Origin of the sequence: Catenulispora sp. GP43, from assembly GCF_041260665.1 — a bacterium.
In the GTDB taxonomy this organism is placed as follows: domain Bacteria; phylum Actinomycetota; class Actinomycetes; order Streptomycetales; family Catenulisporaceae; genus Catenulispora.
On record NZ_JBGCCT010000021.1, the window covers coordinates 111,859 to 169,529 of the forward strand.

Genomic DNA, 57,671 nt, shown 5'->3' on the forward strand with positions numbered 1-57,671 from the left:
CGCCGAAGTCGATGCCCTGATGCCCGGCGTCGCCGCCGATCTCGAACGGCTGGCCGCCAGCTGTGGAGCGGGCCGGCGGTCACCGTCGTCGGGCTGGACGCGCCGGCGGTCGACACCGCGGCGCTGGCGGTCGTGCCGTATGCCAGGGCCCTGATCAACCTGCGCATCCACCCCGGGCAGGACCCGAAGGCGGCGCGATCCCGTTGGTCAACGGGCTCGCGAAGGCCGTCCCGGATGCCGAGATCCTGCTGTTCGGAGCTGAGGACGCGGCCTGCCGGCTGCCCGGGCCCAACGAGCGGGTTCTGGTCTCTGAGCTGCGGAACTCCGTGCTCGCCGAGGCCTCTTTCTTCGTGGCGTATGCGGACGAATATGCCAAGATTTCTTCATGACCTTCACCGCGGTGGATCACATTGCGACGCCTGTACTCGACATCGCCTATGAGCACGCCGGAGATCCCTCGGGAATTCCCGTCGTCCTGCTCCACGGCTTCCCCTACGACGTCCGCGCATATGACGAAGTCGCCGCGGAATTGGTGGGACAAGGCGATTACTCGGTATACGCGCCGTATCTGAGGGGCTTCGGAAGGACGCGCTTCCTATCCGAGACCGATCTGCGCTCCGGACAGCAGGGCGCCATCGGCCAGGACCTGCTGGACTTCATCGATGCGCTGGGGCTGGACCGGCCGATCGTCGGCGGCTACGACTGGGGCGGCCGGGCGGCGTGCATCGTCTCGGCGCTGTGGCCGGAGCGGGTGCGCGGGCTGGTCACGGTCGACGGGTTCAACATCCAGGACATCGCGCACTCCGGTGAGCCGTCGAAGCCGGAGTGGGAGGCGACGTACTGGTACCAGTACTACTTCCACAGCGAGCGCGGGCGGCGCGGGCTCGAGCGGAACCGCGAGGAGCTGTGCGAGCTGCTGTGGCGGACGTGGTCGCCGACGTGGACGGCGGCCTCGGCCGAGTTCGCGGCGAGTGCGCCGAGCCTGCACAACCCGGACTTCGTGTCGGTGGTCGTTCATTCCTACCGGCACCGGTTCGGTCTGGCCGAGGGTGATCCGCGATACCAGGCGATCGAGGAACGGCTCGCTTTCGGGACCGAGATCGGGGTGCCGACGGTGGTGCTGGAGAGCGGGGCGGACGGCGTCGGCGGGCCGGGGTTCGCCGAGTCCGGGGACCGGGAGTCGTTCACCGGGCGGTTCGAGTACCGGAAGGTGGACGGCGTCGGGCACAACCTGCCGCAGGAGGCGCCGGGGGCGTTCGCCGAGGCGGTTCATCTGCTGGGCGCGGAGTAGCACTCATCACGACTCGGCGTCGAGTCGTGGACGTCATGGATAAGGCGGACCATCGCCTATTACCATCGGCAATGTGACCAGCACCGCTTCCGTCAACCGCACCACCGCCGGTGTTTTGTTCGGCGTGACCTCCTCGGTGGCCTTCGGGGCCGGCGGCCCGTTCGCCAAGGCCCTGATCGCCGCCGGGTTCAGTCCGCTGCAGGCGGTGTGGCTGCGCCTGGTCGGGACGGTCGTGGTGCTGGTGGCGCTGTGCCTGGTGCTGCGGCGGCCGGGGCAGCTGGCGACGATGGGCCGGCACAAGTGGCCGATCGTGGCGTACGGGCTGGTCGCGGTCGCGGCCTGCCAGGTGCTGTACTTCGTGGCGGCCTCGCGGCTGCCGATCGGGATCGCGATCCTGCTGGAGTTCACCGGGCCGGTGTTGGTCGTCGGCTGGGAGAAGCTGGTGCGGCACGCGCACGTGTCGCGGGAGTCCGCGATCGGCGTCGCGGTGGCGATGGCCGGGCTGGCGGTCGTGGTGCAGATCTGGTCCGGCGTGCACCTGGACGCGGTCGGCCTGGCAGCGGGCCTGGGCGCCGGTGCCGGCAACGCGACGTACTTCCTGCTGATCGACCGCCTCGCCGGCGCGGTCGACCCGCTGACGCTCACCACCGGCGGCATGACCGTCGGCATGGCGGTGCTGACGCCGCTGGCCGGGCCGTGGGCCGCGCCCTGGCACATCCTGGGGTCCTCGGTGGCGCTGGGCTCGCACCATCTGCCGGGCTGGACACTGGCCGCGTTCATCGTGCTGATCAGCACAATCTTGTCGTACCTCACCGGCGCCGCGGCGGTCCAACGGCTGAACGCCCCGGTCGCGGCCGGCCTGGCGTACGTCGAACCGGCCTCGGCGACCATCATCGCCTGGATCATCCTCGGCGAGCGCCTGACGCCCACGCAGATCGCCGGCGGCGCCATCGTGCTGGCCGGAGCGTTCCTGGCCCAGCGCGGAATCGGGCACACCACCGTTACCGAAGCGGATTCCGCCCGGTCTATCCTGGGAACCACGGTCACCACGGAAGCGTTGATCCCATGAACCAACGCGCGTGTATCGAAGGGGGCGGGGTGCGTCCATGAGCGGCGTCATGAAGCGGATGAAGCTGGTCGTCGAGGCCAAGGCCAACGCGGCCCTCGAACGCCGCGAGAATCCGGTCGAACAGCTCGACTTGTCCTACGAGAAGCAGCTGGAGCTGCTGCAGAAGGTGCGCCGCGGCGTCGCGGAGGTGGCGACCAGCCGCAAGCGCCTGGAGATCCAGCTCAAGCAGCTCCAAGCCGACTACGACAAGCGCGGCGAGCAGGCCAAGCGCGCCCTGGAAGTGGGCCGCGAGGACCTCGCCCGCGAAGCCCTGGTCCGCCGCGGCCCGGTCCAGCAGCAGATCGAGGACATGACGCAGCAGTACAACGCGCTGCAGGCGGAAGAAGAGAAGCTGGTCCGCGCCTCCCAGAGCCTCCAGCAGAAGGTCGACGCCTTCCGCACCAAGAAGGAGACCATCAAGGCCACCTACGCCGCGGCACAGGCGTCCACCCAGATCGGCGAGGCCTTCAGCGGCATCTCCGAGGAGATGGGCGACGTCAACATGGCCATCGAGCGCGCCGAGAACAAGACGGCGCAGCTCCAGGCCCGCGGCGCGGCCCTGGACGAACTGGTCGCCTCCGGCGTCCTGGACGACCCCACCGGCTACGGCAAGGACGACATCACGCGCGAGCTCGAGGCCCTCTCGGCCGGCCCCGGCGTGGAGAACGAGATGGCGCGGCTGCGCAACGAGATCGCCGAGGGCGAGGCCCGCAAGCAGATCGGCCCGGGCGCCGGCGCCTGACAGCCCGGCGCGAGGGAACGCGCGCGCGGCGCGGCAGGCCGGGGACGGCTTGCCGCGCCGTTGGTGTGGGTGGGGACAGCGATCGGGGGGCTTTTCTGTGTGCGACAAGTGCGACGTGATGAGCGCGGTGGCCGGCAACGCAGGCGCACCGGCCGACGTCCTGCTCCGCCTTCTGGCGCCCGAAGCCGAAGACACCTGGTACGCCCTCGCATGGCGCGACCTCCCCGTCGCGGTCATCGACGCGATCCTGGTCCACCCGAACCGCAAAATCCGCGTGCTCTTCGCGCAGAACGCCGTCGTCGCGCCCGAGCAACGCGCCCGGCTCATCGACGATCCGGAGCCGAGGGTTCGCGGCGCGCTTGCCTACGGCCCCGATTGGCGGCCGACGCGAGCCCGACCCCTGCCGGAGGACATCCAGCTCCGGTTGCTGTCGGACCCCAGTTCGTCAGTGCGCGCGCTCGCGCAGGAGACGCCCTTGCTCTCGCCCCGGCTACGGGGACCCCGGTGGGCGCCCACACCGCAGCCCTTCGAGCCAGACCTTCTCACCAGCCCGGACGAAAGCGACCGGCTCGCCCTGGCTTGGAGCCTCGCAGTATCCAAAGACCTCGTCAGCGCGCTGGCCACCGACCCCTCCCCCACGGTCCGCCTGGCCTACGCCTCGCGCCACGACCTCACCGAAGCCGAACGCGCCGACGTCGATGTCCACGTCGGTCCGAAAGACCGCGTCGACACCGCAGACTGGCTCCTGGAAAGCGAAGACCCCGGCACCGTCATGGCCGGCGCACGCTCGGCCAACCTGCTGCTGCGCCGGACCGCCGCCTACAACACTTTCCTGCCGCCAGAGGGCGTCGAGCTGATCTCGCGCGATTCCGACTACATCGTCCGGCTGCTGCTCTGCGAGAACCACACGGGCATCGACCCGGAAGTGGTTCTCCAGACCTTCCTGGCCTGCGAGTTCGTCACCAAGAGCGACCTGCTCGCACACCGTGACTTCCCCAAGCACGGCCTCGCAGCCCGCTTCGCCGACGATCCGGATCCCGCGCGCCGCTGGCTCGTCTCCCTCGACCCCGTCGCCGATCCCGCGACGCTCATCCGCCTGCTCGACGATCCGGACAAACACGTCCGCCAATCGGTCGTGGCGCACCGGAATCTGCCGCGCGACATCGTCCTCGCATGCCACGCCGATCCCGCAACCCACATCGCGGCGCTGAGAAACCCCGGCCTCCCCGCAGCGCTCCTCCATCAAGCGCTCGACGAAGCCGGGGTCCCCCGAATCCCCTCACCGTGACAGCACCGCCATCACGGCACCGGAGTCACGCCACCACCATCACGGCTTCCAGCTGTACACCAGAATCTTGTTCTTCAGATCGTCCTCGACCGTCACGTGATACGTCCCGTCCGCCCCGACCGCGGCGTTCAGCCCATACGGAATGTCCACCCACCCCGTCGGCCCGTACGCCGACGGCGGCCCCACGATCGCGCTCGGCTCCCACATGCCGACCGGCGAACCGTCCGCGGCCTTGAGGACCCACACCAATCCGCGCGTGGCGATGCCGCACACGAAGATGTACTCGCCGGCCGGCTGCCAGCTCACCGGGGTGGTGGCCACCGGCTGGACGGTCTCGTCCCAGGGCAGCAGGACCTGCCAGGTCGGCGTGGCCGTCGCCGGGTCGAGGGTGCTCCACTTGTCGTAGCTGGCCAGGACCTTGCCGCACTCCTTCCAGTGCGCGTTCTCGAAGGGCTGGTCCGCTGTGTATCCGGACACGTACATCACGTCCGCGGCCAGGTCGTAGTACAGGCGCCGGACCGGTTTGAAGGGGGCGGGCAGCGCCGTGGTCACCATGTGCGCGTAGTCGTAGATCGGGTTGCCGTGGCTGTCAAAGCCTTGCAGGGGGTAGCGGCGCAGGTTGCGGTCGCCGCCTTCCCAGACGTCGCCCTTGGCGTCGACGAACCACACCCAGCAGTTGCTCGGCGCGCTCGCGCCGGTGCCGGGGACCGTGTACTCGTCGGCGGTGAACACGCCGTCGCCGTTGGCGTCGCGCCAGATCCACTCGCCGGCCGCGGGTTGGAACGGGGGCCAGTTCGGGGCGTCGGTGAAGTGGGCCTTGAAGATCGCGGCCGAGGGGACGGCGATCTCGCCGGCCATCTTGTGGACGACCAGTTCCCCGCTGTACATACCGGTGCTGTACATGTACAGGTTGTTGTTGAAGCGGCGCATGAACACCGAGGTGATGTGGTGCTGGTGCCCGATCATGAACAGCCGCGGGTCCTGCGGGTACTTCACCGAGTCCAGGGTGTAGCCCAGCCAGGTCGAGTCGCTGCCCGGCGCCTTGTTGTAGTCCATCCGGTAATGCGCGTGCGGGCTGTAGATGTCCAGGGCGCCGGAGGCCGGGTCGAAGTCCCCTGACGTCACGAACTCCTGCCCGACCAGCTGCCACACCAGGTCTCCGGCCGGGTTGTACTTGCGCAGCCAGGTCCCGTACTCGTTCATGCCGACGTAGACGTTGCCCGCCGAGTCCCCGCCGACGCCGGAGATGCCCCAGAGCTTGTTGACGTCCGGTACGCCCGGCGTCCCGGAGCCGATCCCGCCGGGACGGCCCAGGCTCTTGGCCAGCGTCGGCTTGGCCGAGGACAGCCCGGTGTAGGTGTGCACCTGCCGCAGCGGTCCGTTGTCGCCGACCAGCAGGTCGCCGTTGACATCGACGGCCAGGCAGGTCGGGAGCCAGGTCGGCGCCGGGCCGGCGATGGTGCCCGGCAGCGCCGTGCCGGTGTTCGTGAACCCCAGCACTGTCACCGGGCCGGTCGAGGCCGGATGCCAGAAGTGCCCGTCGTTGGTGTCCCGGGTGACGCCCGAGACCACCCAGACGTCGCCGCTCTTCGGATCGATCGCCACCGCGCCGGGTTGGTTCACGGCCCAGGAGCGGATGATCGTGCCGGTCGCGGCGTCGAAGACGACGACCCGGTTCTGCACCCGGTCGGTGGCGATCACCTGCGTGTCGGTCGCGGCGGCCGCGGCCGGCGGGCTCCCCACGGCGAAGGTCACCGTACCCGCGACCCCGGCCGGCGAGAACGCCGTCAGGCCGTTGCCGACCGTCAGGAACGCGTTCTTGCTGTTCACCGCCACCGCGTCGCCGTTCGCGCTGTGGCTGTTGCCGACGAGCTTGCCGTCCTTGTAGATCCCCGCCTCGTCCCCGCCCTCGTCCCAGAAACTGTTGGTGTAGACGGTGCCGTCGGCGGTGACGGCGATGTTGAACAGGAAGTCCTGCATCCACTGCGTGGCGCCGGCGTACGTGTTCCCCACCCACGAGGTGGTGACGTCGAGCGTGGGGAAGGTGGCGGCGGCGAGGGCGGTATCCGAGGCGGCCGAACGATTCGGCGCCGCCTGCGCGGTGGCGGTCTCACCGAGCAGCGCCGCCGCGGCCCCGCCCGCGATCACCGCGCCGGCGCTGCTCACAATGAGCTGCCGGCGCGTCATTCCCTTGGTGTCCTCCATGTCGAGCTCCCTAGAACGACCGTAAAGTGAACGTTCATTTGAGGGCACTGACGAAAGTAGGTTCGCCCGACCTCAGTGTCAACAGCCCGCGTCCAAGTCTTGACGCAACCCTGCCAGCCAGCGCAGCTGCACCGCGGCGTGAAAACTGCCGCCACCTTCGTGGTTGTTGAACTCGTTCTCCGCGATCTCCTTGGGCCCGCCATAGACGTCATAGGCGGCGAACACCGTCGAAGGCGGACAGATGTCGTCCTTCAACGCCACCGAGAACAAGGTCGGAGCGGTGGCCCGCACCGCGTCGATCGTCACGCGCCGGTAGTAGTAGGCCTCGGATCGCCGATCCCGCGCGTCATGAACCCCGGATATGAGGGCCCTGATCCATGCGGGTCGGCAGTGTCCCCGACTCCCCAATCCGAGCCCTGGCCCCGCGTGTCCATCACGAAGTAGGCGTAGCCGGCGCTGGCCCACAACACGTCATCGTGCGGTAGACCCCTTCCGCCGCCGTAGCCTATGTAGCGCACCACCACCGGAAGCGGCCCGACCGCGTGCCGGGGCAAGTGCAGCCAAGCGCGCACCGGCTCGCCGCCGTAGCCGGGGAACGTCACGTCGTAGGTGGTGATCGTGGTGAGGCCGGTGTCGAGGGGTTCGGCCGTCGGCTTGCCGCCGAGCGCCCGGGCCTTCTCGATGCCCTCGCGCCAGAACGTGTCGAAATCGGGCACCATGAGATCTCCCTTCCGGATTCCCGTGTGGTTGCTTATGATCCAGGAATCTGTCACGTGAACGTTCATCCGGAAAGGGCTGCGATGCCAGGACGGCCGACGATGCGCAGCGTCGCGGAGCACGCGGGAGTCTCGCACCAGACGGTCTCCCGCGTGGTGAACGGCGACCCGACGGTCACCGACGCGGTCCGCGAGCGCGTCGTCGCCGCCATGACCGAGCTCGGCTACCGGCCCAGCGCCGGCGGTCGCGCCATGGCCCGCGGCCGCACCGAGGTGGTCGGTCTGGTGATCCCGCACGACCCGGGCTTCGCCTTCGCCAACGACCACCTGATCCGCATGATGACCGGCGCGGAGCAGGAACTGGCCGGCCGCGGCTACGGCATGCTGCTGTCCACCCGCGAGACCTCCAAGGACCCGGCCTCCGCCTACCGCCGCTTCGACCGGCGCCGTCTGGTCGACGGCCTGATCGTCGAGGGCGGTGGCGGGACCGCCGCGCTGCCGCACCTGGTGGAGCTGGGCTATCCGGTCGTGGTGATCGGCTACACCGAGGACGACCTCCCGATGGTGCATCCGGACGACGAAGGCGGCGCCTACGCGGTCACACAGCACCTGCTGGCCCTCGGCCACCGCCGCATCGGCGTGGTCAACGGACCGCCGGAGAGCCGGCTTGCGATGGCCGCGCGCCTGCGCGGCTTTCATCGCGCCTACTCCGACGCGCGCATAGAGCCCGCCCCGGACCTGATGGTCCACGGGGACTTCACCTTCGAATCCGGGTACGCCGCCGCGCAGCGCCTGATGGCACCACCGCATCCGCCGACCGCGGTCTTCGCCTTCAACGACGCCATGGCCCTGGGCGTCCTGCGCTGGATGCGGGAGAACGGCCGGAAGGTACCCGGCGACGTCTCCGTCGCAGGGTTCGACGACACGTCCGCCGCGATCCTCGGCGAGACTCCGCTGACCAGTGTCGCGCTGCAAAGCGTGGACCTGGGCCGGCGCGCCGCGCAGATCCTGCTGGACCTGCTCGACGGCAATGCCACGCACAACGACGAGACCATCATGGCCGGCCGGCTCATGGTGCGCGCGTCCACGGCCCCGCCACCGGCCGTCGCCAGAGGTTGAGATCGCCCTGACCCACTGACGTCCAGACACCCTGACGCCCGAAGGATGTGCCGACTCGATGACGACTGAGTCCTCTGAGCCCCTCAACCAGCGCTTCGCCTACGTCGAGGACCGATCCCCCGGCACCGGCCGCCTCGCGCCGCGTGCCGCGTTCGCCTCCGACGCCGCGGTGCTCGGGCTCGACGGACAGTGGCGGTTCCGGCTGGCCGCCGGGCTGCACGACACCACGCACGACTTCCAGACGCCCGACTTCGACGACGCGCGCTGGGCCGACATCGCGGTCCCGTCGTGCTGGCAGATGGAGGGCGTGCCCGGCGAGCCGCGGTACGGCGCGCCGGCGTACACGAACGTCACCTACCCGATCCCGCTGAACCCGCCGCACGTCCCGCGCGAGAACCCGACCGGCGAGTACCGCCACGCCTTCGACGTCCCGGAGGACTTCCATTCCGAGGGCGCCCGCCTGCGTTTCGAGGGCGTCGACTCCTGCTTCGCGGTCTGGCTGAACGGCACGCTGCTCGGCGACGGCAAGGGCTCGCGGCTGCCGACCGAGTTCGACGTCTCCTCCGTGCTGGAACCGGGACGGCGCAACGTGATCGCGGTCCGGGTTAACCAGTGGTCGGCCGGCACCTACCTGGAAGACCAGGACATGTGGTGGCTGTCCGGCATCTTCCGCTCGGCGGCGATCCTGGAGCGGCCGCGCGAGGGGATCTCGGACTTCTTCGTCCACGCCGACTACGACCCGGCCACCGGCCAAGGCACGCTGCGGATCGACGTGACCGGCACGGCCCGCCTCACCGTCGCCGAGCTCGGTATCGCCGACGCCGACCCGGCCGGGCCGTTCCTCATCGCGCACGTCGAACCGTGGAGCGACGAGCGGCCGCGCCTGTACACCGGCGAGCTGGTCAGCGCCGGCGAGCGGGTCCCGGTCCGCATCGGATTCCGCCGCGTCGAGACCGCCGACGGCGTCCTGCTGGCCAACGGCAAGCCGCTGAAGTTCCGCGGCGTGAACCGCCACGAGTGGCATCCGCAGACCGGCCGCACCCTGAGCGCCGAGACGATGCTCGAGGACGTGCTGTTGATGAAGCGGCACAACATCAACGCCGTCCGCACCTCCCACTACCCGCCGGACTCCCACTTCCTGGACCTGTGCGACGAGTACGGGCTCTGGGTCGTCGACGAGTGCGACCTGGAGACCCACGGCTTCGCCCTGGCCGGCTGGCGCGACAACCCGGTCGCGGACCCCGCGTGGCGCGAGGCGCTGCTGGACCGCGCCGAGCGCATGGTCGAGCGGGACAAGAACCACCCGAGCGTGGTGATCTGGTCGCTGGGCAACGAGTGCGGCAGCGGGGAGAACCTGGCCGCGATGGCCGCGTGGATCCGCGAGCGCGACCCCGAGCGGCTGATCCACTACGAGGGCGACCGGGACTCCTCCTACGTCGACCTGTACTCGCGGATGTACTCGAACCACGACCACGTGGCCGCCATCGGCGTGTATCAGGAGCCGATGACGTCCGACCCGACCGTGGACGCGCACCGGCGGTCGCTGCCGTTCGTGCTGTGCGAGTTCGCGCACGCGATGGGCAACGGCCCCGGCGGTCTGCTGGAGTACCGGGAGCTGTTCGAGGCCCATCCGCGGCTGGCCGGCGGCTTCGTCTGGGAGTGGATCGACCACGGCATCGCGCAGGGCTCGCACCACGCCTACGGCGGCGACTTCGGCGAGCGGGTGCACGACGGCAACTTCGTCGCAGACGGCCTGCTGTTCCCGGACCGCACGCCCTCGCCGGGCCTGCTGGAGTACGCCAAGCTCTGCGAACCGGTCCGCATCGACGGCGACACCATCCGCAACCTGCACCACAGCCGGGACACCGGCCATCTGCGCTGGAGCTGGCGGCTGGAGATCGACGGCGACCTCATCGCGCAGGACGAGCTCGCCGTCCCGCCGATCCCGCCGGGCCAGGCCTTCCGCTTCCGGCACCCGGAGGAGCTGGCCAAAGCGGCCTACGCGGCGGGTCCCGGCGAGCGCTGGCTGACCGTGGAGGCGGTGCTGGCCGCCGACGAGCCCTGGGCCCCGGCCGGACACCTGGTCGCCTGGGGCCAGACCGAGCTGGACGACGCGCCGGTCACCGACGCCGATCCGCTGGTGGACCAGGCCGTCGCGCTGGCCGCCGACGCGCTGCTGAACGCCACCGCCGCCGGCGGCACCACGATCGACCGCGGTGACGCGGCGGCGGACTACCTGACACCGCAACGCCTGGGCGACACCGTCACGCTGGGAGCGGCCACCTTCGATTCCTCCTCCGGGGAACTGCTGGGCCTGGCCGGACTGGCGGTCGAGGGCTTCGCGCTGGACCTGTGGCGGGCCCCGATCGACAACGAGATCTGGTCCTCCTTCACCGCGCCGCCGCTGCTCGAGGACTGGCGCGAGGCGGGTCTGGACCGGCTGGTGCACGACGTGCTCGCCGTGGAGTCCGAGCCCGACGCGTTCACCGTCACCACCCGCGTCGGTCCGGTCGGCCGGGACCACCACCTCGACGTGGTCTACGTCTGGTCGGCGACCGACGCCCGGCTGAGCCTGACCGTCCACACCACGCCGAACCGGCCCTGGCCGTGCCCGCTCCCCCGGCTCGGGGTCTCCTTCCGGCTGCCCGGCGACCTGGACACCGTGAGCTGGTACGGGCTCGGGCCCGGCGAGGCCTACCGGGACAGCAGGTCGGCGGTGCGCGTGGGCCGCTATCAGAGCTCTGTCCCCGATCTGCAGACGCCCTATCTGTTCCCGCAGGAGAACGGCAACCGGCACCAGGTCCGCAGGGCCTCGCTCACCCGGGCCGACGGCACCGGGCTGCTGCTGTCCGGCGCCCCGCACTTCGACCTCGCGGTGCGGCCGTGGAGCACCGCCGCGCTGGAAGCCGCGCGCCACACCGACGAACTCGAGCCCTCCGGGCGGCTGCACGTCCATGTGGACCACGCACACCACGGCGTCGGGAGCGCGTCGTGCGGCCACCCCCTGCAGCCCCGCCACCGCCTCGAAGCCACGGGGGCGAGCTTCACCTTTACCCTGGAGGCGCTACAGTAGCGACACGAGACAACGTAGGCACCGGGCCCGGCGCCGTGTCGCCGGAAGGAACCGGACCGCAGGATGAGCACGCCCAGCGCCGGTGGCGAGATACGCCGCCCGACCATGGCGGACGTGGCGCGGATCGCGGGCGTCAGCCTGAAGACGGTCTCGCGGGTCGTCAACAACGTCCCGACCGTCGATCCCCAGCTGGTCGGCAAGGTCAACGCCGCCGTCGCGGAGCTCGGCTTCCGCCGCAACGACATGGCCCGCAACCTGCGGGCCGGCAGCAGTTCGGCGACGGTGGGCCTGCTCATCGAGGACCTGGCGAACCCGTTCTACGCCGGCATCGCCGCGGCGGCGGCGCAGTACGCGCTGGACCGCGACACCCTGCTGATCACGGCCAGCTCCGAGGAGGACGCCGACCGCGAGCGCAAGCTGCTGCTGGAGCTGTGCGAGCGGCGGGTGGACGGGCTTCTGGTGGTCCCGGCCGCCGACGCAGACCACGTCTACCTGCGCCCGGAGATCGAGCGCGGCACGCCGATCGTGTTCCTGGACCGGCCGCCGCGCAACCTGCGCGCGGACACGGTGCTGATCGACAACGCGGCCGGGGCCCGGATGGCGGTCGAGCACCTGGCCGCCGCCGGACACACCCGGATCGCCGTGGTCTCGGACTGGCTGAGCATCTCCACGATGGCCGAGCGGCTGGGCGCCGCGGAGAAGGCGCTGGAGCAGGCCGGGCTCCCCTACCGGCCGGACCTGATCAAGTACGGCGTGCACACCGTGGCCGACGCCACCGCGGCGGTGAACGCGATGCTCGACGGCCCCGAGCCGCCGACCGCGGTGTTCGCGCTGAACAACCGGCTGGTCCTGGGCGCGCTCAGCGCGCTGGGCGGCCGTTCGGCGCAGGTGGAGCTGGTGGGCTTCGACGACTTCGAGACCGCCACGTTCGTGCCGTGGCCGCTGACGGTGGTCTCCTACGACGTGCGCGAGATCGGCCGCGTCGGCGCGGAGCTGCTGTTCAACCGGATAGGCGGGGACCGGTCGCGGCCCAAGACGGTGGTCGTGCCGACCGAGTTGGTGGTGCGCAGCGCCGGTTGACCCGGCACGGTGTGAACCGACGCCGCGCCCTCCCATTAAATCAGTCCTCGAATATACTCGCCGGCAACCCGCGCAGACCGGCGTCCACGGCGAAGACCGAGCCGGCCAGGGGCTCGCGCGCGGCGTCCGTCCGCTCGCGCGCGGACGTCACGAACAGCACGCCGTCGGGGCCGAAGGCGCAGGACGAGGGCTGCGACACCGGGAAGCGGACGGCGGCCAGCAACCGTCCGCGCGGGTCGTAGCGCCGCACCTGGCCGGCACCCCAGACGGCGAGCCACAGGCAGCCGTCCTCGTCGACGCACAGGCCGTCGGGCAGTCCGTCCTGGATGTGGATCAGCTCACTGAACGGCCCGATCGTGCCCGCGCGCACGTCGAAGGCCGCCGCCAGCACCACCTGCCGCATGCTGTCGGCCAGGTAGAACACCGAATCGTCGGGACTCCAGCCGAGTCCGTTCGGCAGCGTCAGCCCTTCGGCGACGGTCCGGACCCCGCGCCGGGGGTCCCAGCAGTGCAGCGCTCCGCGGCCCGGTTCGAAGGACGTTTCCGTGCTGCCCGCCCAGAATCGGCCCGCTGAGTCGCACTTGGCGTCGTTCATCCGCAACGCCGGATCCGCGAGCACCGGATGCCGGACGATGAGGTCACCGTCCGGTATCAGTGTTCCGAAACCTTCCGCACACGCCGCGACCCAGCCTCCGCTTCGCCGCGGGGCCACCGCGCCGAGACTCATGCCGACGTTCGCGATCTCGGTCGCGGGACCTCGTTCGCGCAGATCAGCTCGCAACAGACGGCCTCGCGGGATGTCCACGAAGACCAGGCGTCCGGCCGCTTCCTCGACCACCGGCCCCTCTCCCACCAGTGCGTCGCAGAGCACGAATACCTCCGGATCGAACATGGGAATGCGCTTTCCTTTCTCGGCTTGAAACCCTGGACAACGTTGTCTCAGCGTGGCTATGGTCCTCAGCAATCCCTCGAAAGGACTGGTGATGATCCCCCTTCCCGACCCGCGTCGGCTGTGGAACGACGGTAGCGCCGTTGAGGTGCACGGTACCGTCGTCACACGGCTCGCCCCGGGGCCGGGACCGGTTGTCGCCAAGGATTCCGAGGGCGGTGTCGTCGAGCTCGCCGGTGGGATGTCGGAGACAACGTTGGTACGTCTCGACGTTCCGCTCGGCGGCGCCGTCGGCTACTGGCACCCGGCCTGCGGCTGGGACCGCCACCTCGCCGCGGACTGGATGACCGGCTGGCGCGCGGTCGGCCTGGCCGACTCGGCGCCGCTGGGGTGTCTGTACGACGCCGACGGCGACGCACTGCTGGCCTTCGCCACCGATCGCCTGGTCGCCACCACCCACGTGAAGCACGGCGTCGGCGAGCGCACCGGCCGGTTCGGCGTCTGGCTGGCGATGGACCTGGAGCCCGGCGAGATCTGCCGGATCCGTATAGCCGAGCCCGGTTTTTCGCACGCCGACGCGCTACGCGGGCTGGCGCGCTGGCGCGCTGGCAGTCTCCCGGGACGGCACTGCCCGTGCCGGACGCCGGCCGGACCGCGACCTACTCGACGTGGTACTCGTACCACCAAGAGGTGAGCGCGGCGGCGATCGAGGCCGAGGCGAAGCTGGCCGCCGAATCAGGGTGCGGACTCCTCATCCTGGACGACGGCTGGCAGCGCGGCGGCACCGGCGGTGGCTACTCCGGGTGCGGCGACTGGGAACCGGACCCGGAGAAGTTCCCGGACTTCGGCGCGCATGTCGCCGCGGTCCACGAGACCGGCCTGACGTACATGGCCTGGATCGCTCCGTTGTTGCTCGGCCGGGACAGCGCGGCGCGCGAGGCGCTCGCCGACTTCGCGCCGCACGCCCGGCCCGAATGGCGCTGCCACATCCTGGACCCGCGCCACGCACGCGTCCGCGAGTTCGTCGTCGACAGCTGCGCGCGGCTGGTCGAGGCGTACGGCCTGGACGGCCTGAAGATCGATTTCCTGGACTCCGCCTCGGCGTACGCGAGTGGGACGTACGCCGAGGCGGGAAACACCCCGGGCGCGGCCGACGACGGCTGGATCCCGGACGTCGGAACCGCGATGCGCGTGATGCTGGCCGCTCTGCGCGACCGGCTCCTCGCGACCCGCGGTACCGACTTCCTCATCGAGTTCCGCCAGCCGTATACGGGCCCTGCGATGCTCGCCTACGCGAACCTGCTGCGGGCCGGCGACTGTCCGGCCGACGCGGTCGCCAACCGCGTGAAGTCCCTGGACCTGGCGCTGCTCGCCCCGGACGCCGCGATCCACTCGGACATGCTGATGTGGGACGCGACCGCCACCCCGGAGCAGGCGGCCCGGCAGCTGCTGGCCGTCCTGCACACCGTCCCGCAGATCTCGATGCGGCTCGCCGACCTGCCCGCGGAGCACCGCGCCATGACCGCTTTCTGGCTCGGGTTCTGGCGGGAGCACCGCGATCTGCTCACCGGCGGCCGGCTGCGCGCCGGACGCCCCGACGAGCTGTATCCCGTGGTGACCGCCGCCGACGCCGAGCGCGCCGTGGCGGTCCTGCACAGCGCACGGCATCTGGTCCCGCTCGACCTGCGCGGGCTCCGCGAGGCCGCCGTGGTCAACGCCACCGGCGCCGGCCGTGTCGTCCTCGACCTTCCGCACCAAGCCGACGTGCGCCTGACCGTGTCAGACGCCTGCGGTCGCACCGTCCGCGCGGAGAACACACGCCTCGCCCTCGGGCCGGTCTCCGTCGCGGTTCCCCCGTCCGGCCTGTGCCTCATCACACCTGTCACACAGGCCTGATACCTGCTCCGTCGTCATGGAGGCCCGAGAAATGTTCCACCCCAAAGACCCGATAAGCCGGCGCCGCGCTCTGGGGTACGGCGCGGCCGCGACCGCCGGCGCCGTCGCGGCCGGCGTGATCAGCGGCCCCGATGCCCAGGCCGACGCGATCGCCGCCGACACCACGAGCCCCGCTGCGGTTCGTATCCCCTTGGTGGACGTGAATTTCAGCGACACCACAGGGCTCTACATCGCCGACCCGAACAGCGGCACCGCACCGGCGGCCCTGGTTGTCACCTTCAACAGCACGGTCGCGATGACCGGCACCATCGCCTGGACCCTGACCCGGCGCGGCACGACGCAGCTGGGCACCGGGACCTCTCCGTTCAGCGCCCCGGCCGGATCACCCGGCGTGGTCACCATCCCCCTCGGCGCGCTGGGTCCGGACCACTACCAGGTGGCGGTCACCGTCACGAAGTCCGACGCCACGGTGCTCATCAACGCCGTCCACGGCCTCGGCGTCATCCGCCAGACGGTGACCGGCCTGCGCCCGGACTCGGTGTTCGGCCTCGGGATCCGCCCGGAGGGCACGTGGGCGGTGAGCCAGCAGATCGCCGCGCGCATGGGGGTGAAGTGGACCCGCGGCATCGTGGCCGTCGAGCCGGACACCGTGGCCCCCTCGGCCGGCGTGTTCTGGGACCAGACCGCGATCGACGCCGCGCGCGCCGAGGTCCAGGGCTGGCTGGCGCTGGGGATCACGCCGATCGGCGGCATCAACTACAACATGTCCTGGAACGTGCAGCCGCTGCCCAACGGCACGGTCCCGCTGCCGTACCAGAACCGCCCCAAGGACATGGTCGCCCACTCGCAGATGGTGTACCACAGCATCGCGCCGTTGCAGGATCTGGTGCAGAACTGGGAGCTGTGGAACGAGCCGTGGGTGCACGGCTGGTCCTGGGCGACCGGCACGGCGCAGGACTACCGCGACATGACCAAGCTGATTTGGGACCTGGTCAAGCCGGACTACCCGGACGTGAACCTGATCGGCGGCGGCTCGGTCACCTACAACCGCGACATCGTCTACGCGGTCGGCTCGGACAAGGTCGGCTATATCGACGGCTCGGTCAACCACGCGTACGGATTCCCGGACGCGACGCAGTACGCGATGACCAAGACGCAGATCAAGCTGGACAAGAAGTACGGCCAGACCCAGGGTCGAGCCGGACAGTGGCAGACCGAGCTCGGCACCGCGGCCAGCCTTCAGTTCCCTGATTACCCGGTGAACATGCGGCAGTACGGCGTGGCGCGCACGCTGACGCCGAACTACCTGCTGCACATGCTGGCCGGGGCCGAGGAGGACTCGCCGGTCAAGGTGTTCTGGTTCTCGCTGTGCTACGACGCGACCTACTCGGGCGCCGAGTTCAACATGTACGACAACAAGACCAAGAGCCCCGGCGCGGCGATCGTCGCCTACTCCACGATGACGCGGGTCCTGGAGGACTGCGAGCTGCTCGAGGAGCTCTACCCGACCGCGCGCTCGACGTGGGGCTTCCTGTTCAAGCACACCGACGACAAGGGCCGGGCCGCGATCTACGCCGACCAGCTCTACGACGGCACGATGGAGCACCAGAACGCCGGCTACACCGGCACGCTGACCCTGAACAACGCGCGGCACGTGCGCGTCTACGACTACCTCGGCACGCAGCTGTTCGACGGCAGCAAGACCACGGTCACCCTGCCGCTGAACCCGTGGGAGGTCCTGTACTTCGACACGGACCTGCGCCCGAACGATCTCAAGACCCTGCTGACCGAAGGCGCGGTGTTCTCCTACGACGAGCCGGTGAAGGTCACGCCGCTGTCGTTCGTGAAGCCGCTCGGCGCGGGCAGCACGATCGATCTGCGGGTGGAGAACGTGTCGCCGGCTCCGGTGCACGCGAACGTCACGATCACCGCCCCGGCCGGCTGGACCACGCCGACGGCGACCCGGCCGGTACTGCTGGCGCCCGGCGAGAGCCAGGTCGTGTGCTGGCCGGTGCAGACGTTCCAGATCGATCCGGGCAACGAGTACCCGATCGCTTACGACGTCACGATTCCCGGCCGGGACGGTTTCCACCTGAAGGGTTCGCAGACCGTCCAGCTCGCCTACGTCCCGAACCGGTCGATCACCGTCGGCGGCAGCCCGAGCCAGTGGAACGGCGTCGTGCCGGTCACGATGTCGAGCACTGTGTTGCTCGCGGGAGTCAGCGACACCAAGGACTACAGCTTCCAGACCGCTTGGGACAGCACGTGCCTGTACGTGCGCGCGGTCATCGAGGACGACACGCAGTCCTCGAACCTGGTGTGGGCTTCGGCGCAGGGCCAGTACCTGTTCCCGTTCAACGCCGACAGCATCCAGATCGGGTTCGACGTCGTCGACAATCCCGACGACCTGCTAGCCGGCGACCCGCACTACGACAAGTGCCTGAAGTCGATCTCGCACCTGTTCGTAGCCACGCTGCCGTTCGGCGCCGGCGAACTGCACCGCCAGCTCGCCCCCGGCACGAACTACCAGACCTTCTATCCGACGAACGCGGTGCTCCCGACGCCGCTGGGCCAGTTGGACGCGCACGCCGCCACCGGCGCCGACGGCCGGGTGGTCGTCACCCGGGACGACACCAACAAGGTGACGACGTACGAACTGGCGATCAACTGGAACCAGCTCCCCGAGCTGTACGCGGCGCTCCAGGCACTGCCGGCCGGCCAGGTCCACGAGACCGTGATGGCGCTCCAGGTCCACGACGGCGGCAAGAACGGACATGGCAACACCTACTGGACGGCGCAGAACGAGGGAACCGCCTCGGGCTGCTACAACTTCGCGCCGTTCTGGGGCACCGGCGCGCAGTTCACCGGCGGCCGGATCGACACCCGTTGGGGGATCGGCCAGTGACCTCGCACGACGGACTCCGGCCGCCGGAACCCCCATGGCTCGAAGATTCCTCCGGCGTCCGCATCACCGGCGTCCGGACCATCCTCACCGCACCGACCGGCACCACGCTGGTTGTGGTGCGGGTGGACACGAACCAGCCGGGCCTGTACGGGCTCGGGTGCGCGACCTTCACCCAGCGCGCCAAGGCAGTGGCGACCGCGGTCGACGAATACCTGGCGCCGCAGCTGATCGGCCGCGACCCGGCCGACATCACGGACATCGTCAGCACCCTGCATGTCTCGGGGTACTGGCGGTCCGGGCCCGTGCTGAACAACGCCATCTCCGGCATCGACATGGCGTTGTGGGACATCAAGGGCAAGGTCGCCGGGCTCCCGGTGTGGCAGCTGCTCGGCGGCCGTTGCCGCACCGCGGTCCCGCTCTACACCCACGCGGCCGGGGCGGATGCCGAAGAAGTCGCCGACGAGGTCCTGGAATGGGTCGACGCCGGCTACACATACGTGCGCTGTCAGGTAGCCGTCCCTGGAGGCGGCACCTACGGCGCACCGAAGGCGGCGAGCGACGCCGAGAGTGAGGGCTATCGGCGCTCGCTCGTCGCCGACGCGTGGGATCCCCGCGCGTATCTGCGCACGGTGCGCGATCTGTTCGAGCACCTGCGCTGCGAGGTCGGCTCGGACGTCGAGCTGATCCACGATGTGCACGAGCGCGTGCACCCCACCGAGGCCGTACGGCTGGCCAAGGATCTGGAGCAGTACGACCTGTTCTACCTCGAGGACCCGGTCGCCCCGGAGGACCTCGACTGGCTCCGCGCCATCCGGAACCAGTGCGCGACGCCGATCGCGATCGGCGAGCTGTTCGTCAATCCCGCCGAGTACCGGCCGGTGGTCACCGAGCGCTTGTGCGACTTCATCAGGGTCCACATATCGGCGATCGGCGGCCTGACCCCGGCCTGGCGGCTGGCGAACCTCGCCGACAGCTTCGGCGTGCGCACCGCGTGGCACGGCCCCGGCGACGTCTCGCCGATCGGCCACGCCGCCAACCTCGCCCTGGACCTGGCCAGCCCGAACTTCGGGATCCAGGAGCAGCACCTGTTCGCCGAGCAGCACCGGGAGGTCTTCCCGGGCTGTCCGGAGATCCGGGACGGCCACCTGTGGCCGTCGGACGCGCCGGGGCTCGGCGTCGACCTCGACGAAGCCCAGGCCGCGAAGTTCCCGCCGGCCGCCAAGGCCGAGCCCGGACGTGCCTGGCGCCCGCCGCGCCGGGGCGACGGTGCCCTGCAACGCCCGTAGTTCGCTCCCGTCCAGGAATCAGGAAACGGAGACAGCGTCATGAGCATCCGCAGACCGGCCGCGATCGCCCTGGTGGCGGTCGTGGCCGCGACCACCGCGGCCGCGTGTTCCTCCAGCAAGTCCTCCGGCTCGGGCTCCGCCGGGCCCACCGAGACGCTCACCATCGCCGAGTGGACCAACCCCGGCGCGGTGGACTTCACCAAGGCACTCAACGCGCAGTTCGAGAAGGCGCACCCGAACGTCAAGATCAACTTCCAGAACACCGCGACCGCCAACGGCGCGTGGGGGCAGTTGTCCACCAGCCTGCTGCAGTCCAAGTCGGTGGACGTGCTGGCGCAGTTCGCGCCGACGCAGAAGGCGTTCCCGCCGAGCTTCACCAGCATCAAGCCCGGCGGCCCGGCGGCGCTGATCGAGGCCGGCCAGCTGGTCGATCTGAAGGACCAGCCGTTCATGAAGGACTACGACATGACGGCGCAGCAGGCGGCGGTCGGCTACAACGGCGGCGTGTACGGCGTCATGGCCGCCGAGTACGCCGGGGCCGGGGCGATCTGGTACAAGAAGGACCTGCTCGCCAAGTACAACATGACGGTCCCGACCACATTCCAGGAGTTCCTGGACGACTGCGCGAAGCTCAAGACGGCTGGCAAGACGCCGATCTTCCTGGCCGGCAAGGTCGGCATGCAGGGCGGCATCTGGCAGGGCATCGAGAACCAGACCCTGATGGCCGGCAAGCAGCCGACCGACTCCACCCAGGTCTCGACCGACCGCGCGAACGCCTTCTGGCAGGGCACGCAGAACTGGACCGACCCGGTCTACAAGACCGTCGGCGCCAAGTACCAGCAGGTGATGCAGTACATCGAGCCGGCGGCCGCGGGCGTGGACCAGCAGACCGCGCCGGGCATCTGGGCGGTCAAGACCGACGACTACCCGTTCCTGCTGGACGGCTCCTGGGACTCCGCGACCATCCTGAAGGCCAACCCGAAGCTGAACGCGGGCCTGTTCGTCCTGCCGGGCACCGACAACGCGGCCGACAACCGGGTCCCGGTCAAGCCGGACCTGACCTGGGTGGTGCCGACCTCGGCCCCACACAAGGACCTTGCGATGCAGTGGCTGGCGATGTTCTCCGACCCGGCGAACTACAAGAACTGGCTGAAGGCCACCGGATCGATGTCCACCGAGCCGGCGGTCACCAACACCGACACGCCGTGGATGGACTGGCTGAACCAGCACACGTCCGACTCCTTCGTGCAGCTGACCACGCCGTGGATCCCGCAGGGCGCGTCCAACGACGCCGCCGGGCCGGACTACTACAAGCTCGCGCCGATCGGCACGGACAGCCTGGACACGATTTTGGCCCGCTCGGCGGCGGCCTACACGAAGTCCATCGGCAAGTAGGCACTCTGATCCTTTGAGAGGAGGCGGCGTGTCGCGCTGTCCCTTCGGAACCTCACGCACCCGACGGTTCATCCCCTGGGCCAGCATCTCGATCCCGGGGATCGGGTGGCTGCTGTTCGGGCTCTACCCGTCGTTGGCCACCATCGGGTACTCCTTCACGCAGTACTCGGGACTGCCCGGCACGCCGCTGAACTTCTGCGGATTCTGCAACTACACGACCGGGTTCACCGCCCTGTGGGGCGAGCTGTGGCCGGCCATCAAGACGACGCTGATCTACGTCGCGGGGGTCACCATCATCCAGAACGCGGTGGGCCTCGGCCTGGCGATGCTGCTGAACCGCAAAGGCCGCACGTACACCTTCTACCGCGCGCTGATCTTCATGCCGCAGATCTTCTCGGTCGCGGTCGTGGGCACCATCTTCGCCCTCATCCTGGACCCCGTCATGGGCCCGGCCGAGACCGCGTGGCACGGCGTCTTCCACAGCACCTCGGCCTTCCTCGGCGACAACAGCCTGGCGCTACCGCTGGTGATGCTCGTCAACATCTGGATGTTCTCCGGCTACTCGATGCTGATCTACATAGCCGGCCTGCGGAACATCCCGAAGCCGGTCTACGAGGCCGCCGCCCTCGACGGCGCCGGCAAATGGCGGGTGTTCCGCCACGTCACCTGGCCGCTGCTGGCCCCGGCGACCACCGTCAACGTCTTCCTCACCGCGATGGGCACGCTCGGCGAGTACGCGCTGATCCTGGTCCTGACCGGCGGCAACTTCGGCACCAAGACCCTGGGGCTCTACATGTACGACTCGGCCTTCGGCGGCAACAGCCAGCTCGGGTACGGCTCCATGCTCGCGATCCTGCAGTTCGGGCTGACGGTCGTGATCGGCGGCGGGCTGCTGTGGGGGCTGCGGCGGCGGGAGATACAGCTGTGAGCGCCAAGCGCACCCTGCACGCACCGTCCCGCGCCTCGTACCTGTTCCGCGCCAGCGGACGCCAACTGCTGTGCTTCGTGATCGCGTCGTTCGTGTTCGCGGCTCCCCTGGTCTACCTGTTCCTGCAGTCGTTCAAGACCTTCACCGGCTTCCTCCAGGATCCGACCGGCAGTCCGCATCCGTGGACCAAGCAGAACTTCGGCGATGCCTGGAGCGCCGGGGACTTCGGCCGAGAGATGATCAATAGTCTGATCTACGCGGTCATCCCGGTCACGATCACGCTGACGCTCGGGGTGTTCCTGGCGTTCCCGATCTCGCGGGGCTGGTTCCGGCACTCCAACGTGCTGTACAGCTTCTTCATCTTCTCCGGGTTCCTGCCCGGCGGGCTGATCCCGCTGTTCATCGAGGCCCGGGCGCTGCACCTGTACAACTCGATGCCCGGCTATCTACTGATGGTCAGCCTGTCGGGGGCCGGGTTCTTCTTCTTCGTCGGCTACATCAAGGGCATCCCGCGCGAGATCGACGAGGCGGCGGCCCTGGACGGCTGCGGCTACATCCGCTTCATCTTCACGATCGTCATCCCGCAGATGAAGCCGGCCCTGGCGACCTTCGCCATCTTCGGCTTCGTCGGCGCCTGGAACAACCTGATCCTGCCCCTGGTCATGCTCTCGGACAAGACACTGTGGCCGGTGACGCGCGGCCTGTACTCGTTCTTCGGCGAGAACACCCAGAACTGGCCGCTGATCGCGGCCGGCACGTTCATCGTCGCCGCGCCGATCCTGCTGCTGTTCATCCTGCTGCAGCGCTTCCTCGTCGAGGGCGTCGCCGGCGGCGCGGCGTTCGGCACGCAGGGCGTGGCGAAGGCGGCGACCGAGCAGGGGGACGGGGAATGAGCAGGGTGTGGGGTGCGCAGGACGACCATGTCGAGTTCGTCCTGCGCGACCTGATCGACCATCCGGAGTTCGCGTGGCCGCGGACGCTGCTGCGGTATCCGGTGCGGTGGGAGACGACTTCGGTTTCGGTCATGGCCGAGGAGCTGCGGCTGGTGGATGAGGACGGCGAGGCGGTGCCGTTTCAGCTGACCGGGGTCACCGAGTCGGGTGAGTACTTGGCCGCCGCAACGGTCTGCTTCTTCGCGGAGCTCGCGCCGGGACAGAGCCACGAGTTCACGCTCTCGGCGGACGCAGCTCTGCCCCTCGCGCAGGCAGGCGCGGTTTCAGCAACCGAGACCGACGACGAGATCATCCTCGACAGCGGCCTGGTGCGAGTGCGGCTTCCCGCCAAGCTGCCGGCAGACGGCGAAACACCCGGCCCCATCACCCACTTCGATCGCGGGGCCGGCTGGGTAGGCAGCTCCACAATCAGCGGGGCGGTCGAGACCATCAAAGCCCGGGTGCTGGAAGCCGGTCCTTTATTCGTGGACTGCGAAGTGGCGTACCGGTTCGCCGGCGGCGCCCGCTACACCGCCGTCGTCCGAGCGCTGGCCGGCTGCGGCTTCGTCGAACTGTCGGAAACGATGTCGGCCGGCCTGAACGCCACCTGGGACCTGGCCTGGACCGGCCTGTCCCCCACCCACCGCTTCTCCTCCGTCTGGCCGCACGAGCAGGCCCGCAGCTGGCGCGGCATCGATGACCCCATCGTCCTCGGCGGCGGTGGCGAGGATCCGAACTTCTCCGGGCCCGGCGGCACCGAAGATCCCAGCGTGGACATGATGTTCACCGTCGGGCCCTACGCGCCGAGCTTCGCCTGGGACATCCGCCCCCACGCCGCCTTCTGGGACGAGCGCTCCGGCGACGCGTGCGGCGTATTCATCCGCGACCACGCGCAGTGGGACGACCAGCTCTACGCCGTGTGGGCCTCCTCGGACCGGCTCCAACTCCACTTCCGCCACACCGATGACGTCCTGCACTGGACCTGGCCATTGCGTCCCGGCACACGCGTCACCGGCATAGCGTTCTACGACCACGCCCCCATCGACCGGCCGTATCAGACTTCGTATGCGCGCGAGCTCCACCACTGGCAGGGCACGCTCAGCCTCGACCGGGTCAAGGACTGGCAGCTGGAGTACGACGGCGCCCGCCCCGAACCGATCGCCTCCGAGGGCGAGTTCGCCACCGCCGACGACTTCGCGAAGGCGTTCTTCGAAGGCGACGAGGGACCGCGGCTCATCGCCCGGGGCGTGAACGAGGTCGGCGGCTATCTCAATATCCTGCAACGGCCGCTCTACGACCGGTTCCTGGACGGCTACGACCGGCACCGCGAGTCCCTGACCCCCGAGGACCGGCGCCGCGTCGAAGCCCTGCTGCTCCTGTGCGCGTATGTCTCGGCCGGCGAGGAGATGACGCCGCTGCTGCGCATGCTCGGCGGCCACCCCAACTTCCACGCCGACGGCGTCGCCGCGCTCGCCGCGCTGGCCTGGGCCTTCCCCGACCACCCGGCCGCCCCGGCGTGGAAGGACCGGTTCGAGAAGGTCGCCGAGGTCCTCGGGCAGGCGTTCACCCGGCCCGCGCTGCCCGCTAACGAGGCCGCCGGCGGCCGCTGGACCGAGAGCATCGCCACCTACACCTGGGCCTTCCTGCGTCCGATGACCCTCGGCAACGCCCTGGCCCGGCGCGCCGACGGCCGCAACCGCCTGGCCGCCCCACAGTACGCGGCGCTCGGCCGCTGGCTGGTCGACGCGCTCACCGCGCCGATCGCCACCCCCGACGGCCCGCTGCGCATGCATCCCGCGCAGGGCGCGCACGCCTTCTGGCCCCGCCGCTCCCCGATCGAACTGCGCCGCCTCGCCGACGCGCTGCGCACCTACGAACCGTTGCTCGCCGAGTACCTGGTCTGGGGCAGTGACGAGAACGCGAAGGGCCTGGACGTCCGGCCCGGCATGCCCGACCCATGGCGGCCGCTGGTGGAGACGGTCGGCGATTCCGGCACCAATCCCCGCCTCCGCAGCTCCAAGTACACCGGCTACGGCATCACGCTGCGCGCGGACTTCGCCGAGGAGTCCGAGGTCGCGGTCTTCCTCCAGCAGGTCGACCATGGTCCGAACTATCGCTGGGGCATCGCCGACGACAACGGCTCCGGCCACATCTACTACTACGCCGACGGCCGCGCCTGGAGCGGACACGGCCCCGAGGACGCCGGGGACCGCCGCGTGCCGGACGGCACGTTCGCCACGTCCTGCGCGGTGTGGAAGGACGGCGGGTTCCGCGCGATCGGGCAGAACGTGCTGGAGCGCCCCTTCTACGACCTGGGCTGGGCCCAGTACGCGGAGATCGTGCCGCATCCCGAGGGACCGGTCGCGCGGGAGTACATCAGTCGCAGTGTCCTGTTGATGGGCTCGGACTACATCGTGGTCCACGACGCCTTCGCGCCGAAGCAGCGCATGGTCTGGACCTGGTCCACGCTGGCCGCCGCGACCGGCCACGACGCGAACAGCTTCGCCGAACTCCCGGACCGGATGCCGGCCGTCCACATGCTCAGCGCCGTGCCGTTCGTCGACGAGATCCGCACCTCCACCTCGCAGATCCGGCGCTGGGAGGGCTCCGACACCGACGTGCTGGCGGTGGTCAGCCACCGCGGCGACGTGGCCGCCGACGCCCGGCCCTGGGGCGCCAGGATCCGCGGCCCGCACGGCGTGGACCACGTGTTCCGCGCCGGCCGGGACCCGGTCGGCCTCGACCACACCGCGGACGGTCTGCGCTTCGCCGGCACCGTCGGCGCCATCCGGGTCGGCGACGACGGCCGCACCCGGCTGGCGCTGGTCCACGGGAGCGCGATCGGGGCCGGCGACGTGCTGCTCACCACGGACGACCCGGATCTGGGCGTCAGCCTGGAGTTCGAGGATCCGGCGCACATCACAGGGGCCTACTTCACTCGCAAGGAGACCACCGCGAAGCTGCGTATCGCCTCCGGGCTCGGCTCCGGAACGCTATTCGTCGACGGTGTCACGCCGATGATGACCCGGCTGGACGACACCGAATTGCTGGTCTCGCTGCCGGCCGGACGGCATCGGTTGGAGTTCACCCACCGGCTGCCGCGTCCTTCGGCGCCGCGTGTGCTGCGGACCGCGAACAGCAGCACCAGTGCTGTCATCGAGTTCGAACACGTCCAGGCGGCGGAGTCCTACGTGATCCAGGTGTCGAAGGACGGCGGGACGCTTTGGGAGACCGCCGGTTCGGCTCGGCAGAGTCCCTTCACGCTGCACAAGCTCGCCACCGGCACGAAGTACCACGTGCGGGTCGTGGCCGCCAACGCGGACCAGGTCAGCGAGCCCGGTCCGGACTATCCGGTCCACGTCGACACCAAGCGGCCACCGTCCCCGGACGGTCTGCGTCTGCGCCTCGGCGCCGGTCACGTGGACGTTTCCTGGGGTGAAGTCCTTGGTGCATCGCGATACCGCTTGTACCGTCGGGTGAAGGGCGATCTCGGCTATCGGGAGGTGTTCTCAGGGCTGGCGTTCGAGTACCGGGACACCGAACCGGCCTCGGACCGCGTCTACGAATACGCCGTCGCCGCCGAGAACGGCAACGGCATCGGTCCGGAATCCACGCCGATCGACACGGACGCCGCCAGCTGGCGCTTCTGGGAGCCGCCGGTCGGTGCCGGTGGGCACGAGCCCGGCTTCCGCCGCCGCCACACGTACAACCAGCCTCCCTACACGCCGGACCCGATCGTCCCCGATACCTATGGGGAGGCGTTGTCATGACCGAACGGATCCTGATCACCGGCGCGGCGGGACGCATCGGCACAGCTCTGCGGCCGCTGCTCGCGCGACCGGGCCGGATATTGCGGCTCCTGGACATCAACCCGGTGGAACCCGGCCAGGACGACGCGGAGATCGTCACCGCCTCCTTCAACGACCCGGACGCGATCGACGGGGCGTGCAAGGGTGTGGACGCCGTCGTGCACCTCGGAGGGAAGCCCGGCGAGGGCCCGTGGGAAGAGCTGGCCGAGGTGAATGTCGAGGGTACCCGCCAAGTGCTGGAAGCCGCGGTACGGCAGGGGGTACCGCGGATCGTCCTGGCCTCGAGCATCCATGCCGCCGGCTTCTGGACCCGGGACGACGTCGGGCCGGACGGTTCCCTCCCGGCCGGTGTGGCTCCGCGCCCGGACACCCTTTACGGCGTGAGCAAGGCGGCGGTGGAGGCGTTGGGGAGCCTGTACCACTCGCGCTTCGGCATCGATGTCAGCTGTCTGCGATTGGGCGCGTACCGGTCCGAGCCGTTGTCCACCGTGGACCTCACGGTCTGGATCTCCCACGGGGACGGCGCGCGCCTGGTCGAGGCGTGTCTGGCCGTGCCGGCCCCGGCCGCCTTCCGGGTGCTGTGGGGCATCTCGGCAAACGCCCGGGGCTGGTTCTCCCTCGCCGAGGGCGAGGCGATCGGCTACCGGCCCGAGGACGACGCCGAGCGCTTCGCGGCCGGCATCGCCGGTCTCGAGCGCTTCGACTGGTCCGACCCGGTCCTGCACCGGGTCGGCGGCGGTTTCTGCGCCATGCCGCTGGGTTGATCGGGACGCCCGCGGCTTGTTGATCCCCCTCGGCGCTCGTCCGAGGGGACCTGGAAAGGACGAACGCAGTGAAAGAGCACGCGGGGCGGGTCGCCCTGGTCACGGGAGGGGCGAGCGGGATCGGCCGGGCCACGGCCGAACTGCTCGCCGCCGCCGGGGCCGCGGTGGCGGTCAACGGGCTGCGGGAGGGTGACGCGGCCGAGACCGTCGAGGCGATCGCCGCGGCCGGCGGCCGGGCCGTCCCGGTGATCGCAGACGTCTGCGACGCCTCGGCGGTCGAGCGCGCGGTGCAGACCGCCGTCGACGCCTTCGGCCGGCTGGACGTGCTGGTCACCTCGGCGGGCATCCAGCGCTACGGGACCGTGGCCGACACCGAGGAGAAGACCTGGGACGAGGTGTTCGCGGTCAACGTCAAGGGCGTGTTCCTGGCCGCGCGTGCCGCACTGCCGCATCTGCGGCGCTCGGGGGACGGCGCGATCGTCGTGGTGTCGTCGGTGCAGGCGGTGGCGACGCAGGCGAACGTCGCGGCGTACACCGCCGGCAAGGGCGCGCTGGGCGCTCTGGTGCGGTCCATGGCGATCGACGAGGCGCCGTACGGAGTGCGGGTGAACGCCGTGTGCCCGGGCTCGGTGGACACCCCGATGCTGCGGCGCTCGGCGCGGCTGTTCAGCGACGGCACGCAGGAGGGGGTCGATGCCCTGCTGGGCCAGTGGGGGCGTGCGCATCCGCTGGGCCGGATCGCGCAACCGGCGGAGGTCGCGGAGGTGGTGGCGTTCCTGGCCGGGCGCCGGTCCGCGTTCGTGACCGGCGCCGATATCCGGGTGGACGGCGGCCTGCTGGCCTCGCTGGCGGTCGCCCTGCCGGAAGACGGGGAGTGAGTGACGCCGATGCGGGTGGCTCTGGGGCATGTCGACGAGTACGACGAGCGGACAGCGATGTTCGCGCATCAGCTGGGTTTGCAGAGCGTGCAGCTTCATACGCCGAGCAATCTCGTTGGCGCTGAAGGGTTCTGGTCGGAGGCGGAGCTGCGGGCCTTGCGAGAGCGGATCGAGGGTGACGGGCTGCGGCTGGAAGGGCTGGAGAACGTTCCGGCCGCGCACTTCGCGCTGATTCAGCGTGGGGCCGCGGGGCGGGACGAGCAGATCGAGAACTACCGGCGGACGGTTCGGAACATGGGTGCCGCCGGGATCCCGGTGCTCGGGCATCACTGGATGCCGACCTATGTGTGGCGGACGTCGATGGAGGCGGTGGGGCGCGGGGGCGCGCACGTCTCGTCGTTCGATCTGGCCGATGCCGCGGCGGGGAACGCTTTAGCGGCGTACAAGCTGACGCCGGAGGAGCCGATCGATCCGCCGCTGAGTGCCGAGGACATGTGGGCGAACTACCAGTACTTCCTGGACGCGGTCTTGCCGGTCGCGGAGGAGGTGGGGGTACGGCTGAGTCTGCACCCTGATGATCCGCCGGTCGCCGAGCCGCTGGGCGGCGCGGCACGGATCTTCACTTCGCCGACGGCGCTCGCCGAGGCGCGGGACCGCGCGCATGGCAGCCGTGCCTGGGGCCTGACGCTGTGCACCGGGACGGTTTCGGCGATGGCGGGGGCGGCCAACGTCACGGAGGTCATCGATTTGCTGGGGCCAAGTGGGCACATCGCGTACGTGCACTTCCGGGATGTGCGCGGGACGGTGCCGACGTTCGCGGAGTGCTTCCTCGGCGAGGGCAACTTCCATCCGCCGAGCATTCTGCGGCGGCTGCACAAGGTCGGGTTCGACGGTTTCGCCATCGACGACCACGTGCCGGCCCTGGTCGGGGATGCGGCGACGTGGGGTGACACGTCTTCGGAGGCCTATTGCAGCCGGGGACGCGCCCACGAACTGGGGTACATCTCAGGGATCGTGGACGCACTCGGCATCGGCGGCTGAGGATCAATCCTCGTCGTACACCTCCGGCTCCGCCTTGTCCCACGCGGCCTCGAACACGGCCCGCTCCACCGCGGCCCGGCCCAGGGCCGGGTCGTAGAGGTCGAAGGGCGGGTTGAAGGGCCAGTCGTCGGTCTTCCTGAAGGAACCGTCGGCGTACTCGACGACCTGGCGGGTGCGGTAGCCGTCCGCGCCGATCTCGGTGAGGTAGAAGGCCTCGCCGTGTTCGGTGTCCTCGTCCCAGGCCTGGCGGAGGTGGACCGTGCCGCGGCCGACGAGCGCGCCGAAGCCGGGCTGGTCGCGCTGTCCGTCACGAGTCGCCTTGAGGCTGGTCAACGGGTTCTCGTCGGCCGCGTCGATGTCGATCTCCTGCAGGTCCCAGTCCGCGGCGCGCTCGACGCTCTGCCTGGAGGTCACCACGACGACGTCCGCGACCCGTTCCATGATCTCCTTGGCGCTGCGGGCCGTGACCCACCACCACAGGCCGCCCATGCCGTAGTCGTGGCAGACGAGGTAGCGCTCCTTCACACCGTCGCGGTAGCCCTCGGGCGAGGGGTCGGCGACGCGGAAGCCGAGTTCCTCGCCGGCCCGCATGGCCGCCTTGGCCTGATCCGCGCCGGTCTCGTGCCAGTTGATGAGCTGTGGGGCGCGCTCCAGGCTGGTCATGAAGCGGCGGTTGGTGCGGCCGTTGTCGGGGTCGGGGCCGATGGGTTCGTAGCCGATGATCGGGGCCGCGTAGCGGATCTGCGCGTACGGCTCGGGATGCTTCTCCAGCCAGGTGACCACCTGGTGGCCCAGGTAGATCGCGCGATCGGTGTCGATGCGGATCTGGGACTCCTCCATCGCCTCGCGCGCGGCGGTGCGCAGCAGGTCGCCGCCGTCCTCGGGCTCCGGGCGGCCGCCGGGGAGGGTGTAGCGGTGCGGGTGCTGGGGGCCGCGGTCCTGGATCAGGACCCTGCCGTCGTCGGGGTCGAGGGCCCAGACGTAAGCCTGCGTCACCGGCATACCGGGCGGGACCGGGGTCTGGTGCCACTCCATGCGCGGCAGTTCCGGATCCGCCGGCTGGTGCGCGTGTTCCGGCTGTTCCCCGTGGTGTTCCTCGGCGTCCATCGCTCCTCCATCCTCGACTCGGAAGCCCATTGTGGCCGGTGATCCAGCGCCGGACGGGGTGTTTCTGCCAAGCTCGGCTCATGGCGATCGTTTTCCGAGCGGCGCGCGCCTACCCGCGCCGCAACCCGATGACGTTCGCCTACCTGCTGGTCATCGTGGCCGGGCTGCTGTTCCTGACGAAGGTCCTGTCCGGCCCCGCCGCCGACCACCTGAAGATCACGATCAGCACCAACCCGCACAACATGGCCCATGACCCGCTGGCGGTCCTGCTGGCCAGCCCCTTGTTCGCGGCCACCGACAGCGGCCTGCTCTCCCATCTCCTGATCATCGCAGGCGGCGTCGGTGTCTGCATGGCCGCGCTGGAACGCCGGGTCGGCGCCGTCCGCACGGCCGCGGTGTTCCTGCTCGCCAACACCGTCGCCACCGCCGTGGCCACCAGCGTCGCCGCCGCCGCGATCCACTCCGGCCGCTACCCGGCGAAGTGGTGGGACGGCTACGACTACGGCATCAGCTACGGCGTGCTGGCGATCGCCGCGTCGGTGACGCCGCTGGTTCCGTCGGTGCCGTTGGTGCCGCGCGCGATGCGGCTGCTGTGGGCGGCGGGGGTGTTCGCCTACCCGTTCGTCAGCGCGCAGTGGTTCGGGCTGCTGCCGAACTTCGCGACCATCGGGCACGAGACGGCCGCCGCGTGCGGGCTCGCCGCGGGGTACTTCCTGATGCGGGACGGCGCGGCGCCGACCCCGGTCCCTAGGACTCCTGTGCCGGCCGTCGCAGCGCCACCGTCAGCACCGTCGCCTTAACGTCCAGCTGCTCGAACTTCTCCGGGTCCACATCCCGCAACGCGGCCGACGGCCGAGGCTCCAGCAGCCGCTCCAGCACGAAACCGCCGTCCAGCATCTCGTTCACGAAGGTCTCGACGGTCATCCGCTCGAAGTTGATCGTGAACCCGGTCCCGGGCCCGCCGATCGGCGCGTCCACCCGGCCGCCCTCGTAGTACGAGCCGCCGAGCCAGCGCTGCTCGCTCATCGGATGCGTCGTTGAGACCAGCAACCGCCCGCCTGGCCGCACCACCCGCCGCAGCTCCGCCAACAGCTGCCGCCGCGCGTAGAGGTGGTGGTAGACCAACGCCATCACCGCCAGGTCGAACGAAGCGTCCGCGAACGGCAGCGGCTGCTCCAGGTCGTGCTGCAAGAAGGTGCCGCGCTCCCCCGCCGTGCGCCCGGCGATCCGCACCAGCTCCGCGCTGCCGTCGATCGCCGTCACCGTCGCACCCCGGTCGGCCAGCGCCGCGGCGTAGAACCCGGGCCCGCAGCCGACGTCGAGCACGTCTTGGCCCGCGACGTCGCCGATCAGGGCGAGCATCGCGGGCCGGTCGAGGTAGGCGTTGGTCGGATGCTGCTGGCCGGTGCCGGCGAAGAAGTCGGCGAGGCCGCCGTGGTACGAGGTGTCTGCGGGCATCGGATCAGGATGACAGACGCCTCGCACCGGGCGGCAAGCTTTTCCCGACCCTTCGTCAGGGCACGAATGCCCCCGGGAACTGTCCCGCCGGCGCCCACGACACGGGCCAGGTGGCGCACGCTCCATGCGGGTCGGCGGGCAGCACGAACTTCACGTCCTGGATGACTTTCAGGTCAGGCGTCAGCACGGAGTACTCCGGGCTGTGGCCGGTCAAGGGCATTGGATCCCCCGCGGATCCGGTGAGCTTCTCGTTCTTGTCGACCGCGGTCACGATCTGATCGGAGCCGGTCCAGCCGGTCCACAGATGCGCGGTGACGTCCGTCCAGCCGATGCGCTTACCGCCGGCCTGGAGGTCGAAGACGGCGAGCACCGAGCCGTCCATCTCCGACAGGTAGCGGCCGTCCGGCGAGATCTGGGCCGACTCGGTCCGCGCGGACTGGTTCGTGCCGTTGGCAGCCAGACCCTCCTGGAGTGTCAGGGTACGAACTGTTGTTCCCTGTGCGTTCAGGTAGTCCAGTCGGTTGCCATCGGCGCTCAGCACCGGGAACAGCACCGAATCGTGGTCGCCCTGGAACTCCTGGATCGACCACTGACCACTCGCGACCCGGGTGAGCACTGCCTGCGGGATCGGAACCGAGGCCAGGCGACGGCCCGACGCCGGATCGTAGAAGTCGGCCGTCCGGCTCTTGAGTGTGAGCTCGCCTGTGACCTTGATCGTGTCCCATGTCAGGTTGCTGACGATCTCCTTACTGTCAGCCGTCCAGTGCACACCGCTGGAGCCGGCGACCGCGTGCGGCGTCACCCGGCCGGCGACCGCGTCGGCCCAGGACCCGACCGCCCACGATTGTGCGGCAACCACGTCGCCCACTTCGACCAGCGCCTGCTTCCCGTCCGGTGACGGGTAGAAGGAAGTCGCCACTTTGCCTGCGACCCCGTGATACTGCTGCGTCGCCGGGTCCCAGACGTAGGTCAGGTCCAGCTTCGGTCCGTGGCCGTCGAAGCACTCCGCCGCGAACGAGACGAGCGCCGCCTGGCCCGCCGCGTTCGCGGGCGTGTCCGGCGCCGTCAACGCCGCCGGCGAGCCGTTGCCCGATCCGCCTCCGCCGTCGAGCGCCACCACGCCGACTGTCGCGGCCACCGCGAACGCCGTGCCGACGGCGATGCCCGACACCCACCGGGCTTGCCTGCCCGCCGTCGACCGCCGCCACCACGAACCCTCGCCGGCCTCGGCGAGCGCCCGGTCCGACAGCCCCAGCAGGAGCTGGTCGGCCGCCGGGTCGTCGACGGCGTCGGCCAACGTCTCCTGCAAGTCCCGCTCTGTCAGCATGCCGCCTCCTCCTTCAAACTGTCCTTCGCGGTGATGTCCGTGCTCACCCGCAATGCCTTCAGCGCCTTGTGATGCTGGCTGCGCACGGTCCCGGCCGAGATCCCCAGCACCTCGGCGATGTCCTCGTCGGTCCGGTCCTCGAAGTACCGCAGTACGACCACCGCGCGCTGGCCCGGCGGCAGCCGCCGCAGCGCCGCCATCACGTCCCGGCGCACGGCGACCAGGTCCGCCGGGTCCGAGCGCTCGGCGGCCGTGTCCGGGACGGTCGCCGTCGTCCGCTCCCGGCGCCACGACAGCCGGCGGGTCCGGTCCACGTGCGCGTGGTAGATCGCTTTGCGCGCGTAGGCCTCGGCGTGGCCCGGGTCGGCGAGTTGGCCCCACTTGCGCGCCAACCCGGCCAGCGCGCTCTGCACCAGATCCCGGCCGTGTTCCCAGTCGCCGGTCAGCAGATAGGCGGTTTGCAGCAGCGCTTTCGACCGGGCGCCGACGAACTCGCGGAACCGCTGTTCATCCTCGATGTCCAATGTCCGTTGCCCTCCTCGACCTACTACACGAGGCGAGGCCCCGGAATCACTGCCGCCGGGCCCGACGGTTCGTGGGGGCGGGGTTCGTGTGGGTCACCCCGCTCGCCCTTGTCAGTGCCGTGGCGGACCATTTCCTCATGCGCTTGCTCGATCTGGCCACCACGTCCACGGCGGTCGCCGAGGCCTCGGCCCGCACGGCCAAGATCGCCTTGCTGGCCGACCGGCTTCGGACGGCCGGGCCCGAGGAGATCCGGGTCGCCGTCCACTACCTGTCCGGGGAGCTGCCGCAGCGGCAGATCGGCGTCGGCTGGGCCACGTTGCGGGACCTGCCTGCGCCCGCGACCGGCGCCACAACCGGCGCCGACGCCGGGGCTGGCGGCGGCGAGCTGGAGGTGGCCGAGGTCGACCGGATCCTGGAGGAAATCGGCCAGACCTCCGGCGCCGGGTCGCAGGCCCGCCGCCGTGACCTGCTGACCGCGCTGTTCGCCCGAGCCACCGCCGAGGAACAGGCCTTCCTGCGCCGGCTCCTGACCGGCGAGCTGCGCCAGGGCGCGCTGGACGGTGTCATGGCCGACGCGGTCGCGAAGGCGGCCGAAGTACCGGCAGCCGAGGTGCGGCGGGCGGCGATGTTCGGCGGCGACCTGGCGGCGGCCGCGCAGACCGCGCTGCGCGACGGCGTCCCGGGGCTGCGCGCGGTCGCCCTGGTGGTCGGGCGTCCGGTCCAGCCGATGCTGGCCGGGACGGCCGACGACGTGCCCGCGGCGCTGGCGAAGGCGGCCCCGGCGGCTCTGGAGTGGAAGCTGGACGGAATCAGGGTCCAGATCCACCGCGACGGCGACCGCGTCCAGGTCTTCACCCGCAGCCTGGACGACATCACCGACCGGCTGCCGGAGGCGGTCGCGCTGGCCCGGGCGCTGCCGGTGGCCTCCGCGGTCCTGGACGGCGAGGCGCTGGCGCTGGCCGCCGACGGCCGGCCGCGGCCGTTCCAGGAGACCGCGAGCCGTACCGGCAGCCGCCGCGATGTCGGGCGGATGCAGGAGCAGATCCCGCTGACCGTGTTCCTGTTCGACCTGCTGTACCTCGACGGCCGCGACGTGACCGATCTGCCGTCCCGGGAGCGCTCCGACCTGCTGGCCTCGATCGCGCCGCCGGCCGCCCTGGCCCCGCGCCTGGTCACCGACGACCCCGACGCCGCGCAGGCGTTCGCGCAGGACGCCCTGGACCGCGGGCACGAAGGCGTGGTCGTGAAATCCCTCGACGCGCCCTACAACGCCGGCCGCCGCGGCGCGGCCTGGCTGAAGGTCAAGCCGGTCCACACCCTCGACCTGGTGGTCGTCGCCGCGGAGTGGGGCCACGGCCGGCGCAAAGGCTGGCTGAGCAATCTGCACCTGGCCGCGCGCGACCCGGACAGCGGCGAATTCGTCATGCTCGGCAAGACGTTCAAGGGCATGACCGACGAGCTGCTCACGTGGCAGACCGAGCGGCTGCGCGCTTTGCAGACGTCCGCCGACGACTGGACCGTGCGGGTGCGGCCCGAACTGGTCGTCGAGGTGGCTTTCGACGGTGTGCAGCGCAGTTCCCGCTACCCGGGAGGCGTGACCCTGCGGTTCGCGCGGGTGGTGCGGTATCGCGAGGACAAGAAGGCGCAGGACGCCGACACGATCGACGCGGTGCGGGCGATCGGGCACGCGTAGCGCCGTGCCGCCGAAGGGCTCCCCCAATAGTTGCGCACGCGATAGTATCCTGATCGAAAGTATCCGGATCGCTGCACACCGGGAGCCGCGGTGACTCGTTTCGTCGGCAGAAGGCGCGAGCTGGCCGCGCTGCACCAGGTCCTCTCGCAGGTCAGTGCCGGTGACAGCGCGGGACCCGCGGGACGCTGCCTGGTCCTGCGCGGCCGCCGCCGGATCGGCAAGTCGGCGCTGGTCGAGGAGTTCGCCGGCGGCGCCGGGGTGCCGCACGTCTACTACACCGCGGAAATCGGCATCGGCGAGGAACCGCTGGCCGAGTTCGTCCGCGCCGTCAGCGCCTCCGACCTCCCGGACGCCGACGTCTTCGGCGACGCCACGCCCGGCAACTGGGCCGCCGCGTTCCGCCAGCTGGCCGGGATCCTGCCCGCCGACCGGCCGTCGGTGGTGGTGCTCGACGAGGTGCCGTACCTGATGGACGAACAGGGCGCCTTCGAGAGCGTGCTGCAGCGCGCGTGGGACCGCGAGCTGTCCCGCAAGCCGGTACTGCTCCTGCTCATCGGCTCGGACCTGTCGATGATGGAAGCCCTCACCTCCTACGGCCGCCCCTTCCACCAGCGCGGCACCGAACTGCCGATCGGCCCCCTGAACCCCGCCGACGTCTCCGCCATGACCGGCCTGGCCGACGCCGACGCCTTCGACGCCGCGCTGATAACCGGCGGCCTCCCGGTGATCTGCGCACGCTGGCGGGCGGGCGAGGACATGTGGTCGTTCCTCACCCGGGAGCTGGCCGACCCGTTCAGCCCGCTCACCGCCTCGGCCCAGCTGTCGCTGGCCGCCGAGTTCCCCGACCAGGCACAGGCCCGCGCCGTCCTCGCCGCGATCGGCTCCGGCGAGCGCACCTTCACGAACATCGCGCGCACCGCCGGCGGCATCGCGCACTCGACGCTGACCCGCGCCACCGAGGTCCTGACGGACAAGCGCGTGGTCGCCGCCGAACTACCGGTGTCGCTGGCCCCGTCGAAGGAACGCCGCTACCGCATCACCGACTCCTATCTGCGCTTCTGGTTCCGCTTCCTCGCGCCCCACCTGCCCGAGATCGACCGCATGCGCTCGGATCTGACCCTCGACCGCATCCGCACCGGCTTTCCCAGCTGGCGCGGCCGAGCCGTGGAACCGCTGGTCCGCGAGAGCCTGGCCCGCCTGCTGCCCGCCGCCGGACTACCCGCGGCCCCGGTCGTCGGCGGCTACTGGACCCGCAGCAACGACGTCGAGATCGACATCGTCGGCGCCGACCGCGCCCCCGTCGCCCGCCGCCTGCTGTTCCTCGGCTCGGTCAAGTGGCTGGACCACACGCCCTTCGACGGGCACGATCTCATCGCGCTGCAACGGCACCGCGACCGCGTCACCACCGATCCGGTGCCGCTGCTCGCGGTGTCGCGGACCGGCGCGACAGCCAAGGGACTCGACGCCGTGTTCGGTCCGGCGGATCTGCTGACGCCTTGGCAGGGGTGACCGGCTCGGAGGCCTTCAGCCACGTTTCCGCGATCCGGACCGAGGCGGACACCCGATAGGAGTCCTCGGCGATCCCGGTGACGAGCCGTTCGGCCCGCTCCGGATCCGCGGCGGCGAGCGCCACGGCAACGAACCCCAGGGTCTGCGCACGGATCGCGCCCGCGTCCGTGATGGCCGCCGCGATGCGTTCGGCACGGTCCGGGTCGACGACGGCGACCCGGGGAGCCATGAAGGCCAGCGCGTACGACCTGTTCTGCCGCGGGTTGAGGGCGGCGGCGAGCTTCTCGGCGCGGTCGAAGTCCGCTGCCATCGCGGCAGCCCCGGACCGGCTCAAGCCAAGTAAGACCAGAACCCTGACGCAGTCGATCAGGGCCCCGCGCAGGCCGTCTCCAGCCGTTTCGGCGGCGATCCGCTCGACCAGTTCGACGAATCGCTCGGCGCGACCGGCGTCCACGGCGACGAACCCGTCGGCGATCCGGGCCAACACACATGCTCTTTGCACTTCGCCGGTCGTCGTGTTGGCGAGACGCTCTACCCGGTCCAGGAGACGGCTACCCCGCTCGATGTCGAGTCCGGCCACGATCTTGGCAACGGAACTCAGCACGTCGCCTCGCTGAGAGACGTTCGCCATTCCAGCGGCCAGGTCCTCGGCCTCGCAGGCAAGTCGCTCGGCGCGGTCGGGATCGACGCGCCCGATCGCTTGAGCGATCCGGGCCACCTTGAGCGCTCGCGAGAACTCGCCACAGCCCGCTGCGGCATCCTCGGCCAGGTCTGCGACGTGTGCGACCCGACGCGGGTCGCCACCCGCCGACCACTCGACGATCCTGGCAAGTGCCTCAGCCCTCAGCTCCGGGAAGGTGATACCGTCCGCGACACCTTCGGCGAGGCCCGGATCGACGACGGCCAACGACCCGGCGACGGTGACAAGAGCGCGCGAGTACGATCCGTCCGGCACGGTCGCGGCGGTATCGACAGCTTGGCGGGCGAGACGTCGGGCCCGGTCCGGGTCCGTGGTCGCGATCGCATGAGCGCACTTGGCCAACGCGGCCGCCTTTGCTCCCGCTTCCGGCATGCGGCCGGCGACACGCTCGACACGATCAGGATCAGTGGCGGCCAAGACCTCGCAGAGCCAGTTCCGCGAGTTTCGCCTGTCACGCCTGCTCAACGTCCAGGAAGCGGTACGTTCGGCCCGGTCGGCCAGACGCCTGGCCCGATCCGGATCCGTGGCGATCAGAACTCTGACGATCTCGGCCAGCGCCCGCACCCGGGCGACCCGGTGCGGGATCGCTTCAGCGGCTGCCTCGGCCCGCGCGAGCATGACCGTCGCCCGCTGATGCAACGCGCTGTCATCCACCATCGGAACACGATTCTGCCCCGAGCCGCCCCGGCGCGCGCGATTCGACCATCACGATCCATGATGGGTGCGAGAGCGGACTGCTCATTGGTCGCCGGAGCCGTTCGCGGTGAACTGGAGATGCGCCGGCGAAGAGCCGACAAGCCGGAAACCGCTTGAGCATCGAGGAGAAACAGCCATGACCACGATCACCGCCACCTCCCCCACCCAGCAGCTCGTCCTCCGTTACTTCGCCGCCCTCGCCGACGGCGACCAGGCGGCGATCCGCGACTGCTGGGCCGCGGACGGCTCCGTCTGGTACGGCGGCGACCTGCCGATATCGGGGACCTGGCAGGGCCGCGACCAGGTCATCGACGGCTTCCTGGCGACCGCCTTCGCGCACCTGGACCCCGAGCGGGAGATCGGGCTGAAGGTCACCAACGTCTTCGGCGAGGGCGAGCAGGTGCTGGTCGAGTGGGACTCGTGGGCGACCGGGAAGACCGGCCGGCCGTACCACGAGAAGAACATCGGCGTGTTCGTCGTCCGCGACGGCAAGATCGTGGCGATGCGGGAGTACGCCGACACGCAGCACTGGGAACGTGCGCTGGTCGCGGCCTGAGGCACCCAGCGCACGCACCCGGTTCTTCAATGCTTCAGGGCTTCAGGGCCTCAGGGCCTCAGGGCCTCAGCACGCCTGGACGTAGTAGACCGGATCGAAGTTGTAGTTCGCGTTCCTGCTCCCGGGAGCGGATGCCGTGATGACGTTGTGGTTCTGGTCCTTGGTGTAGGCGTCCGTCCCGCCCGAGTTGTCGTTGATGTAGGACCCTGCTGAAAGCCAGTTCTGGAGCGCCCAGTCACCGCCGTTGTACTTGCAGTGGTAGAACGAGAACACCGTCCCGCTGTAGTTGGCGCCGGTGTAGATGCAGAAGTGCCCGCTGTGGCAGTCCGAGCCGTTGCCGGCCGCGGGGCTCGAGCAGTCGGCGTTCGACGACGTGGAGCACTGCCCGATGCCGGTGACCGACGGCCCGCTGCCGCCACCGCCCCCGGTCCACAGGTACGTGACGGTCACCCAGCCGTTGTCGTTCAGGCCGATGTTGTAGAACGTGCCGTCGGCGAGGTCGATACCGGCCGGATTGGCGACGGTCCTGCCGAACTCGTCGTGGCCGCCGTTGTACCCGCTCTGATACGCGGCCTGTGCTTCCGGCTCGCCCTGCGGCAGATCCGTGAACTCGGCACGGTTGGCGTCCCAGTAGTCGTCGTGTGTGTTCCACGGACCGATGTCCCACACCGGCGCCGTCTCACACGTGCTGGGACCGCAGACCTGGACCGAGTAGTCGCCGCTGCCGTCGGGCGACAGCGCCGATCCCGAAGGCAGCGCCACGAAGTGGTCATTGGGTTGGATGACGTGGCCGTTCGCGGTGGTCCCGCCGACCAGGCCCTCGCGCGTGGCGTACACCTGGTAGGACACGGACGCGGGAGCCAGCCGGGGGGCGACGGCGGGAGCCGCACCGCTGTCGGCGTTCAGGACCAGGTTGCTGACGGTCGGAGCGGCGCCGTTCGCGGCGTCCCGCAAGGTGATCCGCGCCTGGACCTTCGTGACCGACTCCGCCAGCGATGTCGAACCGGTGGCCGCCGCGGGCACCCACTGCGTCCACTTCCCATTGAGCCCGAGACCCCGGACATCGACCAGCGCCTGCGACCCGGCCGGCCGGGCGGCGGTCAGCGTCACGGCCACCTCGTTCGCCGGCTGGGCCAAAGCGTGCGCGGGCAACACGTCCTGCCCGTAGCCCCGCGTGTCCTGGGACGTCGAGGCATGAACCCGGCCGTCCTCGACCGTGAGCGCCTTGCCCGTCCACGCGACATTGAAGCCGGACGCCTGCACCAGCGCCGGCTTCTCGCTCCATCGGGCACCGCTCGACGCGGCCTGCGCCGTACCAGCCATCGCACCTGTGGCACCAGTCGCCACGGCAAGCACCGCCGCCGCACCGACGGCAGCTCTCTTATGCAGAGGGATTGTCATGTCTTCCTCTCGTGGGGTCGTCATGCACGTGGGGTGGCGTGCCGTCTGGCCAAAGCCTGTGATGTGACTGACACAGTCAGTAGTGTCGCAGCCCTGGAGGTTGATCGCAGTACCTTGATTCAACAGACGAGGGCGCGTGTCATAGGCAGGCGCTGCCAAGGAGCCCTTCCCCGCGACAGGCCTCCGGCGGCGGCCCGAGCCACCCGAGCTCACTCGCACGCACCCCCATCTGGAAACGGCTCCGCGTCCCGAGCCGCCGCATGAGCTCCGAGGCCTTGCGCCCGACCGTCCGCGTGGACACCCCCAGGCGGCGCGCGATGTGCTCGTCGGTCTCGCCGTTGGCCAGCATCCGCAGGATCTCTCGCTCCTCGGGGCCCAGGCCCTGGGCGCCCCGCGGGCTGGGCAGGCCCAGCGGGCGGGCGGCGTTCCAGATCTGCTCGAAGAGCGCGCACATCGCCGAGACCGCGCCGGCTCCGGTCAGGACGGTGGCGCCGGCCGAGCTGTCCCGGGGGTCGATGGGGACCAGCGCGGTGGCACGGTCGACGATGATCAGGCGCAGGGGGACGGTGGGCGCTGTGCGGATCCGGCCGCCGATGCCGGCGAGCCAGTCGGTGTAGGCGATGCTCGCCGGGTCGTTGCGGATGCTGTTCAGGTAGACCGTGCGCATGGTGACGCCGCGCTCCAGCAGCGCCGCGTCGAGGGGCTTGCTGGCCGCCAGTGTGTCGGGGCGCTGGACTGGGTCCGGGACGAGGGCGAGCAGTTCGTTCTGGGCCTGCGCGGTCAGCGTCTTCAGACGGAGCCGCACCTCGTCGACCCCGATCAGCTCTTCGGTGACGGTGCGCTCGCCGCGGGGATGCAGCTCCGCGTATTCGGCGGTGAGCATGGCAACGGCGGCGCGGCCGCTCTCCAACTGATGCTGACGGGCCACCAACTCGGCCTGAAGCCGGGCCAGGAGCGATTCCAGTCCGACGTCAGGGGCCACCGGACGCAATGTCCGCGGATGCGCCGGCGAGGTCCGGAGCAATGCCAGGCCGGACAGCTCGTCGAGGGCGGTGCGCACGTCACCCTCGGCCCAGCCCAGCGCCGCGCTGATGGCCTCGACACGGAGATCCGGCTCGCGCAACAGATACAGGTAGAGCTTCTCTGCCGCTGGCGAGACCCCGAAGGCTTCCAGCATCCCTTCCCCCGTGCGATAGAAGATCTGCGCGAACGTCAGTATGCGGTGGCTGACATACAGCGAGCAAGGATTTCGGGCACAATAAATATCAGTACCCTGTTTCGGCCATCTTCCACGCACAATCGCCGAAGCTGCCTGCCTACCACAGTTGGTGACAGGGGTATGACATCCCGTAGCGGCTGTCCGAACCCCGACAGGGCTGCCTCCGGACAGCGCCGAGGACTTCCGGTGGGCGCGTCCGGTAGCCCAGGGTCGTTCTCAGCGGCGGTTCCACGTGGGCCTGGACCATTGACGCGCTGCCCAAATGTTCCGCATGAGAGGCGGTTCATGACGCCGCCACGGCGGTAACCTCCCCGGAGGAGGCGAAGCGTATGAACCGCATCACGGCACCGATGGTCCTGATCGTCTCGGCACTGCTTGTCGCCTGCTCCTCATGTTCCTCGTCGACATCGTCGCCAACTTCGACCTACCAGGGCCAGCAGACCCACCAGGGCCAGCAGTCTGCCGCGCAGCTCAAGGCCGCGGCGCTCGTGACGTCCGATCTGCCGTTCGGTTGGGCGGTTTCGCCGCCGTCCGCGGACAGTTCGGTGACGGCTCCGTGCTCGGCGATCACGGCGGACGGGAGCAAGCAGCTCCCCGCGCAGGCCGAGGCTGATTTCCAGCAGTCGGAAGACGGGCCGTTCCTTCAGGAGATCCTTGCCTCCGGACCCGACACACAGGTTCGCGACCTGTGGTCGTCGATGCAGAAAACGGCGATCGCGTGCTCCGCGCCGATGGCCGGCTCCGACTCGACGCGCGTTTCCGCGACGACGTTCCCGTCCTACGGCGACGCGAGTTATGCCTTGCACCTGGCCGCGAACAGGTCCGGCGTGAGCTACGGCGGCGACGTCGTCGTCATCCGCAAGGGGCAGATGTACATCGAAGTCGCCGTCTTCGGCGTCGGAGGCGTCTCCGCTTCGCTGGTCCAGGAGCTGGTCGGTACGGCCGTCCACAAGGCTTCCCAGTCCTAACGGGTCTCCAGTTCCCTTTAGCGCCGCTTCGATGCTACCTTGGCCGTGAGAGTTAACGGGACCTTGGTTCCGTTAGTGACGCGTGAGGTGGGAGTTCGCCATGGAATACCGACGGCTGGGTGACTCGGGGCTCGTCGTCCCCGCCCTGAGCTTCGGCGCGGGCACGTTCGGCGGCAAGGGAGCGCTGTTCAGCGCATGGGGCGACACGGACGCCCGGGAGGCGCGGCGGCTGATCGACATCAGCCTCGACGCGGGGGTGACGCTGTTCGACACCGCGGACGTGTACTCCGACGGGGCGTCGGAGGAAGTACTCGGCGCGGCGGTCAAGGGGCGGCGCGACCAGGTGCTCCTGTCGACCAAAGCCGGCCTGCCGACCGGCGACGGGCCGCAGGACGCGGGGACGTCCCGGTCGCGGCTGGTGAAGGCGACCGAGGACGCGTTGCGGCGGCTGGGGACCGACTACATCGATCTGTTCCAGCTGCACGCCTTCGACGCGCGCACGCCGGTCGAGGAGACCGTGTCAGCCCTCGACGATCTGGTGCGCGCGGGCAAGATCCGCTATGTCGGCGCGTCGAACTTCTCCGGCTGGCAGCTGATGAAGTCGCTGGCCGCCGCCGACCGCCTGCACGCTCCGCGCTATGTGGCGCACCAGGTCTACTACTCCCTCGTCGGCCGCGACTACGAGTGGGAGCTGATGCCGCTGGCCGCCGACCAGGGCGTCGGCGCGCTGGTATGGAGTCCGCTCGGCTGGGGCCGGCTCACCGGGCGGATCAGGCGCGGACAGCCGCTTCCGGCGGGGAGCCGGCTGCACCAGACGGCGGAATTCGGGCCGCCGGTCGATGACGAGCGGTTGTTCGCGGTCGTGGACGTGCTGGACGAGATCGCGGCGGAGACCGGGGCGGCCGTGCCGCAGGTCGCCATCAACTGGCTGCTGCGGCGGCCGACGGTCTCGTCGGTCATCATCGGGGCCCGCAACGAGGAGCAGCTCCGGCAGAACCTCGGGGCCGTCGGCTGGGAGTTGACGGCGGACCAGGTCGCGCGGCTCGACGCGGCGAGCGGAAAGGAGGCGCCGTATCCGTACTTCCCTTATGAGCGGCAGGAGGCCTTCGCGCGGTTGAATCCGCCGCTTGTCCCTGCACGGTAGACCCGAAGTGTGGCGGGCACCGCTCTCTATCGGCGCCCGCCTGATGGCCCTTTTCCTTTACCGCTTCTCAGCCTGACAGCGGCATCGTCATCTGCGGCGACACCGGCGAGACGTCCTGATGCAGCTTGCTGACCGCGGTACCCATCGCGAAGAACTCGATGGCGTGCTCGCCCCACACCCAGTCGTTCTCGTGCACCGTGACGCCGACGATGCCGTCCGCGCCGACCTGGTTGCCCTCGTACTGCATGCGGCTCATGGCGATCTCGCGCGCGTCGTAGACCGCTTGCGTGTAGGTGCCCAGCTCCGTGTTCTGGCCCGAGGCCTGGAGCGCCTGCCGGAAGGTGAGGTGCGCGACGTGGTAGACACAGGTCCCCAGCACCAGCGCCCGCGGCACCCAGCCGTGCTGCCACAAAGTCCAGAAGTCCTGCCCCGACAGGTGCGAGGTGAACGGCCGCCCCGCAGGCGTCCGCAACGGCATGTTGCTGTTCTCGGCCTTCACCGCAGTCCCCACCGCGACGAACTCCATGATCTCGGCCGAGAACGCATACCGCCGCGCCCGCACCTCCACCCCGATGATCCCGTCGGCACCGAGCATGTCGGCCTCAGCCTCCATACGCGCCATCGCCAACTCCCGCGCGGTGTACATCGCCTGCGTCAGGACGGACAGCTCCTGACTGGTGTTCCACCGCGTGGGCTGAATACCGATGTGGTAAATGCTCGTCCCCATCACCAGCCCGACAGGCGTGAAGCCCGCCTGCGTCGCCAGCACGAACTCATTCACCGACAGGTCGGAGGTGAAGCAGGGGCGCCCCTGCTGCGACTGCGCGAGCCGCCCCCTCGCCGATTCCGGCAGGGGCTGTTGCTGCTGGGATATCGGTCCATTCTGCTGTGCCATCAGTCTCTCCTCGTGCACTCGTCGCGCGTCGGCGCCGACAGCCAGCCGGCGCACTGATCGTAGAACGGGAAGCCCTCATGCACGCCCGCCGACCAGCCCGTATCGCGCGCCAGGAAACGACAACGCTTCAAGTTCGTCAGCGGGCTGTGGCACCCTCATTGCATGGCACGAACGTTTGGGCATGTTCCGGGCTACCCAGAGGGAACAACCTTCAATAACCGTCATGCCGCACATGAGGCAGGCGTTCATAGGCAGACACAGGCCGGCATCACGGGAACCCCGCTTGAAGGCGCTGAATCCATCGTCTTGAACGGCGGCTACAAAGACGATGAGGACTACTGGGACACGATCGTCTACACCGGTCACGGAGGGCAAGACGCTCGCGGGAACCAAGTCGACGATCAGTCATTCGACGATCCGGGCAACGGGGCGCTGGTGCGCAGCGCCCTCGAACGACAGCTCGTGCGAGTCCTCCGTGGACCCGAGGGCGACAGGGATCATTCCCCTCCCTCCGGTTACCGCTACGACGGTCTGTACTCGGTCGAGCGGTACTGGATGCAGGACGGGCTAGACAACTTCAAGGTCTGTCGTTTCCTCATGGTCAAGGTCCTCGAGGACGAGAACGGCCGACCCTACCTCAGCCACTCGCCAGGTGACGAAGGCCTCGACGCTGAAGATGAAGCCGGCCCCGCACCCCGGGTACCGAATACGGGTAGCCGCGTCGCTCGCAAGAGTTCGGTCATAGACCAGGTCAAGTCATGGCATAAGAACCAGTGCCAGATCTGTGGCAAGACGCTCAAGGTTGCCGGCGGCGCGTCGTACAGCCAAGGGGCACACATTCGTGGTCTAGGCAAGCCGCACTACGGCCCAGACGCTACGAGCAACGTCTTGTGCCTCTGCCCGAACGATCATGTCCTCTTCGACAACGGTGCCCGTTACCTCACGGATGACTTCCAGATCATCGACGCGATCGATGGCCACACGGTTGGTGTGCTCCGCCAGCATCGGAGTCACAAGATCGACAGTAACCATGTGCGATATCACCGTAGTTTGTGGGTTGCCTGACCTCGCCGTGAACAAGAATGCCGCCGGATCACGATCCGGCGGCATCAAAAATAGCTTGAAGGACACGACGGACAGCCGCCGGCTACATCAACCGAATGGCCTAGACACCATCGGGCTTCCGCAGGTACGCGACGCCGCGCCGCTCCGCCCAGGTCCTGGTCCCGCCGCCCAGGCCTAGGGTGGGGAGGAGGCTTCCGACTCCGGAAAGGAGTACGGCCATGTCCGTCGGAGTCACATTGGAATTCCCGGCCGCCACCACCGAGCAGTACGACACCACATGCGCACTGATGGGCCTCACACCGCGTGGACCGGGTCCGTCGGGGCTGTTGTTCCACTGGGCGAGAGTCGACGGCGCCGGCATGGTACTCACCGATGTCTGGACCAGCCGCGAACGCTTCGAGGAGTTCGCCCGCGACCAGATCGCGCCGCTCAGCCGGCAGGCGGGCGTCACGGAACCGCCGACGACCACGTTCGACGACGTCTACAACTACCTTGGCGCCGGCCCGCTCGCGGACACGATCACCCCCATAGCGGTGGTCATGGAGTTCGAGGGCGAGATGCGCCAGTACGACGAAGTGATGGACCTGATGGAATTCGCCCCGCAGAGCACCGGCGCGGACGGCGGCCTGTTCCACTGGGTCACCGAGACCGAGGGCGGCGCGCGCACCACCGACGTGTGGCAGGACCGCGCCACGTTCGACGCGTTCGCCGAGTCCCACATCATCCCGTACACCGCGAAGGTCGGCGTCGCACCCGCCACCTCGGTGACGATGTACGACGTCTACAACTACTTCACCGCGGGCGCGTAGCGGTGCCGACCGACGGCACGCGATGGACCGCTCCCGCGAGATAGGCAAGGAGGTGCGAAGGTGACGGCGTTCATCCAGATCATGGAATACGAGACGAGCCACGCCAAGGAGTTCGACGCGCTGCTCGACGAATGGATCACGGCGACCGAAGGCAAGCGAACGGCCACCCACGACGTGCACACCCAGGACCGGGACCACTCCGGCCGCTACGTGGACATCATCGAGTTCCCGTCCTACGAAGCGGCGATGCGGAACAGCGAGCTGCCCGAGACCCAGCGCATCGCCGGGCAGATGCGCGAGCTCTGCGACAGCGAGGTGCGGTTCATGAACCTCGACGTCTTGCGCGACGAGGCACTGGTGGGCAGTAAGTGAGACGTGTTCGGAAACGCCGAATGCGGCGCCATCTCGAAAGATGGCGCCGCATTCGCAAATACAACCGCTGCCCTCTAACCGCGCCCGGAGTGCTCCCCGAAGAAGGCCCGCATTCCACCGGCGAGCAACTCGGGCTCCTCGAACGGCAGGAAGTGACCGCCGACCGTCGCCGAACGCCGGCGCCGCACGTCGCCGCAGCTGCGGTGCCATCCGGCGTGGATATTCGCGGTCCTCGATCCCCAGTGTCGCGGCGAGCGGGACGGTGGCAATGGGCGCGGCTCGTTGTGGTGGTAGCCGAAACGGGTACGGAACGACGAGCCGATGCATCCGGTGAACCGGTACAGCGCCACCAGCGTCAACAGGTCGTCGCGGCTGAAACGGGGCTCCAGCCTCCCGTCGTGGCCGGTCCACGCGTAAGAACTTGTCGAGGATCCAAGCCGCCAGACCGATCGGCAAGTCGTTGAGCGACGCCGCGGCAGTGTCCGGACGTGTCTCTTGCATCGCGCTGTAGCCGAAGTCGGACTCGTCGAACTTCTTCAGCGAGTCCGTCAAGGCCTGCTCGTCCGGATCGAGCGGGGGTCGGCCGGGCCGACGGTGGGCATCTTCGCGTGCAGCAGGTGGATCCCCGAAACTGCTCGGGATGCCGGATCGCCAGCCAGTTCGTGATATCGGTCCCGACGTCCGAGCCGTATGCGCCGAACCGGTCATAGCCAAGCTCCGTCATCAGCTTCGCCCAGACGTCTGCGATCGCCGCCCGCGTGTGCGGACCTTGCAGCGGATCGGAGAAGACCAACCCCGGACGTGGACGGGGATCACCAGGTCAAAGTCTTCCGCCAGCAACGGTGACAGCTTTAGCAACTCGGTGAACGCGTTCGGCCAACCATGGCTCAACAATAAGCATTCAACTCCGACTCGAAGCCCGCCAGTCGAACTCCTCCCGCCAGTACCGACCCAGCTCAGCCAGGTAACCGCAGTCCATCCCGGCCGACCACGGCTCCCCCGGCGTCGGGTGCGGCAGCTGGGTGCGCGCCAGGCGCTCCCGCAGATTGGCGAGGGCATCCTCTGCCGAACTGCTTGTATCCCCACCAGACACAGTTTTCACCGTAGTCGATACTGGCGCAGAGCGCTTGGCCGATCGCAGAGCGCGATCCTGGCGGAGAATCGCAAACCCGCTTCTCGCAAGTCCGACCAAAACGCAAATGCTCGCCCCTGATCGATCACCCGATCCGTTGGCCCTCGAACTCGAACGCCACCAACTCCTCACGCGTGACGATCGGCACGTCCCCGCGTGCTTGCAGCCACGCGAACGTCGCCTCACGGAACCGCCTGTCGAACGCCTCACTTCGAACGCTGTTACGCCCCACGCCGGCACCTTCCCACGACGGCCGGCACGGGGTCCACCGGAGCGGCCGGCATCCCGTCCGGACGAGCCGCAATCGCAGGGTTGACCCGATTCCACACGATGGCGGGCCATCACGTGTCCGATTCACCCGTTTGGCTCTGAGCCGACCCACCCGGCTGCCACAATGGACGCCGTGACCGACGTGCCGACGCCGCAGCCGTTCGCCTATCTCGGCGCCCCGAACGCGCAGCTCTACAGCACGGCGCTCAGCGTTTTCGCCCTGGCCAAGCAGCGCTTCACGGTGCATCTGCGGCCCGAGGACGTCCTGGCCGACTGGCCACGAAACTCCGATCCGATCGTCCCGCCCGCCGACGTCCCGCCGCTTCCCGACCCGGACGCCCTGATCCAAGCCCTCGACAAGCTCGTCGAATGGGGCAACCTCCGCTCCGACGCCGACACGGGTCGGGTGACCACGGTCGAGGACTTCAACCGCGCCCGCAAGATCTACCAGCTGACCCGACACGGCCAAGCCGCGCTTTCCGCGATCGAGCACTATGAACAGGCCCTCGGTCTTCGCGGGCGCCTGCAGACAGTGGCCCTGGCCGACATCGCCGAACAGCTCACCGCCCTCCTGGTCCACGCCGAGGCATCGGAGGCACCGGACCAGGCCACCGTCGGGCTGCTGCTGTTCGCCCTCACCGAACGCTTCACCGGCCTGGCCGACAACGCTGAAGCATTCATGTCCTCGCTCCGCCGCGCGGTGGACTTCACCGACGGCGACGAGGACGCGTTCCTGGCCTACAAGGACCGGCTGATCGAGTACATCGACAAGTTCATCGCCGACCTGGCCAACCGCGGCGCACAAATCGCCGGATTGATCGAGAGGATCGAGACCGCTGGGATAGTGCGGATTCTGGAGGCCGCCGCCCGCCGTGAGGCGGTGGACGCCGTGCCGGACCACCACGCGGACGCCGACAGTTTCGACACCTACACCGCCGCGGTCCAATCGGCGGTCCGTGACTGGGAGAACCGCTGGCGCGGGCTTCGCGAATGGTTCGTCAGCGCCGGAACCCGACGCCCGTCCCAGGCCCGCCTGCTGCGCAACGCGGCGGTCAGCGGCATCACCAATCTGGTGAACACCGTGGCCGTCCTCAACGAACGACGCGGCGGCCGCTCGGACCGGTCTGCCGACTTCCGCGCGCTGGCGCGGTTCTTCGCCCAGGCTCCGGACGACGGCGCGGCACACCGGCTCTGGCGTGCGGCGTTCGCCCTCGCCCCGGCCCGTCACCTGACAGTCGACGCCCAGACCGAAGACGCGTGGGAGGCCGCCGAATACCAGCCAGGAACCCCGTGGGCCGATGCCGAACCCCTGCGGATCAGCCCCAGGCTGCGCGAGACCGGTTCCTACGAGCGGCGCGGCAGCGCGAACAAGGCGATCGACCGTGAAGCAGGCCGTCGGAAACTCGCCGAACTGGCCGAACGCCAGGCAGCCGAGATCGCCGAGGCCCGGCGCCTATTGGCCACCGACGGCCCGGTCCTCCTGTCGGAGCTGGCCGGCCCGGACGGCCTGGATCCGCGTGCGTTCCAGCTGTTCCTGTCCGTCCTGGGAGACGCGCTGGCCGCGCGCCGCCCCGGCGTCTCCACGACGACGGCCACCAGCGGCGACGGCACGATGGAGATCCGGCTCAAGCTCGTCGACGCCGCGAGGATCGTGCGGATCCCGACCGCAGACGGCACGCTGTCCGGCCCGGAACACGTGATCGAGATCATCGACCTGTCCGCGCACGGCCGGGAGGACCGGCACCGATGACTGTCCTGGACACCACGCCGCTCACGCCGTCCGCACCGGCCACGACCACTGCCGCCGACCACGATGTCGAACGCCGCCGCGCCGCCCGGGCCCTGCTGGCCTCACCGCTGCTGACCGCCCGCGACGACGACTTCCGCCTGGTCCGCAAACACGCCGCAGCACTGACCAGCTGGTTCGCCGAGCAGGCCGGCTGGCGGCTGGCCGTGGACGCCGAGACCGCACGCCTGTTCAAAAAGCCGGCCGACCTGGGTGACGCGACTCGCGCAGCGCGCACGCCGAAAACCAAAGTCCCGTTCACCCGGCGCCGCTACGTGCTGCTGTGCCTGGCCCTGGCGGTGCTGGAGCGTTCGGAGTCGCAGACCACGCTGGGCCGTCTGGCCGAGGGGGTGCTGACCGGCGCGGCAGACCCGGCGCTGACCGAAGCGGGAATCACCTTCGCCATGGAACGCCGCGAGGAACGCGCCGACCTCGTCGCCGTCGTCAGACTTCTGCTGTCCTGGGGCGTGCTCACCAGGGTCCAAGGCGATGAGGAGGCCTTCGTCTCCGACGGCGGCAACGACGTCCTCTACGACGTGGACCGCCGGGTCACCGGCGGGTTGCTCGCGACGTCGCGCGGCGCGTCCACCGTGACCGCCCCGGCCTTCGAGGAGCGCCTGACGGCGCTGGCAGCAGAACCGCTGCCCGACACCGACGACCTGCGCCTGCGCTCGCTGCGGCACGCGATGACCCGCCGCCTGCTGGACGACCCGGTCGTCTATTACGCCGACCTCACTGAGTCCGAACGCGCCTATCTGGTCAACCAACGTGTCGCCATCACCCGCCGCATCACGGAGCTGACCGGCCTGATCCCCGAGATGCGCGCAGAAGGCATCGCCATGGTCGACCCGGATGACATGCTCACCGATGTCCGCATGCCGGAACAGGGCACCGACGGCCACGTCACCCTGCTGATCGCCACCAAACTCGCCACCGACGGCAGAGCCCCGTCCCTGCTGGAGCTCACCGGCTTCATCCAAGCCCAGGCCAAGGTCCACGCCTCATACTGGCGTAAGACCGCACAGGAACCCGCAGCAGCCGCCGACCTGGTTGAGCAGGCTGTCGCCAAGCTCGAAGCCCTCAAACTGGTGGTCCGCGTCCCCGACGACCACGGCGAGCCGCGGATCCACCCGCGCTCGGCGCTGATGCGCTTCGCCATGGCCGAACCGACGATCAAGAAGGCCGGAGTCCGCTCGTGAACACCCCGACCACGTCCACGACCGAAGCGCTGCCCCAGCCGGTCCGCGAACGCTGGCAGCCGCTGCGCGCGGGCCTCATCGACGTGTTCTACTACGACGCCGAAGAGTTCCGCTTCCACGACGGCCGACTGCTGCTGCGCGGCAACAACGGCACCGGCAAGTCCAAGGTCCTGGCGCTCACGCTGCCGTTTCTGCTGGACGGGGAGCTGATCCCGTCCCGCGTCGAACCCGACGGCGACCGCAACAAGCGGATGGAGTGGAACCTCCTGCTCGGCGACAAGCACCCGCACGACGAGCGCCTGGGGTACACGTGGCTGGAGTTCGGCCGGATCGGCGACGACGGAGTGCCGCTGTACCGGACCATCGGGTGCGGCCTGAAGGCCGTGCGCGGGAGGGGCATCGCCGATCACTGGTTCTTCGTCACCGACCAGCGCGTCGGGCCGGAGCTGCCGCTGCGCAACGAACACCGCGTGTCGTACTCCCGCAAGACGCTGGAGGAGAAAGTCGGGCCACACGCGGTGTACACCACCGCCAAGGCGTACCGCCGCGCGGTGGACGAGGCACTTTTCGGGCTGGGCTCCGAACGCTACGAAGCCCTCGTCAACCTCCTGATTCAGCTGCGGCAACCGCAACTGTCGAAGAAGCCTGACGAGAAGCTGCTGTCGAAGGCCCTCACCGAGGCGCTGCCGCCGCTGGCCGACAATCTGGTCGGGGAGATCGCCGAGGCCTTCCGGGGTCTGCAAGACGAGCGGGACACGCTGACCGCCCTGGTCGAGGCCCACAGCGCGGCTTCAGCCTTCCTCTCCCATTACCGCCGCTACGCCCAGGTCGCCGCCAAGCGCACCGCCGCGGGAGTGCGGCACGCCCATAGCAAGTACGAGCAGCTGGGGCGCGATTTAGGCGCGGCGACGACGGCCCGAGAGGAGGCACACACCGCGTTCACCGCCGCCGAGCACGAACTGGCCGAACTCGAAGAACGCAAGACCCTGTTGTCCGCGCAGAAGGACGCGTTGAACCGCGACCCCGCGATGGACACCGCTCGCGAGATCGAACGGCTGGCGGCCTCAGCCGACGCGCTGGCCGGCGTTGCGCGCAGTCGTGCGGACGACCGCCACCGCGTGCTACGGGACGCTGAAACCTGGACGGCCCGCGCCGCGACGGCTCGAGGCAACGCCGAAACCGACGCGGACACCGTCCAGGCGCAGCACCGCGACGCCGAGGCCGCAGCCGAGACCGCAGGCATCGATCACTCCGCCGTCCGCGCTGCCATCGCAGTACTCGACGCCGCACCGTTCGACGCCTCGCCGACGCGCACGTCCGCCGAGGCACTGATCCGCGACCGCCAACAGGCGATCAACGGTTTGCGTGGTCTGCACACGGCATCCGACGTGGCCGCACGCCAACTGGGGGCGGCGCGGGCCGCTGCCGAGCGTGCTGCGGCGACCGCGACCGCCGCAGCAGAGCAGGCCGTCGCCGCCGCCGATACCGTCGCGGCGTGCGGCGCATCCCTGATCAGCACATGGGAGACCTGGAGCGCCGACTGTTCCGAGATCGTGCTGCTGGATCGCGAGGAGGCGCTTTCCGAGCTCGGGCTCTGGGTCAGCACGCTCGACGGCCCGAACCCGATGATGGTTCGGGCCGACGAGACCGGCCGCTCCCATGCCGCCTCACTGAACCGCCGCAGTGCGGAGATCGACGCCCGGCGCGCCCACGTCGAAAGGGCCCGGTCCGTCATCGCCGAAGAGATCGCCAGCCTGGAGCAGGGGCACCACAGCGCCCCGCCGGTCCCGCACACGCGTGAGGCGGATACCCGCCTGGACCGGCCAGGTGCACCTCTGTGGAAGGTCGTGGACTTCCACGACCACATCGCGGAGCCGGACCGCGCCGGCCTGGAAGCCGCGCTGGAGTCGTGCGGCCTCCTGGACGCCTGGGTCTGTCCCGACGGCCGGCTGACCGACGCCGTCGGCGACACGCTCGTCTCACCAACCGGCCCGGCTCCCGGCGTCACCCTTGCCAAAGCCCTACGCCCCGCGATCGACACGGCTGATCCTCAGGCAGCCGCGCTCAACGAGCCGACCGTCGCGGCCGTCCTGGCCGCGATCGGCGGCGTCCCGGGCGGCGACGACGGCGACCATCACACCTGGGTCAGCCCGGACGGACGCTTCCGCCTGGGCGCGCTGCGCGGCAGCTGGCGCAAAGAATCAGCCCTCTACATCGGCGACGGGGCACGGGAAGCCGCGCGCCGCGCGCGTCTGGCCGATCTCGCCGAACAGGCCGCCGTCCTGAAGGCACAGATCGAAGAACTGGCCGACTCCTCGCACGCCGTCGCCGCGCGCTTGGACACCCTCGCCGAGGAGCTTCGCACCCAGCCGTCCGACGCGGCACTGCGCGATGCCCACAGCCGCGCCGCGACTCATGCCGAAGCGGCTCGGGTCGCCGCCGACCTGCGCGAGGAGGCTCTCGCAGCTGTCGAGCCCGCGGCCGAGGCAGCGCAGGAGGCCACGTCGGCGCTGCTCGCCTTCGCCGAGGACGTCCGCCTGCCCGCGGACCTCGGCGCGCTGGAGTCCGTGGCCGAAGCACTGAACGAATACCGGACAATCCTGTCCGGGCTGTGGTCGGCGCTGACCACGGCGAGCCGTTCCGCGGCCGAGGCCGCCGACGCCGAAGCCCGGCGGCACGATGCCACCGCCCGCCTGGCCGAAGCCGACGACGCGGAACTCACCAGCCGGTCCGCCGCCGAAGCCGCAGCCGAACGGCACCGCACCCTGGTGGCAACCTCCGGCGCGGCGGTGGAAGAGCTCTACCGCCGCCTCGAAGCGGTCGGCTCGGCTTTCACAGCCACCGAAGCCGCCGTGAAGTCCGTCGGCGCCCGCCGAGAACAGGCTCTCAAGGACCGTGAACGCGCCGAAGGCCGCCGCCAGCAGCTCCAGGAGGACATCGCGGAGGCGACCACCGGCCGCGACGAGGCCATCGCCGCCCTGCGCCGCTTCACCGCCACCGGCCTGCTCGCGGCCGCGCTGCCAGACCTCGAACACGCCGATCCCGCCGACACGTGGGTCCCGGCCCCGGCGGTCGCCCTGGCCCGCGCCGCCGACGCCGCACTGACCGCCGTCGACGACGCCGACAGCGCGTGGGAACGCGTCCAGCAACGGGTCTCGCGCGAGCAGCAGGAGCTGTCCGGCGCACTGGCCCGCCACGGCCACCAGGTCGGCATGACCCTGCAGGACGGCCTGATGGTCGTGGACGTCCAGTTCGCCGGCCGCACCCAGGACGTGCCGTCGCTGGCCGCAGCCCTGGACACCGAAGTCGCCCAGCGCACCCGCCTGCTGTCGGCGAAGGAGCGCGAACTGCTGGAGAACCACCTCGTCGGCGAAGTCGCCGGGGCCCTCCAGGAATTGATCACGGAGGCCGAGAACACCGTCAAGGCGATGAACGACGACCTCGAAGCCCGGCCCACGTCCACCGGCATGGCCCTGCGCTTGATCTGGCGCACCGCGAAGAACGCGCCGGAAGGCCTCGACGCCGTCCGCAACCGGTTGCTGCGCAAGGCCGTCGACGCGTGGAGCCCCGCCGACCGCGCCGCCGTCGGCGAGTTCCTTCAGCGCCGCATCGCCGACGACCGCGCGGCAAACCCGGCGGACACCTGGCACGACCAGCTCACCCGCGCCTTCGACTACCGCGCCTGGCACGAGTTCGGCATCCAACGCCGCGCGGACGGCACCTGGATCTCAGCCGCCGGCCCCGCCTCCGGCGGCGAGCGGGTCCTGGCCGCGTCCGTCCCCCTGTTCGCCGCCGCTTCCTCGCACTACTCCTCCGGGAACCGGCACGCCCCACGACTGATCGCCCTGGACGAGGCGTTCGCGGGCGTCGACGACGACTCCCGCGCCAAATACCTCGGCCTGGTCGCCGAATTCGACCTGGACGTCGTCATGACCTCCGAACGAGAATGGGCCTGCTACCCCACCGTGCCCGGCATCGGCATCGCACAGCTGGCCCGCACCGAGGGCGTGGACGCCGTCCTGGTCACGCCGTGGCGCTGGGACGGACGCGATCGCGTCCGCCTACAGCGAGCTGAGCCGTACCTGCCGCCCCAGCGCACCCGTGAAAGCGACTCGCCATCCAGTGACGCCGACGGCGCGTTGTTCGACCTCGGATCCCGATGACCGACCGCACCCCGGCTGCGGCCCTCGACATGCCGCGCCTGCAGCGCCTGCTCGGCTCCCCGGACATGGCATGGCTGGTGGACCGGGTCGCCGAACGCATCGCCTCCGGAACCGAACCAGCCGACGGCACAGCCACGCTGGCCGATCCGTCCCCGGCCCAGCGCCGCGCTCTCGAACTTCTCCTCGGCCGGCCACCAGGGCGCGGCAAGTCCCTGACCGCACGCCTGCCAGACATCGACACCGTCTTGAGAGAATCAGGGATCAGCCCGGAGGGCCTGGACGCCGCCGTCAATGCCCTCCGCGGCCCGATCACCGTCCGACGCGAGGCCGAAGCCGCTGCCGACCGCGCCTGGGACTCAGCCCTCGAGCCACTGGAACGGCTTGCAGCCGATCGCCCGGAATTGACCCGCTGGTTGCAGCAGGTGCGGGCCACGGGCCTGCTCAAACGACAGGCAGCAAACCCGGCATCTGGAGCTGAGCTTGCCGAGCAGGCCGCACGCGTCCTGTCCGCCCTGCCGCACCCCGGCATCGTCCGACCTGTCTTCGCCGCCCAAACAGTCGGTCACGCGCACGCCCTGGACGACGGCCGGCCCCTCACGGCCCTCGTTCTGAGCGCCATCCGATCCCACGCGGGACTGGCGGCAACAGACACCGCCACCTCGGAGGGCCGCCGTGGCGCCTGGGCCGCCGTCGGCGTCGCCGCCGATGACTTGTCCTCCCGCATCCTGGTCCTCAACGTCCCGCCACCGCACAACGACAGCTTCCTCTCCCGACTCCTAACGCTCGGCGCCGCCACCGGTCAACCTCTGGTCCTGACCCTCCGCGACCTCAACAGCCTGCCAACCCCAACGGCTACGGACCGCACCATCGCCGCCGATCTGACCGGAACCACAATCAACGTCTGCGAAAACCCGGCCGTCGTCTCGGCAGCCGCCACCGCACTCGGCACCACCTGCCCACCCCTGGTCTGCCTGGAGGGCACTCCGTCCGTCGCCGCGAACCGGCTGCTCCGCCAACTGCTCGCCCGCGGGGCGAACCTTCGCTACCACGGCGACTTCGACTGGGGCGGCATCCGCATCGCCACCAGCGTCTTCAACCTCGCCGAACGTTGCGGCACCCCAGCCGCTCCCTGGCGATATGACAGCTCCGCGTACCTGGAGGCAGTCGCCCGGAAGCTCGGCACAACCCTCCCCCAGGCCAAACCCCGCGACACCCCCTGGGACCCGGACCTGCGGCATCACATCGAGACTCACGCACTCCGCGTCGAAGAAGAACACGTCATCGACGCACTCCTCACCGACCTGACACGTCACCAAACCTAGCCCCGTCTCGTGCATCGACGGCACCGCCAGCCCTTCGCTGCGGCTCTCGGCTACGGCGGCGCACTCCAGCCCGGGTCGGCCCGAAATCTCGGCGGCGACAATAACGCCGACCGCCCCTGAGCTGCGTTTTCCTGACCAACCCCCGGAAACAGAACCAGCCGGAATCCACGACTTGTGGATTCCGGCTGGATTCGCCCCGAGGCAGGTACACACGCCCTGACCTGCGGTGGAGCGTAGCTAAAACATACGTGGAGCCGGCGGGTATTCAATAATGCTCTACAGGCCATCGCAGCGACCTGCGGCTGAGCATATCCGCGAAGGGCCGTCCGCAAACTCAGACAGGCATCGGGCACAGGAAGGATCCAACAGAAGGCCGTGAGCAATTTGATCGCACATGGACCGCGACCGCAGACAACGAGGTCAGATCGGGCAGATCCGAACGACGTGATCACGATAGACCCAAATGGACAAGCATCAGCGTAGAGCGCCAGGCACTCGAGCCCCCAACCCCCCACGAGTAGCCGCACGATTGGGGTTGGGGCGTGCTGGCCTGGCGGTTCGGCTCCGAGGTGATCAGCAGGCCGTCGACCCGGCGAGGACAAGTTCGGTGCTGGGCCGGCGGGTCGGGCGCTTGGCCGCCTGGTCGGAGACCAGGGCGCCGATCGCGGTGATGACGTCGGGCAGGTCGTCGCGGTCGCCGGTCCAGCGTTGCAGGCTGGTCCACTGTTTCGGCTCGGCGATGGCGTGCTCGACCATGATCCGCTGTTGGGACTGGCGGCGACGGGTGTTGTCGTAGAAGTTGTGCTCACCAGGCCCGGAGTCCGCGCCGGGCTTCTTCCGGGGGTCGCTGACCTGGGCGGGGAAGTCCCGGACGAGTCCGGGGTAGCCGGAGTCGACCTCGGCGCGGACCCTGGGATGCAGGCGCAGCTGTTCTTCGATGCCTTCGGTGAGGACCTGGGTGACGTCATGCATCCGGCCCGGCCGGATGGCGCCGAACCACAGCGTCCGGC

Annotated in this window: 43 protein-coding genes and 2 pseudogenes (1 of these 45 running past the window's edge); 32 read left to right on the forward strand and 13 right to left on the reverse strand. The window is 69.8% G+C overall.

Features of this window, described 5'->3' with window-relative positions; translation table 11 throughout:
• Positions 1-51: 51 nt before the first annotated feature.
• The 5 genes and pseudogenes from ABH926_RS35000 to ABH926_RS35020 all read left to right on the forward strand — a co-directional run.
• A pseudogene (locus ABH926_RS35000) lies at positions 52-389 on the forward strand (dipeptidase); the annotation flags it as partial.
• The gene (locus tag ABH926_RS35005; RefSeq protein WP_370370249.1) at positions 386-1,291 is read left to right on the forward strand and encodes an alpha/beta fold hydrolase; all 906 of its coding nucleotides are present in this window, start codon (positions 386-388) and stop codon (positions 1,289-1,291) included. The pseudogene ABH926_RS35000 and the gene ABH926_RS35005, both read left to right, overlap by 4 nt.
• A 73-nt stretch (positions 1,292-1,364) precedes the next feature.
• On the forward strand, positions 1,365-2,360 hold the full coding sequence (locus ABH926_RS35010; protein ID WP_370370250.1) for a DMT family transporter: 996 nt from the start codon (positions 1,365-1,367) through the stop codon (positions 2,358-2,360).
• A 37-nt stretch (positions 2,361-2,397) separates the two neighbouring features.
• Positions 2,398-3,141, forward strand: coding sequence for a PspA/IM30 family protein (locus ABH926_RS35015; RefSeq protein ID WP_370370251.1), 744 nt, complete (start codon positions 2,398-2,400; stop codon positions 3,139-3,141).
• 118 nt (positions 3,142-3,259) lie between these two features.
• Positions 3,260-4,429, forward strand: coding sequence for a hypothetical protein (locus ABH926_RS35020; protein WP_370370252.1), 1,170 nt, complete (start codon positions 3,260-3,262; stop codon positions 4,427-4,429).
• 39 nt (positions 4,430-4,468) lie between these two features.
• Here the strand turns inward: ABH926_RS35020 and ABH926_RS35025 are convergent, their stop codons facing one another.
• Positions 4,469-6,634, reverse strand: a complete 2,166-nt coding sequence (locus ABH926_RS35025; protein ID WP_370370253.1) for a hypothetical protein — start codon at positions 6,632-6,634, stop codon at positions 4,469-4,471.
• A 78-nt stretch (positions 6,635-6,712) separates the two neighbouring features.
• A pseudogene (locus ABH926_RS35030) lies at positions 6,713-7,353 on the reverse strand (acetylxylan esterase).
• Between the two features lie 99 nt (positions 7,354-7,452).
• Here ABH926_RS35030 and ABH926_RS35035 point away from each other — a divergent pair.
• The 3 genes from ABH926_RS35035 (at position 7,453) to ABH926_RS35045 (ending at position 12,622) form a co-directional block, all read left to right on the forward strand.
• Positions 7,453-8,469 carry a LacI family DNA-binding transcriptional regulator gene (locus ABH926_RS35035; RefSeq protein ID WP_370370254.1) on the forward strand — a complete coding sequence of 339 codons (1,017 nt, stop codon included), beginning with the start codon at positions 7,453-7,455 and terminating at the stop codon, positions 8,467-8,469.
• 58 nt (positions 8,470-8,527) lie between these two features.
• Complete coding sequence (locus ABH926_RS35040) at positions 8,528-11,542, forward strand: glycoside hydrolase family 2 TIM barrel-domain containing protein (RefSeq protein WP_370370255.1); 3,015 nt, start codon at positions 8,528-8,530, stop codon at positions 11,540-11,542.
• A gap of 63 nt (positions 11,543-11,605) precedes the next feature.
• Positions 11,606-12,622 (forward strand): LacI family DNA-binding transcriptional regulator, encoded by a 1,017-nt coding sequence (locus tag ABH926_RS35045; protein ID WP_370370256.1) that lies wholly within the window; start codon positions 11,606-11,608, stop codon positions 12,620-12,622.
• A gap of 40 nt (positions 12,623-12,662) precedes the next feature.
• On the opposite strand, the gene ABH926_RS35050 is transcribed toward ABH926_RS35045, so the two are convergent.
• Entirely contained in the window at positions 12,663-13,514 is an 852-nt protein-coding gene (locus tag ABH926_RS35050) for an SMP-30/gluconolactonase/LRE family protein (protein ID WP_370370257.1), read from the reverse strand.
• 91 nt (positions 13,515-13,605) lie between these two features.
• Between ABH926_RS35050 and ABH926_RS35055 the strand changes: the two genes are divergently transcribed.
• The 11 genes from ABH926_RS35055 to ABH926_RS35105 all read left to right on the forward strand — a co-directional run bounded on the left by ABH926_RS35055 (position 13,606) and on the right by ABH926_RS35105 (position 29,345).
• Positions 13,606-14,205, forward strand: coding sequence for a hypothetical protein (locus tag ABH926_RS35055; RefSeq protein ID WP_370370258.1), 600 nt, complete (start codon positions 13,606-13,608; stop codon positions 14,203-14,205).
• Positions 14,145-15,407, forward strand: coding sequence for a glycoside hydrolase family 36 protein (locus ABH926_RS35060; protein ID WP_370370259.1), 1,263 nt, complete (start codon positions 14,145-14,147; stop codon positions 15,405-15,407). Before ABH926_RS35055 ends, ABH926_RS35060 begins: the two co-directional genes overlap by 61 nt.
• Before the next feature lie 31 nt (positions 15,408-15,438).
• The gene (locus tag ABH926_RS35065; RefSeq protein ID WP_370370260.1) at positions 15,439-18,312 is read left to right on the forward strand and encodes a hypothetical protein; all 2,874 of its coding nucleotides are present in this window, start codon (positions 15,439-15,441) and stop codon (positions 18,310-18,312) included.
• Positions 18,309-19,598 carry an enolase C-terminal domain-like protein gene (locus ABH926_RS35070; RefSeq protein ID WP_370370261.1) on the forward strand — a complete coding sequence of 430 codons (1,290 nt, stop codon included), beginning with the start codon at positions 18,309-18,311 and terminating at the stop codon, positions 19,596-19,598. Before ABH926_RS35065 ends, ABH926_RS35070 begins: the two co-directional genes overlap by 4 nt.
• Positions 19,599-19,637: 39 nt before the next feature.
• Positions 19,638-20,993: an ABC transporter substrate-binding protein gene (locus tag ABH926_RS35075; RefSeq protein WP_370370262.1), complete on the forward strand. Its 1,356-nt coding sequence runs from the start codon at positions 19,638-19,640 to the stop codon at positions 20,991-20,993.
• Positions 20,994-21,021: 28 nt separating this feature from the next.
• On the forward strand, positions 21,022-21,921 hold the full coding sequence (locus ABH926_RS35080; protein ID WP_370370263.1) for a carbohydrate ABC transporter permease: 900 nt from the start codon (positions 21,022-21,024) through the stop codon (positions 21,919-21,921).
• Entirely contained in the window at positions 21,918-22,814 is an 897-nt protein-coding gene (locus tag ABH926_RS35085) for a carbohydrate ABC transporter permease (RefSeq protein WP_370370264.1), read from the forward strand. The genes ABH926_RS35080 and ABH926_RS35085 overlap by 4 nt, the downstream gene beginning before the upstream one ends.
• A complete protein-coding gene (locus ABH926_RS35090) occupies positions 22,811-26,623 on the forward strand; it encodes a fibronectin type III domain-containing protein (RefSeq protein WP_370370265.1) in 3,813 nt (1,270 codons plus the stop codon). The genes ABH926_RS35085 and ABH926_RS35090 overlap by 4 nt, the downstream gene beginning before the upstream one ends.
• Positions 26,620-27,426: an NAD-dependent epimerase/dehydratase family protein gene (locus ABH926_RS35095; protein WP_370370266.1), complete on the forward strand. Its 807-nt coding sequence runs from the start codon at positions 26,620-26,622 to the stop codon at positions 27,424-27,426. The genes ABH926_RS35090 and ABH926_RS35095 overlap by 4 nt, the downstream gene beginning before the upstream one ends.
• Positions 27,427-27,494: 68 nt before the next feature.
• Positions 27,495-28,304, forward strand: coding sequence for an SDR family NAD(P)-dependent oxidoreductase (locus tag ABH926_RS35100; protein ID WP_370370267.1), 810 nt, complete (start codon positions 27,495-27,497; stop codon positions 28,302-28,304).
• 9 nt (positions 28,305-28,313) lie between these two features.
• The gene (locus ABH926_RS35105) at positions 28,314-29,345 is read left to right on the forward strand and encodes a mannonate dehydratase (RefSeq protein ID WP_370370268.1); all 1,032 of its coding nucleotides are present in this window, start codon (positions 28,314-28,316) and stop codon (positions 29,343-29,345) included.
• A 3-nt stretch (positions 29,346-29,348) separates the two neighbouring features.
• Here ABH926_RS35105 and ABH926_RS35110 read toward each other — a convergent pair whose 3' ends face one another.
• Positions 29,349-30,452 (reverse strand): NUDIX hydrolase, encoded by a 1,104-nt coding sequence (locus tag ABH926_RS35110; protein WP_370370269.1) that lies wholly within the window; start codon positions 30,450-30,452, stop codon positions 29,349-29,351.
• A gap of 80 nt (positions 30,453-30,532) precedes the next feature.
• On the opposite strand from ABH926_RS35110, the gene ABH926_RS35115 reads away from it, so the two are divergent.
• Positions 30,533-31,252, forward strand: coding sequence for a rhomboid-like protein (locus tag ABH926_RS35115; RefSeq protein ID WP_370370270.1), 720 nt, complete (start codon positions 30,533-30,535; stop codon positions 31,250-31,252).
• Here the strand turns inward: ABH926_RS35115 and ABH926_RS35120 are convergent.
• The 3 genes from ABH926_RS35120 to ABH926_RS35130 are packed head-to-tail and all read right to left on the reverse strand — an operon-like array spanning position 31,200 to position 33,761.
• Positions 31,200-31,910 (reverse strand): class I SAM-dependent methyltransferase, encoded by a 711-nt coding sequence (locus tag ABH926_RS35120; protein ID WP_370370271.1) that lies wholly within the window; start codon positions 31,908-31,910, stop codon positions 31,200-31,202. The genes ABH926_RS35115 and ABH926_RS35120 overlap by 53 nt on opposite strands.
• A 55-nt stretch (positions 31,911-31,965) precedes the next feature.
• Entirely contained in the window at positions 31,966-33,237 is a 1,272-nt protein-coding gene (locus tag ABH926_RS35125; protein WP_370370272.1) for a hypothetical protein, read from the reverse strand.
• Entirely contained in the window at positions 33,231-33,761 is a 531-nt protein-coding gene (locus ABH926_RS35130) for a SigE family RNA polymerase sigma factor (protein ID WP_370370273.1), read from the reverse strand. Before ABH926_RS35130 ends, ABH926_RS35125 begins: the two co-directional genes overlap by 7 nt.
• Positions 33,762-33,898: 137 nt before the next feature.
• Between ABH926_RS35130 and ABH926_RS35135 the strand changes: the two genes are divergently transcribed.
• Both ABH926_RS35135 and ABH926_RS35140 read left to right on the forward strand, forming a co-directional pair.
• Positions 33,899-35,455, forward strand: a complete 1,557-nt coding sequence (locus tag ABH926_RS35135; RefSeq protein WP_370370274.1) for an ATP-dependent DNA ligase — start codon at positions 33,899-33,901, stop codon at positions 35,453-35,455.
• A 90-nt stretch (positions 35,456-35,545) separates the two neighbouring features.
• Positions 35,546-36,964 (forward strand): ATP-binding protein, encoded by a 1,419-nt coding sequence (locus ABH926_RS35140; protein ID WP_370370275.1) that lies wholly within the window; start codon positions 35,546-35,548, stop codon positions 36,962-36,964.
• On the opposite strand, the gene ABH926_RS35145 is transcribed toward ABH926_RS35140, so the two are convergent.
• Positions 36,855-38,282: a hypothetical protein gene (locus ABH926_RS35145; RefSeq protein WP_370370276.1), complete on the reverse strand. Its 1,428-nt coding sequence runs from the start codon at positions 38,280-38,282 to the stop codon at positions 36,855-36,857. The genes ABH926_RS35140 and ABH926_RS35145 overlap by 110 nt on opposite strands.
• A 214-nt stretch (positions 38,283-38,496) precedes the next feature.
• On the opposite strand from ABH926_RS35145, the gene ABH926_RS35150 reads away from it, so the two are divergent.
• Positions 38,497-38,916: a nuclear transport factor 2 family protein gene (locus tag ABH926_RS35150; protein ID WP_370370277.1), complete on the forward strand. Its 420-nt coding sequence runs from the start codon at positions 38,497-38,499 to the stop codon at positions 38,914-38,916.
• A gap of 66 nt (positions 38,917-38,982) precedes the next feature.
• Here the strand turns inward: ABH926_RS35150 and ABH926_RS35155 are convergent, their stop codons facing one another.
• Positions 38,983-40,239 carry a peptidase inhibitor family I36 protein gene (locus tag ABH926_RS35155; RefSeq protein ID WP_370370278.1) on the reverse strand — a complete coding sequence of 419 codons (1,257 nt, stop codon included), beginning with the start codon at positions 40,237-40,239 and terminating at the stop codon, positions 38,983-38,985.
• A 217-nt stretch (positions 40,240-40,456) separates the two neighbouring features.
• Positions 40,457-41,494, reverse strand: a complete 1,038-nt coding sequence (locus ABH926_RS35160) for a LuxR C-terminal-related transcriptional regulator (protein WP_370370279.1) — start codon at positions 41,492-41,494, stop codon at positions 40,457-40,459.
• A 371-nt stretch (positions 41,495-41,865) separates the two neighbouring features.
• On the opposite strand from ABH926_RS35160, the gene ABH926_RS35165 reads away from it, so the two are divergent.
• Entirely contained in the window at positions 41,866-42,504 is a 639-nt protein-coding gene (locus tag ABH926_RS35165) for a hypothetical protein (RefSeq protein WP_370370280.1), read from the forward strand.
• A gap of 100 nt (positions 42,505-42,604) precedes the next feature.
• Entirely contained in the window at positions 42,605-43,648 is a 1,044-nt protein-coding gene (locus ABH926_RS35170; protein ID WP_370370281.1) for an aldo/keto reductase, read from the forward strand.
• Positions 43,649-43,715: 67 nt separating this feature from the next.
• Here ABH926_RS35170 and ABH926_RS35175 read toward each other — a convergent pair whose 3' ends face one another.
• Entirely contained in the window at positions 43,716-44,543 is an 828-nt protein-coding gene (locus tag ABH926_RS35175; RefSeq protein ID WP_370370282.1) for a heavy metal-binding domain-containing protein, read from the reverse strand.
• A gap of 162 nt (positions 44,544-44,705) precedes the next feature.
• On the opposite strand from ABH926_RS35175, the gene ABH926_RS35180 reads away from it, so the two are divergent.
• From ABH926_RS35180 to ABH926_RS35190, 3 genes are all read left to right on the forward strand, one after another.
• Entirely contained in the window at positions 44,706-45,608 is a 903-nt protein-coding gene (locus ABH926_RS35180; protein ID WP_370370283.1) for a YDG/SRA domain-containing protein, read from the forward strand.
• A gap of 218 nt (positions 45,609-45,826) precedes the next feature.
• On the forward strand, positions 45,827-46,417 hold the full coding sequence (locus ABH926_RS35185; protein WP_370370284.1) for a hypothetical protein: 591 nt from the start codon (positions 45,827-45,829) through the stop codon (positions 46,415-46,417).
• A 60-nt stretch (positions 46,418-46,477) separates the two neighbouring features.
• Entirely contained in the window at positions 46,478-46,789 is a 312-nt protein-coding gene (locus tag ABH926_RS35190; protein WP_370370285.1) for a hypothetical protein, read from the forward strand.
• A gap of 901 nt (positions 46,790-47,690) precedes the next feature.
• Here the strand turns inward: ABH926_RS35190 and ABH926_RS35195 are convergent.
• Positions 47,691-48,263, reverse strand: a complete 573-nt coding sequence (locus ABH926_RS35195) for an epoxide hydrolase N-terminal domain-containing protein (RefSeq protein WP_370370325.1) — start codon at positions 48,261-48,263, stop codon at positions 47,691-47,693.
• 52 nt (positions 48,264-48,315) lie between these two features.
• On the opposite strand from ABH926_RS35195, the gene ABH926_RS35200 reads away from it, so the two are divergent.
• Genes ABH926_RS35200 through ABH926_RS35215 form a run of 4 tightly spaced genes read left to right on the forward strand, consistent with a single transcriptional unit; the run spans position 48,316 to position 56,661 of the window.
• Positions 48,316-49,941, forward strand: a complete 1,626-nt coding sequence (locus ABH926_RS35200) for a TIGR02677 family protein (RefSeq protein WP_370370286.1) — start codon at positions 48,316-48,318, stop codon at positions 49,939-49,941.
• Positions 49,938-51,176: a TIGR02678 family protein gene (locus tag ABH926_RS35205; protein WP_370370287.1), complete on the forward strand. Its 1,239-nt coding sequence runs from the start codon at positions 49,938-49,940 to the stop codon at positions 51,174-51,176. The genes ABH926_RS35200 and ABH926_RS35205 overlap by 4 nt, the downstream gene beginning before the upstream one ends.
• Entirely contained in the window at positions 51,173-55,339 is a 4,167-nt protein-coding gene (locus ABH926_RS35210) for a TIGR02680 family protein (protein ID WP_370370288.1), read from the forward strand. Before ABH926_RS35205 ends, ABH926_RS35210 begins: the two co-directional genes overlap by 4 nt.
• Positions 55,336-56,661: a TIGR02679 family protein gene (locus ABH926_RS35215; protein WP_370370289.1), complete on the forward strand. Its 1,326-nt coding sequence runs from the start codon at positions 55,336-55,338 to the stop codon at positions 56,659-56,661. The genes ABH926_RS35210 and ABH926_RS35215 overlap by 4 nt, the downstream gene beginning before the upstream one ends.
• A gap of 573 nt (positions 56,662-57,234) precedes the next feature.
• Here the strand turns inward: ABH926_RS35215 and ABH926_RS35220 are convergent.
• Positions 57,235-57,671 carry the 3' portion of a transposase family protein gene (locus ABH926_RS35220; RefSeq protein WP_370370290.1) on the reverse strand. It continues 178 nt past the right edge of the window, so 437 of the gene's 615 nt are visible here — the last part of the coding sequence; its start codon lies beyond the right edge, outside the window — the gene reads right to left on this strand; the stop codon is at positions 57,235-57,237.

What these genes read in the sequence shown, in the direction of transcription:
- ABH926_RS35005 (WP_370370249.1), top strand. Translation starts at nt 386, where the DNA reads ATGACCTTCACCGCGGTGGATCACATTGCGACGCCTGTACTCGACATC.
- ABH926_RS35015 (WP_370370251.1), top strand. Translation starts at nt 2,398, where the DNA reads ATGAGCGGCGTCATGAAGCGGATGAAGCTGGTCGTCGAGGCCAAGGCC.
- ABH926_RS35020 (WP_370370252.1), top strand. Translation starts at nt 3,260, where the DNA reads ATGAGCGCGGTGGCCGGCAACGCAGGCGCACCGGCCGACGTCCTGCTC.
- ABH926_RS35025 (WP_370370253.1), bottom strand. Translation starts at nt 6,634, where the DNA reads ATGGAGGACACCAAGGGAATGACGCGCCGGCAGCTCATTGTGAGCAGC.
- ABH926_RS35035 (WP_370370254.1), top strand. Translation starts at nt 7,453, where the DNA reads ATGCGCAGCGTCGCGGAGCACGCGGGAGTCTCGCACCAGACGGTCTCC.
- ABH926_RS35040 (WP_370370255.1), top strand. Translation starts at nt 8,528, where the DNA reads ATGACGACTGAGTCCTCTGAGCCCCTCAACCAGCGCTTCGCCTACGTC.
- ABH926_RS35045 (WP_370370256.1), top strand. Translation starts at nt 11,606, where the DNA reads ATGAGCACGCCCAGCGCCGGTGGCGAGATACGCCGCCCGACCATGGCG.
- ABH926_RS35050 (WP_370370257.1), bottom strand. Translation starts at nt 13,514, where the DNA reads ATGTTCGATCCGGAGGTATTCGTGCTCTGCGACGCACTGGTGGGAGAG.
- ABH926_RS35055 (WP_370370258.1), top strand. Translation starts at nt 13,606, where the DNA reads ATGATCCCCCTTCCCGACCCGCGTCGGCTGTGGAACGACGGTAGCGCC.
- ABH926_RS35065 (WP_370370260.1), top strand. Translation starts at nt 15,439, where the DNA reads ATGTTCCACCCCAAAGACCCGATAAGCCGGCGCCGCGCTCTGGGGTAC.
- ABH926_RS35075 (WP_370370262.1), top strand. Translation starts at nt 19,638, where the DNA reads ATGAGCATCCGCAGACCGGCCGCGATCGCCCTGGTGGCGGTCGTGGCC.
- ABH926_RS35090 (WP_370370265.1), top strand. Translation starts at nt 22,811, where the DNA reads ATGAGCAGGGTGTGGGGTGCGCAGGACGACCATGTCGAGTTCGTCCTG.
- ABH926_RS35095 (WP_370370266.1), top strand. Translation starts at nt 26,620, where the DNA reads ATGACCGAACGGATCCTGATCACCGGCGCGGCGGGACGCATCGGCACA.
- ABH926_RS35105 (WP_370370268.1), top strand. Translation starts at nt 28,314, where the DNA reads ATGCGGGTGGCTCTGGGGCATGTCGACGAGTACGACGAGCGGACAGCG.
- ABH926_RS35110 (WP_370370269.1), bottom strand. Translation starts at nt 30,452, where the DNA reads ATGGACGCCGAGGAACACCACGGGGAACAGCCGGAACACGCGCACCAG.
- ABH926_RS35115 (WP_370370270.1), top strand. Translation starts at nt 30,533, where the DNA reads ATGGCGATCGTTTTCCGAGCGGCGCGCGCCTACCCGCGCCGCAACCCG.
- ABH926_RS35120 (WP_370370271.1), bottom strand. Translation starts at nt 31,910, where the DNA reads ATGCCCGCAGACACCTCGTACCACGGCGGCCTCGCCGACTTCTTCGCC.
- ABH926_RS35125 (WP_370370272.1), bottom strand. Translation starts at nt 33,237, where the DNA reads ATGCTGACAGAGCGGGACTTGCAGGAGACGTTGGCCGACGCCGTCGAC.
- ABH926_RS35135 (WP_370370274.1), top strand. Translation starts at nt 33,899, where the DNA reads ATGCGCTTGCTCGATCTGGCCACCACGTCCACGGCGGTCGCCGAGGCC.
- ABH926_RS35145 (WP_370370276.1), bottom strand. Translation starts at nt 38,282, where the DNA reads ATGCTCGCGCGGGCCGAGGCAGCCGCTGAAGCGATCCCGCACCGGGTC.
- ABH926_RS35150 (WP_370370277.1), top strand. Translation starts at nt 38,497, where the DNA reads ATGACCACGATCACCGCCACCTCCCCCACCCAGCAGCTCGTCCTCCGT.
- ABH926_RS35155 (WP_370370278.1), bottom strand. Translation starts at nt 40,239, where the DNA reads ATGGCTGGTACGGCGCAGGCCGCGTCGAGCGGTGCCCGATGGAGCGAG.
- ABH926_RS35160 (WP_370370279.1), bottom strand. Translation starts at nt 41,494, where the DNA reads ATGCTGGAAGCCTTCGGGGTCTCGCCAGCGGCAGAGAAGCTCTACCTG.
- ABH926_RS35165 (WP_370370280.1), top strand. Translation starts at nt 41,866, where the DNA reads ATGAACCGCATCACGGCACCGATGGTCCTGATCGTCTCGGCACTGCTT.
- ABH926_RS35170 (WP_370370281.1), top strand. Translation starts at nt 42,605, where the DNA reads ATGGAATACCGACGGCTGGGTGACTCGGGGCTCGTCGTCCCCGCCCTG.
- ABH926_RS35175 (WP_370370282.1), bottom strand. Translation starts at nt 44,543, where the DNA reads ATGGCACAGCAGAATGGACCGATATCCCAGCAGCAACAGCCCCTGCCG.
- ABH926_RS35180 (WP_370370283.1), top strand. Translation starts at nt 44,706, where the DNA reads ATGGCACGAACGTTTGGGCATGTTCCGGGCTACCCAGAGGGAACAACC.
- ABH926_RS35185 (WP_370370284.1), top strand. Translation starts at nt 45,827, where the DNA reads ATGTCCGTCGGAGTCACATTGGAATTCCCGGCCGCCACCACCGAGCAG.
- ABH926_RS35195 (WP_370370325.1), bottom strand. Translation starts at nt 48,263, where the DNA reads ATGGCCCGCCATCGTGTGGAATCGGGTCAACCCTGCGATTGCGGCTCG.
- ABH926_RS35200 (WP_370370286.1), top strand. Translation starts at nt 48,316, where the DNA reads ATGGACGCCGTGACCGACGTGCCGACGCCGCAGCCGTTCGCCTATCTC.
- ABH926_RS35205 (WP_370370287.1), top strand. Translation starts at nt 49,938, where the DNA reads ATGACTGTCCTGGACACCACGCCGCTCACGCCGTCCGCACCGGCCACG.
- ABH926_RS35215 (WP_370370289.1), top strand. Translation starts at nt 55,336, where the DNA reads ATGACCGACCGCACCCCGGCTGCGGCCCTCGACATGCCGCGCCTGCAG.